General features: G+C 59.9%; 53 protein-coding genes (1 of these 53 running past the window's edge). 33 read left to right on the plus strand and 20 right to left on the minus strand.

Going from position 1 to position 56,296, the window contains the following annotated elements; all coding sequences use genetic code 11:
• The 5 genes from MCB86_RS20975 to MCB86_RS20995 form a co-directional block, all read left to right on the plus strand.
• A partial coding sequence (locus MCB86_RS20975) for a PaaI family thioesterase (RefSeq protein ID WP_239612065.1) occupies positions 1-218 on the plus strand: 218 nt, incomplete at its 5' end.
• Between the two features lie 104 nt (positions 219-322).
• Positions 323-1,129, plus strand: coding sequence for an alpha/beta hydrolase (locus MCB86_RS20980; protein WP_239612066.1), 807 nt, complete (start codon positions 323-325; stop codon positions 1,127-1,129).
• On the plus strand, positions 1,126-1,983 hold the full coding sequence (locus MCB86_RS20985; protein WP_239612067.1) for an alpha/beta fold hydrolase: 858 nt from the start codon (positions 1,126-1,128) through the stop codon (positions 1,981-1,983). Before MCB86_RS20980 ends, MCB86_RS20985 begins: the two co-directional genes overlap by 4 nt.
• Positions 1,984-2,155: 172 nt before the next feature.
• Positions 2,156-2,959: a DUF4892 domain-containing protein gene (locus MCB86_RS20990; protein ID WP_239612068.1), complete on the plus strand. Its 804-nt coding sequence runs from the start codon at positions 2,156-2,158 to the stop codon at positions 2,957-2,959.
• Between the two features lie 77 nt (positions 2,960-3,036).
• Positions 3,037-4,125 (plus strand): AI-2E family transporter, encoded by a 1,089-nt coding sequence (locus tag MCB86_RS20995; RefSeq protein WP_045161548.1) that lies wholly within the window; start codon positions 3,037-3,039, stop codon positions 4,123-4,125.
• An 18-nt stretch (positions 4,126-4,143) separates the two neighbouring features.
• Here MCB86_RS20995 and MCB86_RS21000 read toward each other — a convergent pair whose 3' ends face one another.
• On the minus strand, positions 4,144-5,130 hold the full coding sequence (locus MCB86_RS21000) for a patatin-like phospholipase family protein (RefSeq protein WP_239612069.1): 987 nt from the start codon (positions 5,128-5,130) through the stop codon (positions 4,144-4,146).
• Between the two features lie 214 nt (positions 5,131-5,344).
• Between MCB86_RS21000 and selD the strand changes: the two genes are divergently transcribed.
• The 8 genes from selD (at position 5,345) to MCB86_RS21040 (ending at position 13,555) form a co-directional block, all read left to right on the plus strand.
• On the plus strand, positions 5,345-6,379 hold the full coding sequence (selD, locus tag MCB86_RS21005) for a selenide, water dikinase SelD (protein ID WP_239612070.1): 1,035 nt from the start codon (positions 5,345-5,347) through the stop codon (positions 6,377-6,379).
• The gene (mnmH, locus tag MCB86_RS21010) at positions 6,379-7,485 is read left to right on the plus strand and encodes a tRNA 2-selenouridine(34) synthase MnmH (protein ID WP_239612071.1); all 1,107 of its coding nucleotides are present in this window, start codon (positions 6,379-6,381) and stop codon (positions 7,483-7,485) included. The genes selD and mnmH overlap by 1 nt, the downstream gene beginning before the upstream one ends.
• Positions 7,486-7,513: 28 nt before the next feature.
• Complete coding sequence (locus MCB86_RS21015) at positions 7,514-7,792, plus strand: lipoprotein (protein ID WP_045161552.1); 279 nt, start codon at positions 7,514-7,516, stop codon at positions 7,790-7,792.
• 85 nt (positions 7,793-7,877) lie between these two features.
• On the plus strand, positions 7,878-8,483 hold the full coding sequence (locus MCB86_RS21020; RefSeq protein ID WP_045161553.1) for a flavin reductase family protein: 606 nt from the start codon (positions 7,878-7,880) through the stop codon (positions 8,481-8,483).
• A gap of 256 nt (positions 8,484-8,739) precedes the next feature.
• On the plus strand, positions 8,740-9,657 hold the full coding sequence (locus MCB86_RS21025) for an AAA family ATPase (protein WP_045161554.1): 918 nt from the start codon (positions 8,740-8,742) through the stop codon (positions 9,655-9,657).
• Between the two features lie 27 nt (positions 9,658-9,684).
• Positions 9,685-10,644 (plus strand): DUF58 domain-containing protein, encoded by a 960-nt coding sequence (locus MCB86_RS21030; protein WP_239612072.1) that lies wholly within the window; start codon positions 9,685-9,687, stop codon positions 10,642-10,644.
• On the plus strand, positions 10,641-12,659 hold the full coding sequence (locus MCB86_RS21035) for a DUF3488 and transglutaminase-like domain-containing protein (protein WP_239612073.1): 2,019 nt from the start codon (positions 10,641-10,643) through the stop codon (positions 12,657-12,659). Before MCB86_RS21030 ends, MCB86_RS21035 begins: the two co-directional genes overlap by 4 nt.
• 98 nt (positions 12,660-12,757) lie before the next feature.
• A complete protein-coding gene (locus MCB86_RS21040; RefSeq protein ID WP_239612074.1) occupies positions 12,758-13,555 on the plus strand; it encodes a thioesterase family protein in 798 nt (265 codons plus the stop codon).
• Positions 13,556-13,658: 103 nt separating this feature from the next.
• On the opposite strand, the gene MCB86_RS21045 is transcribed toward MCB86_RS21040, so the two are convergent.
• Positions 13,659-15,131 carry a methyl-accepting chemotaxis protein gene (locus MCB86_RS21045; RefSeq protein WP_239612075.1) on the minus strand — a complete coding sequence of 491 codons (1,473 nt, stop codon included), beginning with the start codon at positions 15,129-15,131 and terminating at the stop codon, positions 13,659-13,661.
• 89 nt (positions 15,132-15,220) lie between these two features.
• Positions 15,221-16,036 (minus strand): TatD family hydrolase, encoded by an 816-nt coding sequence (locus MCB86_RS21050; RefSeq protein ID WP_239612076.1) that lies wholly within the window; start codon positions 16,034-16,036, stop codon positions 15,221-15,223.
• 177 nt (positions 16,037-16,213) lie between these two features.
• Here MCB86_RS21050 and MCB86_RS21055 point away from each other — a divergent pair, with 177 nt between their 5' ends.
• Positions 16,214-17,623 carry a transglycosylase SLT domain-containing protein gene (locus tag MCB86_RS21055; protein WP_239612077.1) on the plus strand — a complete coding sequence of 470 codons (1,410 nt, stop codon included), beginning with the start codon at positions 16,214-16,216 and terminating at the stop codon, positions 17,621-17,623.
• 4 nt (positions 17,624-17,627) lie between these two features.
• Here the strand turns inward: MCB86_RS21055 and MCB86_RS21060 are convergent, their stop codons facing one another.
• From MCB86_RS21060 to MCB86_RS21080, 5 genes are all read right to left on the minus strand, one after another.
• Positions 17,628-18,653, minus strand: a complete 1,026-nt coding sequence (locus MCB86_RS21060; protein WP_239612078.1) for a lipase secretion chaperone — start codon at positions 18,651-18,653, stop codon at positions 17,628-17,630.
• A 46-nt stretch (positions 18,654-18,699) separates the two neighbouring features.
• Positions 18,700-19,641, minus strand: a complete 942-nt coding sequence (locus MCB86_RS21065; RefSeq protein WP_045161562.1) for a triacylglycerol lipase — start codon at positions 19,639-19,641, stop codon at positions 18,700-18,702.
• A 305-nt stretch (positions 19,642-19,946) separates the two neighbouring features.
• A complete protein-coding gene (greB, locus tag MCB86_RS21070; protein ID WP_045161563.1) occupies positions 19,947-20,444 on the minus strand; it encodes a transcription elongation factor GreB in 498 nt (165 codons plus the stop codon).
• Between the two features lie 62 nt (positions 20,445-20,506).
• Positions 20,507-23,008: an FtsX-like permease family protein gene (locus MCB86_RS21075; RefSeq protein WP_239612079.1), complete on the minus strand. Its 2,502-nt coding sequence runs from the start codon at positions 23,006-23,008 to the stop codon at positions 20,507-20,509.
• Positions 23,005-23,691, minus strand: coding sequence for an ATP-binding cassette domain-containing protein (locus tag MCB86_RS21080; RefSeq protein WP_045161565.1), 687 nt, complete (start codon positions 23,689-23,691; stop codon positions 23,005-23,007). The genes MCB86_RS21075 and MCB86_RS21080 overlap by 4 nt, the downstream gene beginning before the upstream one ends.
• 10 nt (positions 23,692-23,701) lie before the next feature.
• On the opposite strand from MCB86_RS21080, the gene MCB86_RS21085 reads away from it, so the two are divergent.
• The 3 genes from MCB86_RS21085 (at position 23,702) to MCB86_RS21095 (ending at position 25,666) form a co-directional block, all read left to right on the plus strand.
• The gene (locus MCB86_RS21085; protein ID WP_239612080.1) at positions 23,702-24,307 is read left to right on the plus strand and encodes an arylesterase; all 606 of its coding nucleotides are present in this window, start codon (positions 23,702-23,704) and stop codon (positions 24,305-24,307) included.
• A gap of 44 nt (positions 24,308-24,351) precedes the next feature.
• Positions 24,352-24,633, plus strand: a complete 282-nt coding sequence (locus MCB86_RS21090; protein ID WP_045161566.1) for a hypothetical protein — start codon at positions 24,352-24,354, stop codon at positions 24,631-24,633.
• A 70-nt stretch (positions 24,634-24,703) separates the two neighbouring features.
• Complete coding sequence (locus tag MCB86_RS21095) at positions 24,704-25,666, plus strand: L,D-transpeptidase family protein (RefSeq protein ID WP_239612081.1); 963 nt, start codon at positions 24,704-24,706, stop codon at positions 25,664-25,666.
• Between the two features lie 78 nt (positions 25,667-25,744).
• On the opposite strand, the gene MCB86_RS21100 is transcribed toward MCB86_RS21095, so the two are convergent.
• Positions 25,745-25,999: an Lpp/OprI family alanine-zipper lipoprotein gene (locus tag MCB86_RS21100; RefSeq protein WP_025241419.1), complete on the minus strand. Its 255-nt coding sequence runs from the start codon at positions 25,997-25,999 to the stop codon at positions 25,745-25,747.
• Between the two features lie 415 nt (positions 26,000-26,414).
• Between MCB86_RS21100 and MCB86_RS21105 the strand changes: the two genes are divergently transcribed.
• Positions 26,415-26,705: a GNAT family N-acetyltransferase gene (locus MCB86_RS21105; RefSeq protein ID WP_045161569.1), complete on the plus strand. Its 291-nt coding sequence runs from the start codon at positions 26,415-26,417 to the stop codon at positions 26,703-26,705.
• 49 nt (positions 26,706-26,754) lie between these two features.
• Here the strand turns inward: MCB86_RS21105 and MCB86_RS21110 are convergent, their stop codons facing one another.
• Positions 26,755-27,831: a 3-deoxy-7-phosphoheptulonate synthase gene (locus tag MCB86_RS21110; RefSeq protein ID WP_239612082.1), complete on the minus strand. Its 1,077-nt coding sequence runs from the start codon at positions 27,829-27,831 to the stop codon at positions 26,755-26,757.
• A 274-nt stretch (positions 27,832-28,105) separates the two neighbouring features.
• Here MCB86_RS21110 and MCB86_RS21115 point away from each other — a divergent pair, with 274 nt between their 5' ends.
• Together MCB86_RS21115 and cysB are read left to right on the plus strand one after the other, a co-directional pair.
• Positions 28,106-29,059, plus strand: coding sequence for a putative 2-dehydropantoate 2-reductase (locus MCB86_RS21115; RefSeq protein WP_045161573.1), 954 nt, complete (start codon positions 28,106-28,108; stop codon positions 29,057-29,059).
• A gap of 315 nt (positions 29,060-29,374) precedes the next feature.
• Positions 29,375-30,349, plus strand: coding sequence for an HTH-type transcriptional regulator CysB (gene cysB, locus MCB86_RS21120; protein WP_045161574.1), 975 nt, complete (start codon positions 29,375-29,377; stop codon positions 30,347-30,349).
• Positions 30,350-30,485: 136 nt separating this feature from the next.
• Here the strand turns inward: cysB and MCB86_RS21125 are convergent, their stop codons facing one another.
• On the minus strand, positions 30,486-31,220 hold the full coding sequence (locus MCB86_RS21125) for a phosphoadenylyl-sulfate reductase (RefSeq protein WP_045161575.1): 735 nt from the start codon (positions 31,218-31,220) through the stop codon (positions 30,486-30,488).
• Positions 31,221-31,403: 183 nt separating this feature from the next.
• On the opposite strand from MCB86_RS21125, the gene thrH reads away from it, so the two are divergent.
• Positions 31,404-32,021: a bifunctional phosphoserine phosphatase/homoserine phosphotransferase ThrH gene (gene thrH / locus MCB86_RS21130; protein WP_045161576.1), complete on the plus strand. Its 618-nt coding sequence runs from the start codon at positions 31,404-31,406 to the stop codon at positions 32,019-32,021.
• A gap of 140 nt (positions 32,022-32,161) precedes the next feature.
• Here the strand turns inward: thrH and pabB are convergent, their stop codons facing one another.
• Genes pabB through MCB86_RS21150 form a run of 4 tightly spaced genes read right to left on the minus strand, consistent with a single transcriptional unit; the run spans position 32,162 to position 36,605 of the window.
• Positions 32,162-33,502, minus strand: a complete 1,341-nt coding sequence (gene pabB / locus MCB86_RS21135; protein ID WP_239612083.1) for an aminodeoxychorismate synthase component I — start codon at positions 33,500-33,502, stop codon at positions 32,162-32,164.
• A gap of 48 nt (positions 33,503-33,550) precedes the next feature.
• Entirely contained in the window at positions 33,551-34,534 is a 984-nt protein-coding gene (locus MCB86_RS21140; RefSeq protein WP_045161578.1) for an alpha-L-glutamate ligase-like protein, read from the minus strand.
• Between the two features lie 3 nt (positions 34,535-34,537).
• Complete coding sequence (locus MCB86_RS21145; protein ID WP_045161579.1) at positions 34,538-36,064, minus strand: inactive transglutaminase family protein; 1,527 nt, start codon at positions 36,062-36,064, stop codon at positions 34,538-34,540.
• A 4-nt stretch (positions 36,065-36,068) separates the two neighbouring features.
• The gene (locus tag MCB86_RS21150; protein WP_239612084.1) at positions 36,069-36,605 is read right to left on the minus strand and encodes an ATP-dependent zinc protease; all 537 of its coding nucleotides are present in this window, start codon (positions 36,603-36,605) and stop codon (positions 36,069-36,071) included.
• Positions 36,606-36,878: 273 nt separating this feature from the next.
• Between MCB86_RS21150 and MCB86_RS21155 the strand changes: the two genes are divergently transcribed.
• The 5 genes from MCB86_RS21155 to prpF all read left to right on the plus strand — a co-directional run bounded on the left by MCB86_RS21155 (position 36,879) and on the right by prpF (position 43,664).
• Positions 36,879-37,601 (plus strand): GntR family transcriptional regulator, encoded by a 723-nt coding sequence (locus tag MCB86_RS21155; protein WP_045161581.1) that lies wholly within the window; start codon positions 36,879-36,881, stop codon positions 37,599-37,601.
• Complete coding sequence (gene prpB, locus MCB86_RS21160; protein ID WP_239612085.1) at positions 37,598-38,485, plus strand: methylisocitrate lyase; 888 nt, start codon at positions 37,598-37,600, stop codon at positions 38,483-38,485. Before MCB86_RS21155 ends, prpB begins: the two co-directional genes overlap by 4 nt.
• 93 nt (positions 38,486-38,578) lie before the next feature.
• Positions 38,579-39,706 carry a 2-methylcitrate synthase gene (prpC, locus tag MCB86_RS21165; protein WP_239612086.1) on the plus strand — a complete coding sequence of 376 codons (1,128 nt, stop codon included), beginning with the start codon at positions 38,579-38,581 and terminating at the stop codon, positions 39,704-39,706.
• Between the two features lie 74 nt (positions 39,707-39,780).
• Positions 39,781-42,378, plus strand: a complete 2,598-nt coding sequence (gene acnD, locus MCB86_RS21170) for a Fe/S-dependent 2-methylisocitrate dehydratase AcnD (RefSeq protein ID WP_239612087.1) — start codon at positions 39,781-39,783, stop codon at positions 42,376-42,378.
• A 98-nt stretch (positions 42,379-42,476) separates the two neighbouring features.
• A complete protein-coding gene (gene prpF / locus MCB86_RS21175) occupies positions 42,477-43,664 on the plus strand; it encodes a 2-methylaconitate cis-trans isomerase PrpF (RefSeq protein WP_239612088.1) in 1,188 nt (395 codons plus the stop codon).
• Positions 43,665-43,797: 133 nt separating this feature from the next.
• Here the strand turns inward: prpF and MCB86_RS21180 are convergent, their stop codons facing one another.
• Positions 43,798-44,616: a pyruvate, water dikinase regulatory protein gene (locus tag MCB86_RS21180; RefSeq protein WP_045161588.1), complete on the minus strand. Its 819-nt coding sequence runs from the start codon at positions 44,614-44,616 to the stop codon at positions 43,798-43,800.
• A 156-nt stretch (positions 44,617-44,772) separates the two neighbouring features.
• On the opposite strand from MCB86_RS21180, the gene ppsA reads away from it, so the two are divergent.
• The 7 genes from ppsA (at position 44,773) to MCB86_RS21215 (ending at position 51,775) form a co-directional block, all read left to right on the plus strand.
• Positions 44,773-47,145: a phosphoenolpyruvate synthase gene (gene ppsA, locus MCB86_RS21185; RefSeq protein WP_045161589.1), complete on the plus strand. Its 2,373-nt coding sequence runs from the start codon at positions 44,773-44,775 to the stop codon at positions 47,143-47,145.
• 186 nt (positions 47,146-47,331) lie between these two features.
• Positions 47,332-47,820, plus strand: coding sequence for a ribonuclease E activity regulator RraA (rraA, locus tag MCB86_RS21190; RefSeq protein WP_045161591.1), 489 nt, complete (start codon positions 47,332-47,334; stop codon positions 47,818-47,820).
• 102 nt (positions 47,821-47,922) lie between these two features.
• Positions 47,923-48,876 carry a zinc transporter ZntB gene (locus MCB86_RS21195; protein ID WP_239612133.1) on the plus strand — a complete coding sequence of 318 codons (954 nt, stop codon included), beginning with the start codon at positions 47,923-47,925 and terminating at the stop codon, positions 48,874-48,876.
• 54 nt (positions 48,877-48,930) lie between these two features.
• Positions 48,931-49,176: a hypothetical protein gene (locus tag MCB86_RS21200; protein WP_045161594.1), complete on the plus strand. Its 246-nt coding sequence runs from the start codon at positions 48,931-48,933 to the stop codon at positions 49,174-49,176.
• A 2-nt stretch (positions 49,177-49,178) separates the two neighbouring features.
• Positions 49,179-50,009, plus strand: a complete 831-nt coding sequence (locus MCB86_RS21205) for a mechanosensitive ion channel domain-containing protein (RefSeq protein WP_239612089.1) — start codon at positions 49,179-49,181, stop codon at positions 50,007-50,009.
• Positions 50,010-50,116: 107 nt separating this feature from the next.
• A complete protein-coding gene (gene sigX / locus MCB86_RS21210) occupies positions 50,117-50,683 on the plus strand; it encodes an RNA polymerase sigma factor SigX (protein WP_045161597.1) in 567 nt (188 codons plus the stop codon).
• Between the two features lie 99 nt (positions 50,684-50,782).
• A complete protein-coding gene (locus MCB86_RS21215) occupies positions 50,783-51,775 on the plus strand; it encodes an OmpA family protein (protein ID WP_045161598.1) in 993 nt (330 codons plus the stop codon).
• A 690-nt stretch (positions 51,776-52,465) separates the two neighbouring features.
• Here the strand turns inward: MCB86_RS21215 and MCB86_RS21220 are convergent.
• From MCB86_RS21220 to MCB86_RS21235, 4 genes are all read right to left on the minus strand, one after another.
• A complete protein-coding gene (locus tag MCB86_RS21220) occupies positions 52,466-54,061 on the minus strand; it encodes an isocitrate lyase (protein ID WP_045161600.1) in 1,596 nt (531 codons plus the stop codon).
• Positions 54,062-54,568: 507 nt separating this feature from the next.
• A complete protein-coding gene (locus tag MCB86_RS21225; protein ID WP_045161602.1) occupies positions 54,569-55,375 on the minus strand; it encodes a secretin N-terminal domain-containing protein in 807 nt (268 codons plus the stop codon).
• A complete protein-coding gene (locus tag MCB86_RS21230) occupies positions 55,372-56,001 on the minus strand; it encodes a hypothetical protein (protein ID WP_045161603.1) in 630 nt (209 codons plus the stop codon). The genes MCB86_RS21225 and MCB86_RS21230 overlap by 4 nt, the downstream gene beginning before the upstream one ends.
• Positions 56,002-56,008: 7 nt before the next feature.
• Positions 56,009-56,296: the 3' portion of a GNAT family N-acetyltransferase gene (locus tag MCB86_RS21235; protein WP_045161604.1), read on the minus strand. Its footprint extends 138 nt past the window's final position; only the last 288 of its 426 coding nucleotides appear in the window; the start codon falls outside the window, past its right edge; it ends in the stop codon at positions 56,009-56,011.

Below are 56,296 nucleotides of genomic sequence, written 5' to 3' on the forward strand. Positions count from 1 at the left end.
ACTATTGTGTCGGCCTCGAAGTGAACGCCAACCATATTCGCGCGTTGCGCAGCGGGCGCGTCACTGCGGTCTGTCGTCCAATCCATCTCGGGCGCTCCAGCCACGTCTGGGACATCCGTCTAAGTGGTGATGATGGCAAGCCCAGCTGTGTTTCCCGCTTGACGGTCGCCGTGATGCCCTTGGGAGAAAACAGTCCGCGGCGTGCAGAGGCGTCGTAGACGCCTTGTTTGGCAGGACTGCCTTGGGTTCCGTCGGTCAGACCGATTGCCGTAGGGAGTAGGGGGCCAGACAATGGTTGCCTTTCTCTTTCCGCATCGAACCCATGACGCAACGCATCTTCTTCGCCCACGCCAACGGCTTTCCCTCCGCGACCTATCGCAAGCTGTTCGACGCGCTGGCGCCGGACTACGTCATCACCCACCTCGACCAGCACGGACACGATCCGCGTTTCCCCGTGGATGACAACTGGCAGAATCTGGTGCAGGAGCTCGTTGAACAACTCGTGGCACTGAAAGAGCCTGTCTGGGGCGTAGGTCACTCGCTGGGTGGAATGCTGCACTATCACGCAGCCCTTCAACGGCCGGACCTTTATCGCGGTGTGGTCATGCTCGATTCGCCAATGACCACCTGGTTCGATCAGACGCTGATCTGGGCGGCGAAGCGTTTCGGCTTCATCGATCGGCTTACGCCGGCTGGTCGTACCCTCGGCCGTCGCGAGGCGTTCAGTTGCACAGATGAGGCACGGCAATACTTCGCCAGCAAGGCGTTGTTCCGCGCATTCGATCCCGATTGCCTGAATGCCTACCTCGAACATGGGTTGGAGCCAACCGCCCAAGGGCTGCGCTTACGCTTCGATCCGGAAACCGAAATCCAGATCTACCGCAGTGTGCCGCACGTAACGCCCGGCTGGCCGCATGCGTTGAAGATTCCACTCGCCGTGGTGCGTGGTCGCCAGAGCAGCGTAGTGCTGCCTCATCACCTGTGCCTGCTTCGCCTGGTTACCCACGGCGAAGCGCATACCTTGCCGAGTGGGCACATGTTTCCGCTCGAGCGTCCGGGTGATACGGCGATGTTGCTCAGACGGGTATTCGCTCGCTGGGGTGAACTGGGCCAACGAGGTGCCGCATGAGTGTTGTATTCGAAGAGATTCGCCTGAGCCTGCCGCATATCGAAGTCGCGGCGCACCTTTACGGCCCAGAAGAGGGTCGACCGGTCATCGCGCTGCACGGTTGGCTGGACAACGCCGCCACTTTCTCCCGGCTCGCGCCGCTGCTGGAAGGTGTGCGTATCGTTGCGCTCGACCTGCCAGGGCATGGCCATTCCGGCCACCGTCCGATTGGCGCGGCCTATAACATCTGGGATTACGCCCACGATGTGCTGCAGGTGGCCGAGCAGTTCGGCTGGAAGCGTTTTTCTCTGCTGGGCCATTCGATGGGGGCCATCGTGTCGGTGTTGCTGGCCGGTGCCATGCCCGACCGCATCGAGCGTCTGGCGTTGATCGATGGGGTGATTCCCTATACGGGCGAAGCCGACACCGCACCGCAAAAGCTTGGCGAGTCGTTACAGGCGCTGCTCGCCGTCGACGACAAGCGCAAGCCGGTCTATGCCGAATTCCAACAGGCTGTCGCGGCGCGCATGAAGGGCGTCGGCGCGGTCAGTCACGAGGCAGCTGAACGGCTTGCTGAACGAGGGTTGATGCCAGTGCCCGGTGGTTATACCTGGCGCACCGATGCCCGCTTGATGCTACCGTCCGCGATGCGCCTGACTCGTGCGCATGCGCAGGCCTTCGTGCATCGGGTGGCTTGCCCTTCGAGTTTGGTACTGGCGGAGCAGGGCTTGATGACACAACCGGCCATGATTGAACTGACCGAGACGTTGCCGTTCATGCGGCATCGATTGCCCGGAGGGCATCATTTGCATCTGGATGATCAAGCGGGAGCCGAAGCGGTGGCAGCTGTTTTCAACCCGTTCTTCGTGGCTTGAATCGAGCAAAGGTGCGGTTGCGCAAGAATCTGTCGCAAAGCCCGGCTTGACTTGCTTTTGCCAACTGGTGAGGCTGGGGCATCGCCTCAACAGGAAGTACCTCAATGATCTATCTCCATGCCGCCGCCACGCCCAACGGTAAGACTGCCCAGTCGAAGGTGATCCGTTGAGTATGCGAAGTGTATGGACAGTCGCGCTGGCCATGCTCGCTCACACCGCGAGCGCTGCTGATGTACCGGGTAGCCGGGACTTCGACTCGCTTGAGCGATACCCACAAGCGCAAATTGTTGCGTTCAAGGAGCAGCAGGTACTGGAGCGGACCTATCCGCTGGACTCGATTCGCCGCATCAGCGGTCGTCTGCGAATGAGCGACCAGGTGAGTGCAAGTGGCCAGCTGACCGCCGCCACTTATCAGTTACCAGAGGTACATACCGGTATCGAAGCTTTCGAACGGGCACGCAACCGGCTGTTGCAGGACGGTGCCGAACTGCTCTTCTGGTGTGAGGGGCGAGAGTGTGGATCGAGCAGCCTCTGGGCCAACGACATATTCCAACGCTCGACGCTCTACGGTCCCGATGCCAGGCAGGCCTATCTGCTGGCGCGTCTGCCGGGCGATTCCGATCGCCTCATGGCGCTCTACGGCATCACGCGGGGCAATGGCCGCCCTTATCTGCAGGTGGAACAATTCACCCCCGACGAGGCGCTCGGTGTCATTCTGCCGAATCCGGCCACGCTGTTACGTCAATTGAAGAGCAACGGAGAACTCTGGTTGCCGAGGTTGCCCCAAGAGCCCACGGCTGAGTGGGGCGCGCTGCTGGCGAATGTTCTGCGGCTCGACAGCACTATGCGGGTCGCGCTGGCGGGGAAGGGTGCCGAGGGCTGGCGGGAAGCGCTGACGCAGGAGCGAATCAAGGCGCGACGCCTAGATGTCGAGAGGACCGACGAGGACGGTCTGCGTATCAAACTGTTGCGCTGAGAACAGGCTTCAGAATGCAATAGCGCTCCCCTGATACGCTCCCCTGGAGCGCACCGCGTTTCCCCATAGGTACCCTGATGCTTAACAACGATCGTTTGCTGGTGCAGATTTTGCTTCTGGTGCTGCTCGGTGCCTGTGTGTGGGTACTGGCTCCGTTTGCTTCCGCGCTGTTCTGGGCAGCGGTATTGGCGTTTGCCAGCTGGCCGGTCATGCGTGTGCTGACACGCTGGTTAAAGGGCAATTCCACCCTTGCCGCTACCCTGCTGACGTTCGGCTGGATGGTGTCGGTAGCGGTGCCGCTGGTGTGGCTGGGGTTCAACATTGCCGATCAGATCCGCGAGGTCAACGTATTGGTGCATAGCCTGCAGATGCAGGGCCTGCCGGAGCCTCCGGTGTGGCTGGGCGAGGTGCCGCTGGTTGGCGATCGGCTATTGACCCTCTGGAGCACCATTAACGAGCAGGGCACTGCCTTCTTCGCGACGATTCGCCCTTATGTCGGCCAGGTCGGCAACTGGTTGTTGGTACGCAGCGCGCGGATCGGGGGAGGGATGTTGGAGTTGGCGCTCAGTCTGGTGCTGGTGTTTTTCTTCTACCGCGACGGCCCAAAATTGGCGGCCTTCGTCCACAGTTTGCTGCATCGACTGATCGGCGATCGTGCGGATCATTACCTGGAGCTGGTTGCCGGTACGGTACAGCGCGTGGTCAACGGTGTGATCGGCACCGCCGCTGCGCAGGCGATTCTGGCCTATGTGGGGTTCAGCATCGCTGGAGTGCCGGGTGCGTTGATTCTCGGCGTGCTGACGTTCGCGTTCAGCTTTCTGATGGTCCCGCCGCTGGTCTGGGGGCCGGCTGTGGCCTGGCTTGCCTGGCAGGGCGAATATGGAATGGCAGTTTTCCTCGGCATATGGGGCATGTTCATCATCAGCGGCGTGGACAATGTGCTGAAGCCCTATCTGATCAGTCGCGGCGGCAACTTGCCGCTAGTGGTGGTACTGCTGGGCGTGTTCGGCGGCGTGCTGGCGTTCGGTTTCATGGGACTGTTTCTCGGCCCGACGCTCCTGGCGGTCGCCTACAGTCTGCTGGGTGACTGGTTGATCAAGGAAGTGCCCGAAGTCGTCACCCCGAATGAGTTGTCCGCCGGTGTCGATCGAGCAGCTTCTCGGTGAAGAGGGACATAGCTGTGGCTAGAGCTGTTCTTCCTCGTATTTGTCGAGCGTGTCGCGGGCGATGATCTGGCCGAGCTTGATCAATTCGGGCGCCTTGTAGAACTCGTAAAACCGGCAGGCGCGTTTAGGAATGTTGACCAGCACGTTCGGTGGATAACCAGCAATCTTGTATTGCGTCAGCGATGATTGCATCACCTCGAAGCTCTGGTTGATCAGCTCCAGCAATGAAGCTGGACCGCCGACATCCACCACCATCGACCCCTCCGCCGATTTCGGTGCACTTTGCCCGGTAGGGGCCGCTGGTGGCTGGCTCGCTCCAATTTCGTCAGGGGCTTGAAGTTCAGCGATATGCTCTTCTAGTCCCTTGCTGCGCCAGAACGGAATATGCGAGCTTATCGAGCTGACCATGGCATCGAAGCGACCAGGGCGAATCACTTCCGGCAGGGGGTATTGCCGATGGTTATTGGCGTTGAGGTTCACCGCGATGATGATGTCACTGTGACTGGAGACCACCGGGACAATCGGCAAGGGGTTGAGGATCCCGCCATCAACCAGCATTCGGTTGCCTTGCATGACTGGGGTGAACAGACTTGGGATGGCTGCCGAAGCGCGCATCGCCAGCTCCAGGTTGCCTTCCTGAAACCATATTTCCTGCTGGTTGGTGAGATCGGCCGCGACGGCAGTGAACGGAATTGGCAGGTCTTCGATGTTGACCGAACCGAGCATGTCACGGATACGGCCGAAGATCTTCTCGCCGCGTATCGCTCCGAGACTGAAGCTCGGGTCGACCAACCGCAGCATGTCGAAATAGTCCAGGCTCTCGATCCAGTCCCGGTATTCGCCCAGCTTGCCCGCGGCATAAATCCCGCCGACCACTGCGCCCATCGAGCAGCCCGCGATGCAATTGATCTCGTAACCCCGGGCGGTGAGCTCCTCGATGACCCCGATGTGCGCATAGCCACGCGCGCCACCCGATCCCAGTACCAGTGCAACCTTGTTGCCCATGTGATTCTCCCTATTTGGCAAGGGTGATAGCTTCCAGCCTCAGACGCGGGGCATCAAGCCCCGCCATCAGCTAATTCGAGCGCAGCCGAACCAGGATTTCTACCAGGCCTATGGCACCGCCATCAGCCGACCGGTGTAACCGGGATTACCGCGAGACGCCGGCCTTCTTGCTACAATCGGCGCCCGTTTTGCCAGCATCATGAGAGCCCTTCAGATGAGCGAACCCATCCGTCTCACCCAATACAGCCATGGTGCCGGCTGCGGCTGCAAAATTTCGCCGAAGGTGCTGGACGTGATCCTTGCCGGCAGTGGCGCGCAAAATCTCGACCCGCGCCTGTGGGTCGGCAACGCCTCGCGTGACGATGCTGCCGTCTACGGTATCGATAATGAGCGCGGCGTGGTCTCGACCACCGACTTCTTCATGCCCATCGTCGACGATCCATTCGATTTTGGACGAATCGCCGCCACCAATGCCATTAGCGACATCTATGCGATGGGCGGAGACCCGTTGATGGCCATTGCGATCCTCGGCTGGCCGGTCAACCTGCTGCCGCCTGAAGTGGCCCGCGAGGTTATCGCCGGCGGGCGCGCGGTCTGCGATGCGGCGGGCATTCCCCTGGCTGGCGGCCATTCGATCGATGCCCCCGAGCCGATCTTCGGCCTGGCGGTGACCGGCCTGGTGAACAAAGCGCACATGAAGCGCAACGACACGGCGTCTGTGGGTTGCAAGCTCTACCTGACCAAGCCGTTGGGCATCGGCATTTTCACCACTGCCGAAAAAAAGGCCAAGCTGCGAGCCGAGGATGTCGGTCGCGCCCGTGACTGGATGTGCACGTTGAACACCCCCGGCAGCCGCTTCGGCAAGCTTGCTGGCGTTCGTGCTATGACCGACGTCACAGGCTTCGGTCTGCTCGGGCACCTGGTGGAAATGGCCGACGGTAGCGGTGTGACCGCGCGTATCGACTATGCCCGCGTGCCGCGCCTCGAGGGCGTCGAGTATTACCTGGAACAGGGCTGCGTCCCCGGCGGCACCGGACGCAACTTCGACAGCTATGGCGAACGTATTGCCACGCTCGACGAGTCGCACAAACAACTGCTCTGCGATCCGCAAACCAGTGGTGGGTTGCTGGTGGCGGTAGCGCCTGAGGGCGAGGCAGAGTTTCACGCGGTCGCGGCCGAACTCGGTCTCGTGCTCGAGTCGATCGGCGAGCTGATCGAAGCCGGCACCTTTGCCGTCGAGGTCCGTTGATGCGCGGCGATACCGATAATTACCGCGAACTGTTTCTCAACGATGTGCCCATGATGGATGCCCGGGCTCCGGTGGAGTTTTCCAAGGGCGCCTTCCCCGGTGTGGTCAATCTGCCGCTGATGAACGATCTGGAGCGGCAGAAGGTCGGCACCTGCTACAAGCAGCACGGTCAGCAGGCGGCGATCGAGCTTGGCCATCGGCTGGTCAGCGGTCAGATCAAGGCCGAGCGCATCCAGGCCTGGGCCGACTTCGCCCGGCAAAATCCGCGCGGATATATCTACTGTTTTCGTGGTGGGCTGCGTTCGCAGCTGGTCCAGCAATGGCTCAAGACCGAGGCGGGGATCGACTATCCTCGTGTGACCGGCGGTTACAAAGCGATGCGTCATTTTCTTTTGGAAACCATCGAGCACGCGGCCGGACATGATGATTTCGTGTTGGTCGGCGGCATGACCGGCACCGGCAAGACCGAGGTGCTGGCGCGTCTGGAGGACAGCGTCGATCTGGAAGGCATTGCCAACCACCGCGGGTCGAGCTTCGGTAAGCGCGCCACGCCGCAGCCGGTACAGATCGATTTCGAGAATGCGCTGGCGATTCGTTTGCTGAAGATGCAGCATGCTGGCGCTCGGCAGTTCGTCCTTGAAGACGAAGCACGGCTGGTCGGGCGCTGCTCCATCCCGCTGCCATTGTTCCAAGGTATGCAACGCTATCCGCTGGTGTGGTTGGAGGACAGCTTCGACAGCCGGGTTGATCGCATTCTCAAGGACTATGTGATCGACCTCTGTGCCGAATTCATTGCCGAGCAGGGCGAGGAAGGGTTCACCGCATTCGCCGAGCGTTTACGGCAAAGTCTGGTCAATATCAGCAAGCGGCTCGGAGGCGAATGCTTCGCACGCCTGGCGGCGATCATGGATCAAGCGCTTGCCGAACAGGCCAGTACTGGCGCAGTCGAGCTGCACCGCGGATGGATCGAGACGTTGTTGAAGCAGTACTACGATCCGATGTACGCCTATCAGCGAGAGAGCAAAGCGTCCCGTATCGAGTTCGCTGGAGAGCAGGACGCCGTAGTCGAATTCCTGCGCGAACGTGCAGCAGGCAAGCAAAAATGAGCAGGTCTCGAAAATGAGGGATGTATCGATGAAAAGTCTGATCTGTTTATCCGTGCTGGCGTTGGCCCTGACCGGCTGCGCCGGAAAAACCGCCTATCGCGACAGCTGTGCGTCTCAGCTCAATGCGGCTTGGGAAGAGCAGAGCCTTGCCGAAGCGGAGGGTTTCGCCGGTACCGTAAGTTATTCCAAGGCAATGGCTTTACTGACGGGTGCCAAAACCCAACAGCAATTCGAGGCTTATCGAGGCTGCGTGGAAAAGGCCAAGAAGGCCCGTTTCTATCTCCGCGAGTCGCGCGCAGGTCGCTAACACCCCTTCCGGTGGCACCTTCGGCAGGTGCCACCGCCGTATACGCTCGAGCCGAATGTGCTGATCGGTTCATTTGGAAATCTCCATGCAACTCGACTTCTGCGCACTGACCCCGGCCGAGCGCTATCGCTGGCTTACCTCGACGATTACCCCGCGTCCGATTGCCTGGGTGTCGACCCGTTCGACCGATGGCATCAGCAACCTTGCGCCCTTCAGTTTCTTTCAAGTCATCAGCAGCGAGCCGCCGACGTTGCTGATCAACGTGGGCCTGAAGGACGGCATGCCGAAGGACACTGCGCGAAACGCACGGGATACCGGTGAGCTGGTGGTTCAACTGGTGGGGGCCGAGCAGGTCGAGGCGATGAATGCATCCGCTGCCGTGCTACCCCATGGCATCAGCGAATTCGAGCATTGTGGCATTGCCAGCGAACCCGCCAAATTGGTTAACGTACCCAGGGTGTGCACGGCACCAGTTGCTTTCGAGTGTCGAGTCGCACAGATCCTGCCCTATCCAGCGGAGTCACCCAACTGCCATCTGATTTTCGCCGAGGTGCTGCTGGCGCATGTGGCTGACGGATTGCTCGATGAGCGCGGCCGCATCGACCCGGCCAGGCTCGACGTGGTCGGAAGGCTTGGCGGCATCAGCTATACCTACACGCGCGAGCGTTTCGAGATGCTCCGGCCGCAGTGAGCGGTGGCGCCGCCCGGGCCATTCGATGGTCGCGACAGCCTAGAGGCCGAACTGCTTCCGGTACAGCGGCACGCCAGCTGCCGGCCGACCACGTTCAGTCGGGCCTGGCAGGATGCCAAGCGCTCGCTGCCGTATAGGTCGTTCGAGGTGCCGCCGAGCAAGTGCCCGGTCACAACTTCGTCAACAAAGATTTCCGTCGGCTTTGCCTGCGCGTCTCGGGTCAGTAGCATCGTGGGACGAATCGAAGGAGAGCGGAATGCGCGCTAGATTGGATGTCTGCCTGCGAGCGGTGAACGACATATTGCTCGGCAAGCAATCACAGGTGCGATTGGCCATGGCCTGTCTGCTGGCCAGAGGGCATCTGCTGATCGAGGACCTTCCGGGCATGGGCAAGACCACCCTCAGTCACGCCCTCGCCAGGGTGATGGGCCTGGAGTTCCAGCGGATCCAGTTCACCTCCGACCTTCTGCCGGGCGATATTCTCGGCACTTCGGTGTTCGATAAGGACAGCGGTCAGTTTGCTTTCCATCCAGGACCCATCTTTGCCGAGCTGATTCTGGCGGACGAAATCAACCGAGCCACGCCAAAAAGCCAGAGCGCGCTTCTCGAGGCCATGGAAGAGGGGCAGGTGACGATCGAGGGCGCCACGCGGCCGCTGCCCGATCCATTTTTCGTGGTGGCCACGCAGAACCCGGTCAGCTCCGGCGGGACGTTTTCTTTACCTGAGTCGCAGTTGGACCGCTTCCTCATGCGCTTATCGCTGGGTTACCCGGCGAAAGCCGCCGAGAAGGCCTTGCTGCTGGGCGACCCACGCCGTGATCTGCTTGTGCGGCTGGAGCCTCTGCTCGACCGCGCTACGCTGGGGGAAATTCAGGATGCGGTGGCGCAGGTTCGGGTCAGCGACGCACTGGTCGATTATGTGCTGAGATTGGTCGAGGCGACCCGCACGCAGCCTCAGTTCGCCTGGGGACTGTCGCCGCGAGGCAGTCTCGCCCTGCTGGCCGCGGCACGCGCTTGGGCATTTCTCGATGGGCGCGATTACGCCATACCCGAAGACGTTCAGGCGGTGCTGCCCGCGGTGGTAGGCCATCGTCTGCGCGAGCGTGCCGATGCCACAGGCCACGGTGGTGGCGCGCTGGTGCAATGGCTGTTGCGCGAAGTGCCAGCGCTCTGACTCGCACGACCTGCCCGGGGGCTCAGCATGCGACTACTGCCGCGGATACGTGAACGCTGGCTATTGAAGCGTATTCCGCCGGGCCCGAGCATGCGGCTCGACCAGCGAAGAATATTCATCATGCCGACGCCGGTGGGCATGACCTTTCTGCTCGCCTTGCTATTGATGCTGGTTGCTGCGATCAACTACCAGAACAGCCTCGCCTACGCGCTGACGTTCCTGCTCGGCTCGGTATATCTGGTCGCGATTCTGCATACCTGGCGCAATCTCGCCGGTCTGACGCTACTGGCGGGCAATTCACCGGCCGTCTTCCTCGGAGAGCAGGCGCGTCTGCAAGTACGACTGGAAAGCCGTGGACGCCTCTACCAGGCCGTCGCGCTGGGCTGGCCAAAAAGCGGCCTACAGGTGGTCGACGTGCCGGCAGGGGGAACCTGCGAGGTCGATCTGAGCCTGCCAACCGAAGATCGTGGCTGGTTACGGCCGGGGCGTGTGCGTGTCGAGAGCCGCTTTCCTTTGGGCATTTTGGTGGCCTGGAGCTGGGTGGATCTGCAACTGGCAGCTCTGGTGTATCCAAGACCTGTGGAAGGCGAGTTGCCGACCGCCAGAGGGCCCGCTGACGAAGAGCGCGAGGGCACCTGCGTATCAGGGCCCGGCATCGATGACTATCAGGGTTTGAAACCTTGGCAGCCGGGCGACTCGCGGCGACGCCTCAACTGGAAAGCCTATTCCCGTGGGCAGGGGCTGCTGGTCAAGGATTTCACCGCTCTGCTTGGGCAGGAACCGTTGCTCGATCTGGATGCGCTCGAAGGTGACATCGAGTCGCGACTGTCGGTGCTATGCCACTGGGTCGTCGAACTGTCTGCGCGTCAGCAGCCCTTCGCCTTGCAGATCGGCGCGACACTTATCGGTCCGGATGCAGGGGTCGACCACCGCAACCGCTGCCTGCGTGAACTGGCGGTGTTCGGTCTGGAACGGGAGGTTCGATGAGCACCCAGCAGTCGATTCCGCGCAACGGCCTGGTCTGGCTGCTGGTCGCCCAGGTACTGGTGATCTTGCCGCACCTGGGTCACCTACCGTTATGGATCATCGGCCTCTGGCTGGCTTGCGCCACCTGGCGCGTGCAGATCTTTCGCATGCGCGCGCGCTATCCGAGAGGCTGGGTGAAGGTTTTGATGATGATTGGCGTCGGCGGCGGCGTGTTCGTTTCGCGCGGCAGCCTGATCGGGCTCGATGCCGGCGTCGTACTGCTGATTGCCGCGTTCATTCTGAAGCTGGTGGAGATGCGCAGCCGGCGCGACGCTTGGGTGCTGATCCTTCTCGGCTTCTTTGCCGTGGCGACCAGCTATCTGTTCTATGACAGCTTGCCGGCCGGCCTTTACAGCCTGCTGCCTGTCACCGTTTTGTTGGCCGCGATGATTGGCCTGCAGCAAAGCAGCACCGATACACACCCCTGGCCAACGTTGCGCCTGGCTGGCTCGCTGCTGCTGCAGGCTGTACCGCTGATGCTCGTTCTATTCGTATTGTTTCCCCGGATGGGGCCGCTCTGGTCATTGCCGCAACCCCGAGATCGCGGAGTGACGGGGCTTTCTGACAGCATGTCGCCGGGTGACATCGCGCAGTTGAGCCGGTCTGCCGGGCTGGCATTCAGAGCCAGCTTCGAAGGCCCGATCCCCGAGCGGGATCAGCTCTACTGGCGGGCCGTCACGTTCGAGCGCTTCGATGGTCGGCGCTGGTCGCAATCGCTCGCTGTACAGATCCCAGGGGCGCCAGACTGGACGCCCGGAGGCGCCGCGGTGAGTTACTCGGTGGTGATGCAGCCCAGCGGCCGTCCATGGCTATACGCGCTGGATGTGGCGCAGGTCGATGCGGGGGGCGTGCGGTTGATGCCAGATTTCCATTTACAACGCCCGCGTCCGATCGATCAGGCATTGCTCTATCAGGTCACCTCGTGGCCCGGATCGCGTCGCGAACCTGTGGCTAGCGCTGCCACACTGGAGCGTGCGCTGCAGTTGCCGGCACAAGGCAATCCGCGCAGCCGTGCCTGGGCCGCGCAGTTGCGCCGCGATAATCCAGACCCGACAGCGCTGGTGCAGGCACTCCTCCAGCATTTCAATCGGCAGCCGTACCGATACACGCTGCGGCCTTCATCGGTGGGGGGCGATATCGTTGACGGCTTTCTGTTCGATACGCTGAATGGATTCTGCATTCACTACGCTGGCGCGATGACGTTCGTCTTGCGTGCCGCCGGCATTCCCGCTCGGGTCGTGGCGGGCTATCAGGGCGGGGAGATCAATCCGACGGGCAATTATCTGTCGGTTCGTCAATTGGACGCCCACGCTTGGGTCGAGTACTGGGTTGCGGGTCGCGGTTGGGTCTCGATCGACCCCACGTTTCAAGTCGCGCCGGAACGCATCGAACGAGGCCTTGAGGATGCACTTTCCGACGAGCAGACGCTGTTTGATGACTCACCGCTGGCGCTGCGGCGCTACCGAGATATCGGCTGGCTGAATCAGCTGCGATTCGGCTGGGACAATCTCAACTACGGTTGGCAGCGATGGGTGCTCGGCTACCAGGGTGAGCGTCAGCTGGACGTGTTGAAAGGACTGTTCGGCAAGGTCGACGCCGGTAAGCTCGGGTTGCTCACCGTTGCTGCGGCCGCGCTATTGACGATGGTCCTGGCTTTGCTGCTGCTTAAACCCTGGCGCCGTGAACGTGATCCACAGCTGCGCCTGTTCCATCGGTTCGAACGACTCCTCGCTCGACACGGCGTCGAGCGGCAGGTCGGCGAGGGCCCGCGTGATTTCGCCGAGCGCGCGGCAGTGTTGATGCCGATCGTCGCCGAGCCGATACGGGAGTTCACCCGGCTCTATGAGATGGCGCGTTATGCTGGCCAGCCCGCAGACAGAAACGAAATGCATGTTTCGCTCGCCAGACTGCGTCGCCAGCTGCCTTGGCGCTCCGGTACGCGCAGAAAGCAGGAAACTGAACTCGGCGAGCGATAGCTGCGTGCGATGGTGTCCTATCACCAATGCTCAACTGCGCACTTCTGGCCGCACGTCGGCGATAAGATGGTGACCGATAAAAACAATCCGAGGTGGGCATGACCCTTTTCGAACTGATACGAGCCGTACGTGACAATCCTGCGAACGTCATCGTGCCGGCCACCTGGGGGCAGGGGCGTGCGGGTTTCGGCGGTGTGGTTGCAGCGCTGGTCTATGAGGCCATGCAGGCGCAGGTGCCGGACGGCCGTCCAGCGCGCTCGCTGGCCATCACCTTTGTCGGCCCGTTGATGGTAGATACTCCGGTCAGCTTCGAGGCTGAGGTATTGCGCGAGGGCAAGGCGGTCAGCCAAGTGCTCGGGCGTGCGGTGCAGAACGGCCAGGTGGTAACCATCGTCCAGGGCAGTTTCGGTGCGGCCCGCGCATCGGCGGTGCGGGTAGCCGCAGAGCCCGCGCCGTCGATGCCGCCGGTAGACGAATGTCAGGAGCTGCCCTATGTGCCGGGCGCCGCGCCGGAATTCACCCGTTATCTGGCGATGCGCTGGGGCATCGGTGGGCTGCCGTTCTCGGGCAACACGTCGCGCGAAATGGGCGGTTGGGTGCGCTTACGCGGCGAGGTCGAGCGCGAGCCAGTGACCGTTTCGCATCTGCTGGCACTGGTGGATGCCTGGCCGCCAGCCGTACTGTCGCATCTGAAGGGATTCGCACCTGGCAGTTCGCTGACCTGGACCATCGAGTTCATCCAGCCGATGCCGTCGCTCGATACTCACGACTGGTGTCAGTACCGCGCGGTGATCGAGCATGCCCAGGATGGTTATGGCCATTGCGCAGCGGCGCTCTGGACCCCTGGGGGTGAGCTGGTGGCATTGAGTCGCCAGACGGTAACGGTGTTCGGCTGAGCCAAGGTTCCGCCATCAGGACGGCTTCGACCGAAGACTGGCCAGCGCTCTCCATCGGTCGGCCCGCCAGCGCGAGACCTTGGCCTCGTGCTGAAGGGGCGGCTCACAGTTTGAATTGCTGAATCGCTTTGCTCAGTTCTTTGGAGAGTGCAGCCAGCTCGGAGCTGGTGGCGGCGGACACAGCGGTCTGCTCAACGGTCTGTTCGGTGACGTCGCGGATGCCGGTCACCGAGCGATTCAGCTCTTCGGCTACGCCACTCTGCTGCTCTGCGGCATCCGCGATCTGGGTGTTGCTCTCGCGCATCTGCGCGACCGCTGCGGTGATCGCTTCCAGAGCCAACCCCGCCTCGCGGGCCTCGCTCACGCAGTCGTCGGCCTTCAGCGAACTTTCCTGCATGAACTCCACCGCGTCGCGTGTCATGGCTTGTAGCCCGGAGATCATCTGGGTGATCTCGTCGGTCGACACCTGAACACGTTTGGCCAGACTACGCACCTCGTCCGCCACCACCGCGAAGCCCCGGCCCATCTCGCCAGCGCGAGCCGCTTCGATGGCGGCATTCAGCGCGAGCAGGTTGGTCTGCTCGGCGATGCTATGGATGACGCTGACGACACCGCTGATCTTCTGGCTGTCGGCGGCGAGTTGTCCAATCGTCTCGGCTGTTTGTTGCACTCCTTGCGACAGACTGGATATCGACCGCTCAACGCGAGTCACGACGCTGTGGCCGTCACCGGCGAGACGGTCGGCATGCTGAGACTGGTCGCGGGTTTCTCGCGCATGGTCGGCGATCTGGTAGACGGTCGTGCTCATTTCATTGATCGCCGTCGCGGCCTGATCGGTTTCGCTTTTCTGCCCGAGCATGCCCTTGCGTACTTCGCCCATACTGGAGGCCAGGCGGCTGGCGCCCTCGTCCAGGCGTGTGGCCGCTTGGGTGACGGTACCTACGATGCGCTGGTAGCCGGATTGCATGGCATTGAAAGCGCCCGCCATCTGGCCGACCTCGTCACCGCTGTCCAGCGGTACGCGTACGGTGAGATCACCGCTGCGCTCCACATGCAGCATGACGTCTTTCAGCGTGTTGAGATGGCTTAGCAGGAATCGGATCATCATCTGCGAAGCCGCTAGCAGCGCCAGCATCAGAATTGCGACGGCCAGCGCGTAGCTGAAAAAGTGCTGCGTCAGCAATTGCCAGACGCTAGGCGCGCGAGCCAGAACGGCAAGGCTGTCGCCGCCTGAGCGAGTGATCCGCTGTGCGCCGACAACCGGTGTGGTGGCGAAAAAGCGGTCGTGGTCGATTGCAAGCCAGCCCTGACCCGGCGCGATGGTTCGACCTTCGATAACCAGCCCCTGACCGGCAGCTGCCGCCAGCAGATCGGGATGGCGGGGAAGGGCACTGCCTGCCGGCCAGTCCTGCAGCACCCTGGCCAGTTCCTGAGCGCTGGTTTGCGCGTCCTGGCTGCGGGACCGCTGTTCCAGTTGCAGGGCGAACAGCACCAGCAGCAACGTGGTAACGAAGGTCACCATGTTCAGCGCCCAGAACTTGTATTTCAGAGAAAGATCACGAATCCAGAGAACCATGAGTGCGCTTCTGTATGGGTGGCTGAGAGGGCGTCGGTGCGTTTTAGGCGTCCGTCTTTTTAGCGGCAGAACGACGGCAGGCTTTAGCGCTATTCTGGTTGAGCCAGCGGAGCGATGCCGAAGAACCGTTGAGCGCAGGCGGTGGTGGTTGTCGCGAGTTCGTCGTCGCTCACGCCGCGATGGCGGGCCACTTCACGCAACACTTCTGGAAGAAAAGCGGGCTCGTTCTGACCGCCTTTGGGTTTGGGCCGCAGCGTGCGTGGCAATAGATAGGGCGCATCGCTTTCGAGCATCAATCGCGAGGCGGGAATCTCGCGAACCAGCGGCTGCAGGTGCGTGCCGCGGCGCTCGTCGCAGATCCAGCCGGTGATGCCGATGTGCAGGTCGAGGTCGAGATAGGCGTAGAGGGCGCGCTTCTCCCCGGTAAAGCAATGAACGACCGCGGCACTGAGCCGATCGCGGAAAGGCCGGAGGATGTCCACCAGGCGCTGGTCCGCATCGCGTTCGTGAAGAAATACCGGGAGACCGGTTTCCACTGCCAGTTGCAGATGTTCTTCAAGCACCCGTTCCTGCTGCCCGCGCGGGGAAAGGTCCCGGTTGAAATCCAGCCCGCATTCCCCAACAGCGCGAACCTCGGGTTCGGCGAGCAATTGCTTCAACTGAGTGGCGGTTTCGGACGTCCACTGGCTGGCATCATGTGGATGGACTCCTGCCGTGCAAAACAACCGTTGCCGGCTCTCATCCAGCTCACGACAAAGCGTTAATGCTGCTTCGCTTTCGACCAGACTGGTGCCGGTCAGTACCAATTGCGTGACGCCAGCTGCGTAACCGCGAGTCAGGACGGCGCGCGGGTCGCGAGCGAAGGTCGGGTGGGTCAGGTTGACACCAATGTCAATAAGCTGCACAAACTACCTCATGTAGAATAAAAATAATATAAGTATTAATATCAAATGCTTATAGCTGATATCTCATGTTAATTGGCAAGCTACGCTGGCGGCGAAACCGTGGCTATGAGAATCTTCGCCGCCCTGCGGCAGGCTGGCCGCCCTACAGACTGTCCCGTTCGAGTCGATACGCTGTAAATGAACCGATTATTGCCCTTGCTGTTGTGCCTGATGGTGCTCGCACCCTGGCCGGCCGCTGCGCGCGTGATGGGGCCTCAGGCGTGGCAGCCGGCGGATACGGTACGCGATCTGGCTGAGATTCGCCGCAGTGGCGTGTTGCGTGTGCTGGTCAATCAGAGCCGCAACAGTTCGGGCGAAGTCAAAGGTGAAGCCATCGGCGTGGAATACGTGCGGCTACGCGCGTTCGAGCAGTTTCTCAATCGCGGTTCGAAGGGGCCCGCGATCACCCTGGAAGTTATACCTAAGGCCAAGGACCAGCTGCTCGGCGCACTGCAGAGAGGCGAGGGTGATCTGGTCGCGCCTGGAGAACGTTTGGAGTCAGGATCGACGCGTCGGGTGAGCCATAGTCGCGCCGTAGTCGATAACGTCCCCATGGTTTTGGTCAGCCGCCAGGGCGGCCTTCGCTACAAAAACTTCGAACAGCTATCGGGACGCAGTCTGGCGTTGTCTGCCGGCAGTGCCGCCGGGCTGGAACTGGAAGTGCTCAATCAACGGTTGATGCAAACCGGGCACGCGCCGATTGCTGTCGAGTGGGTCGATCCAACGCTCGCGGTCGAGGACGTGCTGGAGATGGTGCAGGCCGGCATCTATTCCGCGACTGTCGTCGAGCTGCCCATTGCGGAGCGATGGGCGAAGGTACTGCCCAAATTACGTATCGAGCGAGATCTGGTTCTGGGCAAGCGCGCCGACATGCGTTGGTTTGTCCGAACGGAGGCCAGCATGTTGCGTGCTAGCGTCGATCGCTTCCTCCGAGGCTACAGTGCGCCGGATAACCAGGACGCCGCTTTCGTCCGGGTCTATCGGCGCCTTTACCGGGTGCAGTATCCCCTTGATCGGGTCGGTCGGCAGCGCTTGGAGAAGGTGCGGCCCACTTTACAACGGCATGCTCAGCAGCAGGATATCGACTGGCTCAATCTGGCCGCGCTGGCATTCAAAGAGTCGACCCTCAATCCGGCAGCCCGTGGTGCTTCCGGCGCCACCGGGCTCATGCAGGTGACGCAGGCTACTGCACGCAGCATGGGTGTAAACGACATCGGCAAGCTTGATAACAATGTGCAGGCCAGTGCGAAGTATCTAGCCAACATCCGGCAGAAATTTTTCGCTAGCCCCAGGCTGAATGAACGCGAACGCATGGCGTTCGTCCTCGCGGCTTACAACATGGGGCCGCAGCGGGTCCAGAGCATGCGTGCCGAGGCCCGGCGCCGAGGGCTCAATGCCGACCAGTGGTTTTTCCAGGTCGAGCGCGTTGCCATGGAAACCATGGGTATGGGCGTAGTCAGCTACGTCAATGCAGTAAACAAGTACTACCTGACCTACACGCGGGAGCGTTACCTGCTCGAAGGCGGTCCGCAAAGCGCTGCCAAATGAGCGTTTAGCTTTGCTTGATGACGAGTAGCTGCTCGACCGCCTCCAGGCGTTGGCGCTCGTTTTCGTCGAATCGTTCGGCGGCCAATCGGGCGATCGCAGCGCGCTTATCCGCTTCGCCAAGCCCTCGGCTGCTTTCGATGCGGCTCTTTTCTTTTTGATAGGAGGAGAGTCGCCTTTGCCATTCTTGCCTTTTGAGATCGAGCCGTTCCAGACGCGCGGTGGCGGCGTTGCCAACCAGCTGCTGACGCAGCCGACGTAGGTCCGCGGGCGTGGCTCCGCGCGCTTGCAATGCACGTGTCTGCTCGCGTAATTCAGACTGCAATTGAATGACCATCGCATCCTGCAGTTCGGGCGGTAGGCTGCTCTGCAGCCTGTCGATTGCGGCTCCCTTGGCGGCGGCATCGAGAGTTGAGTCGCGACGAATCGCCAGCCTTTCCAGCGTGAAGCTGTCGGCCGTTTCGTCGAGTGCAAAAAACGCCTGATGGACCTCATCGTCGAATAATTGGGCGCGCAGCTGGCGAACCGCTTGCAGTCGCTCGCGCATGGCGTTCAGATCGGCCTGCTGCACATGATCCTGCTCCAGTAGCAGCAGTTGGCGTTTGTAATCCAGATACTGTGCTAGCAACTGCAGCGCTTGACCTTCTCCGGGCTGGGGAAGTTGCGCTTCGATGTAATGTCGTAGACGCGTGACGCTGGCCTCAAGGGATTCTTCGCCAATCGAGGCCAGGAAATAATCGAAGACGCGTCGGATGTCATTCTCGATGATCAACCTGCCGGAGGCGTCCGTTCGTAGTTGCCCATCGACCTGGGTCCCCGCGAAGGAAGGGGGTAAGCGACGGATCGTTGCGACAGGCGAAGGCCGCGGATCCGGTAAACGGACCGATGTCTGGGTTGGAGCCGGCGATGGGGCGCGTACGGGCGCAACGCGCTGCGCCTGGTCCGGCTGTGTCTCGACCGGGTCCTGCCAATCGATCGCGACGCCGAGGGTCACGGTCACGGCCAGCAGGAGCAGGAGGGCGATTACTTTCATCGAGACGCCTCGCTTCAGGGCCGGGGCCGATCGGCCCCGGCGAGTCTCAAAGGCCTGCGTTCTTCAGGCGGTTGGCATGCTGGCGGTAGACAGTCAACGGATCGGTTTCGAACAAGCTGGTCAGTCCGAGCACCTGATTGACCTCATCCAGGTGATTCATCCGGTAGTTGTCGCGGATAACCATGCCGAGGTGTGAGCTGCAGCGTCCAACCAGCCCGTCATTCGCTTCACCGAAGGCGAGCGAGCCAGCGCCCAGCATGGCGTCACTGACATCCAGTGGGTTGGTGAGCGGGCTGGTACCGCTCCAGGAGTAGTAGCTAACGCCGCCTACCTTGTATGCGCCTTCGCCGCATTTAGAGGTCGGAATTCCCTGTGGGTATTTGGCATTGAATCGCGCGGCGCCTTCACTGTTGAGCGACTCGAGTGACCCGAGCGAGTTTTGAGGCGCGGTGCTCGGGCTGCCGGAGAGAAAATGGATCAACGCGCCCATGCCATTGACCAAGCCGGCAATGATGGCCTCGCCGCCGGATCCCTCGGGAACCTTGCGAAGCAGATCCGCGACGTCCGAGCCCTTGTGCGGGGCGCCGACGCTGGTGACCGAGGCAACCAGATCGGGGCGCACGGCGGCGACGTAGCGTACGGTCGGGCCACCATGACTGTGGCCGATCAAGTTCACCTTCGATTTTCCGCTGATCGCAACGATTTCCTCGACCTGATCCAACAATTCTTCACCACGCAGCTCCGAGGTGTTGAGCTGGCTGACTTCGGTCACGTAGACCTGCGCGCCGTCACGCTGCAGCGCGCGTGGGATGCCGTACCAGTAGTCGAGGCCGAGCAGGCTGTCGAAGCCAAGCATGCCGTGGGTTAGAACGATCGGGTAACGCGTTTGGGTGTATCCGCTCGAGCCGAACAGGCCGGCATGTACCTGGTTTGTGACGGCCAAGGCGGTACCGAGGCACAGAGCGATCAAGGTCTTCTTGTTGTTCATGAATGCACTCATCAGTGGGTGAATCGGGCATGGCGATCCCTCGCTGTTCACCGCGCGTTGCGCGTACTGCCGCCTGACAAACGCAGCAATCGTGCCAGTCCTATAACAGGCGGCGGGGATCGGCTCTGGCACCGTTCGTCCAGACTGATGGGTGGCCATGGCTGCCAGCGCCGTATCGCCTTGCCTGTTACCAGGCGGAACGCTCTGATGGGTAGGAAAGTTATATTCGCTTGATCTAGACCCGATCGCCGAAGTTTGCGTAATATCGCGACTTATTAGTCATATTGGAACTCGCTGGTCACTGCTCACTGGTAATCGATAGCGACGATGTACCAAAGCTTGGCGCCGGTGGGTGTCTGAACGTGCACCTCGGCATCTAGTGGCTTGCCGATCAGGGCTCTGGCCAGTGGCGAATCGATGCTGATCAGCCCCTGCCGAAGGTCCAGTTCATCGGGGCCGACGATGCGATAGCGGGCCTGTTCGCCGTTCTCGTCTTCAACCGTCACCCAAGCGCCGAAGTAGACTTTGCCCGGATCACTCGGTTTCTCACTGACGACCTTGAGCTTCTCCAGACGCTTGGTAAGAAAGCGCACTCGACTGTCTATTTCCCGCAGCATCTTCTTGCCGTAGGTGTATTCGGCGTTTTCCGAACGGTCGCCTTGCGCGGCCGCTTCGCTGACCGACTGGGTGACCTGCGGGCGCCTGACGTGCCAAAGCTCATGGAGTTCGGCGCGCAGCCGCGCTTCGCCCTCGGGAGTAATCAGAGGCGTACCGGCAGGGCGGGGAGGGCGATAGCGGCTCATGATGGCTCCGGGTCAGGCTGGAAAGTCGCACATTCTAAAAGGACTCACTGCTGTCCGCTGGCTCAGTTGTCTCGGAGCACATCGAGCGGACTGGCATTGAGCGCTCGGCGAGTGCCGATCACGCCGGCCGTACCGACTAGCAGCGCGCCGATCAGCGGCAGCAATAGCAGCCAGGGATGCGGATGCCAGCGTAGATCGAACACGAAGTGATAGAGCAGTGCGCTGACCAGCTCGCAGCCAAGGGCCGCGAGCAACCCGCTGGCAGCGCCGAGCACGCCGAACTCGGCACGTCTGGCTTTGAGCAACAGGCTGCGCTCGGCGCCCAATGCCCGCAGCAGGGCTCCCTGACGTATACGCTCGTCGAGCGTTGCCTGAAGCCCGGCGAGCAATACGGCCAAGCCTGCTGCCAGAACGAACATCAACACGTATTCCACTGCCAACGAGACCTGCGCAAGGATGCTGCGCAGCTGGCTGAGCAAGGCCTCGACCTGCAGTATCGTGGCGGAGGGAAAGTCGCGGGCCAATTGAACCAGTTCGCGGTCCTTGCCGCTGGGCAGATGGAAGCTGGTCATGAAGGTGGCCGGCATGTCTCGCAGCGTGTTGGGTTCGAAGATCATGTAGAAGTTCGGTTGGAAACTGTCCCAGTTCACTTCGCGCAGGCTTGTCACCGTGACGTCGCGGGTCAGTCCGCCGACCGTGAAGCTGAGCCGATCGCCCAGCCCGATCTGAAGACTCTCGGCCAGCTCGGCTTCCACTGATACGCCGGGTAGATCGCCGCGCTCGCCCTCCCACCAGTGGCCGGCGGTCAGCTGGTTATCGGAAGGCAGGTCGCGTGCCCAGGTCAGGCTCAGGTCCCGGCGAATCGCCCGCTCACCCTGGCTGTCTTTGCTAACCAACTGGCGCACCGGCTCCCCATTGATAGCCACTAGCCGGCCCGGAACCACGGGATATAGCGGCGCAGCGTGATCCGACAGCGCATCGATGCGCTCGGCGAACGCATCGCGATCCGTCGGCAGAATATTCAGTACGAAATGGTTAGGGGCGTCGTCCGGAAGCTGGTTCTGCCAGGTATCGAGAAGTTCGCCGCGCAACAGGGCGATCAACGCCATGGCAAGCAGTATCAGGCCAAAGGCCAAGGCTTGACCGGCTGCCGCCAACGGGTGACGGAGCAGCTGTCCGAGGCCAAGGCGCCATATCAGCGACGCGCCCGACAGTGAGCGCCGTAGTCCCTGCAGTGCCAGTAGCAGCAGTCCGCCAAGCAGGACGGTCGCTAGCAAGCCGCCGCCCAACAGGGCCAGGGTGATTTTCAAATCCAGGCTCAGGCGCCACATAATCAGGCCTAGGGCGATCACTGCTGCGCCGTACACCAGCCAGGAGCTCGGCGGGACGGGGAGGATGTCGCGGCGTAGCACCCGGAGCGGCGGCACACGCCCCAATGCTGCCAGTGGCGGTAAGGCGAAACCGGCCAGTGCGACCAGCCCCGTGGCGATGCCTGCCAGCGCGGGCCAAAGGGTGGCGGGCGGTACTTCGCTGACCACCAGCTCGCGCAGCAGGAAAAACAACCCATGCTGTGCGGTCCAGCCCAGCAAGGCGCCTGCCGCGCTGGCGGCCACGCCTAGATAGCCGAGCTGCAGCGTATAGAGCATCAGCGCCTCACGTCGTGACAGCCCCAAGCAGCGCAGCAGGGCGCTGGCATCGAAGCGGCGAGCGGCGAAACGTGCTGCCGAGAGCGCCACAGCGACACCCGCCAGTAATACAGCCGCTAGGCTGGCCAGGTTCAGGTAGCGCTCGGCGCGCCCCAATGCGCCGCCAATCTGACGATTACCATCCTTGGCCGTCTCGATACGTTGATGCGGCTGCAACTCCGGTTTGACGGCCTCTTCGTATGCACGCAACTGCTCCGCCGGGCCACGCCAGAGCTCGCGGTAGCGCACGCGGCTACCCGGCTGCACGACGCCGGTGGCTTCGAGGTCGTCGAGATGCATCAATACATGTGGCGTCAGGCTGTAAAAATCGCCGACCCTATCGGGTTCGTAGGTCAGAACACGCGTCAGTTTGAGCTGTTTGTTGCCAACTTCGATGTGGTCGCCGATCTGCAGGTCGAGTGCGGCGAACAGGCGTGCTTCGGCCCAGGCTTCGCCGGGCTGAGGGCCTGGCCCGGGTTGTTCCGGTTGATAGGGCGCGGCTGCGCTGCGCAGTTCTCCGCGCAGCGGATAGCGGTCGTCGGCTGCCTTGACGCTGGTCAGCTGCAGATTGTCATCGGTGGCGACGACGCTGGAGAATTCCACCACCCGAGCATGGTCGAGCTGAAGCCGAATGCCTGCTTCGATCTGTTCGGGCTCAGCGGGCGCGCTGCCGCGCAACACGAGATCGGCTCCGAGGAATTCAGTGGCGCGCAGCAGCATGGCATCGTTCAGGCGGGCGCCGAAATAGCCGATGGCGGTGCTTGCCGCGACGGCAATCAGCAGCGCGAGGAACAGCACACGCAGCTCGCCGGCGCGTGCATCCCGCAATAGCTGGCGCAGTGCGAGAGCAGCCAGTCGGCTGGCAGGCACGCGCTTCATCGAGTTTGCTCGTCGCGAAGCTGGCGCCCACCTTCCAGTCGCAGCAGGTGTTGGCAGCGCTTTGCCAGGCGCTCGTCATGGGTAACCAGCACGAGGGTAGTGCCGCGCTCACGGTTCAACTCGAACAGCAATTCGGTGATATTTGCCCCCGTGTGGCTATCGAGATTGCCGGTTGGCTCGTCGGCGAACAGCACCTCGGGCTCGGCGGCGAATGCGCGAGCAACCGCCACGCGCTGTTGCTCGCCGCCGGATAGTTGCCTGGGATAATGATGCAAACGAGCGTCCAGGCCGACGCGCCCGAGCAGTTCGGTGGCTTTCGCCTGCGCATCGCGGCGGCCATGCAGCTCGAGAGGCAGCATGACGTTCTCCAAGGCATTGAGGCTGTCGAGCAGCTGGAACGATTGAAAAACGAAGCCGACATGCTCGGCGCGCACCCGGGCACGCTGATCTTCGTCCAACTCGCCGAGCAGATGGCCGGCTAGGTGCACTTCACCCGAACTGGGCAGATCCAGTCCGGCCAGCAGGCCGAGCAGGGTTGACTTGCCGGATCCAGAAGTCCCGATGATCGCCAGACTTTCCCCCTTGCTCAGGCTCAGGGACACATCGTCGAGTATCGCCAGCTCGCCTTCCGCGCTGGGTACCGCTTTGCTAAGGTTCCGGGCAGAGAGAATGCTGGCGCTCATGGAGATTCCGATGCGAAATTGGCTGAAAAGTGGGGTGCTGGTACTGCTGTGCTGGACCCAAGGTGCCTGGGCGGGAACGGTATTGGTGGTCGGGGATAGTATCAGCGCCGCTTTCGGGCTGGAAACCAGCCAAGGGTGGGTACAGCTGCTTCAGCAACGCCTTGATACACAAGGGCAGGATCATCGGGTAGTGAACGCCTCGATCAGTGGCGACACCAGCGCCGGCGGGCTGGCTAGATTGCCCGCTCTGCTCGAAGAGCATAAACCCGAAGTGGTGATTCTGGAGCTTGGCGGCAACGATGGATTGCGCGGCCAGTCGCCTACCCAATTGAAGCAGAACCTTGCCGCCATGGTTGAGCGGTCGCGTCAGGCGGACGCCAAAGTGCTGCTGCTTGGCATGCGTTTGCCCCCCAATCTGGGGCAGCGGTACACAACGGCATTTGCCCAAGCGTTCGACTCGCTTGCCAAGGAGCAGTCGCTGCCTTACGTCCCGTTTTTTCTCGAAGGCGTCGGCGGGGTCGAAGGCATGATGCAGGCCGACCGCATCCATCCGGCAGCCGGCGCGCAGCGACGACTGTTGGATAACATCTGGCCGGTGCTCGAACCCTTGCTTTGAGGCGTGCGCGCGGCTACTGTCGCGCCCCTCGATCGGAGCCTTCAATGCCACGCCCAGCCTGGACCCTATTTGCCTATCGCCTCATCGTGCCGGACGAGCAGTTCGACCTGTTCGCTTGTCGCGAGAATCGTCTGCATCTGGCGCTGCGGCAACTGGAATTGAACGGACGGGTCGATCGCACGCTCTGCGGCGGGTTCCTACCGGCTCGACCGCACTGGCAGGATCTGGAGCGAGCGATGCTCAAGGATCGCCGGCTCTGCCCGGCCTGCCGCGATACGCTCAGTGCACAGCGCAAGGGCCTTCCGTCTGCCGCGAGTATCTGGTAGCTCGGCGGCCGCTGTCGCTTCGAGTACAATCGCCAGCAACACGCCCACTTAATTACCAAGGAAATCCTGAATGCTCTCGCGTGCGTCTGCAGTCGCCTCCTGTGTGTCATTCGCTGCTTTGCTGTTGGCCGGCCAGTCCGCTGCGCTCGAGTTGCCGCTACCTCCGGAAGGCGAGGACGTGGTTGGGCAGATCCAGGTGATCAAGGCCAAATACGAAGACACGTTCGCGGCGCTGGGCGAGACGCATGATCTGGGCTATCTGGAGCTCGTAGCGGCTAACCCAGGGGTGGATCCCTGGTTGCCTGGTGAAGGTACCGACATCATTCTGCCGACTCGCTACATCCTTCCGCCCGGGCCGCGCGAGGGGATTGTCATCAACCTGGCGGAATACCGCTTGTATTACTATCCGGAAGGCGAAAACGTGGTGCATACCTTCCCCCTTGGAATCGGGCGTGAGGGGTGGGGTTCACCTGTCGGCAAAACTCATATCTCGGCGATGACGAACAATCCGGCTTGGTATCCGCCGCAGTCGATTCGGGACGAGCACGCGGCCGATGGCGATCCTCTGCCCAAGGTCGTGCCGCCAGGCCCGGATAACCCGCTTGGTCCGTACAAGCTGAACCTGGCATTGCCGGGCTACCTCATCCACGGCTCGAATAAGAAGTTCGGCATTGGCATGCGCGTCAGTCACGGTTGTTTCCGCATGCTGAACCACAACGTGCTGGAGCTGGCCGGATTGGTCAAGGTCGGAACGCCGGTGAGGATTATCGACGAGCCCTACAAGTTTGGCGTAAGCGAGGGCAAGATCTACCTGGAGGCGCATACGCCTCTGCAGGATGAGGACAAGCATATGACGCTTATGGACAAGCATGCGGTGGTAGTTAACACGCTGTTGAAACGTGACGAAGCGGCCGGTGTGCTGCAGTTGGATTGGGAAATGGTGCGCGAAATCATCGCTGGCGAAGACGGTCTGCCGATCCAGATCGCCGAACAGGGGCAAGCTCTGGCCAACCACGAAGAGTCGGTTTTCTGAAGATTTGACGAGCCGATTATCTGGCGCCCACAAAAAAGCCGACCTGTTTGCAGGTCGGCTTTTTTTATCGCCTGAAGCTTACTTGCGGCTGGCGCGTTCCAGCATACGCAGTGCACGCTCGTTGGCTTCGTCAGCAGTCTGCTGAGCCTTCTGAGCAGCTTGCATAGCCTCGTCGGCCTTGCTGTACGCTTCGTCGGCACGAGCCTGAGCACGGGCAGCGGCGTCTTCGGTCGCGGTCAGACGGGCTTCGCTTTCCTTGGTCATGCTGTTGCTGCAACCAGTAGCCAGAACTGCGGCGAAAGCCAGAGCAGAAAATTTCAGAACGTTGTTCATCGTGTTCCCCTTAAGGATGAAATCCATGGCAACTTCCGTTATGGAAAGTTGGCGCGCACATACTACCGATAAGTTGCGCTAAGTAAACTGAGGCAAGCAGTCGTTACCACAATTTTTCTGCAAGCTCATCTTTTTCACGGCATCCGCAGGCCCGTTGATTGAAAAACAATCAGAGCCGGCCGCTGCACTCGTTACATGGACCGGTCGGGACGTTGAAAAGTTGCACTCGCCGAGCAATTCGGCGAGTGAGCGTTATATCGCTCAGCGCAGCCATGAAGCACTGCCAACTTATCAATTGAAGCCAAGTCTTACATGGCGGTAGCATGCGTCATCCAGCTAACAACAAGAATGGGGAATGTGCGGCCTCGCACACAGCTCCAAGTCGATAGGCAGGCAAGCCTGCAGAGGAGGCGAGATGACCGAGAAGCTAACCATCCATCATGATCGAACGGGTCGCCAGTTCGAGACGACCGTGGATGGCTATCGCGCCTATCTTGCTTATGTCGATTTAGGTAAACAGACGCTGGATATCTACCGGACCTTCGTGCCAGATGCGCTTCGTGGTCGCGGCGTTGCGGCTGTATTGGCTCAGCATGCGCTCGATTACGCGGCGCGCGAGGGCTACACCGTGATTCCGTCCTGTTCGTATGTGGAGTGGTACATAGAGCGGCAGGGCAGTTCGACGAACAGTATCGACAGCGAATAAAAAAACGCCGGCAAGCGGCGTTTCTTTTGCTACAAGTCGCCGTGAGCCGTTAGCCGCGAGCGCGCTTCGGCAGTACATTCTTCAGTTTCGTATGCATGCCGAGGATAGCCTTTTCGGTAGCGTCCCAGTCGATACAGGCATCGGTAATGGACACACCATATTTCAGGTCAGCCAGATCCTTGGGAATTGGCTGACTGCCCCAGCCGAGGTGACTTTCCACCATCAACCCGACGATCGAGTTGTTGCCCTCGAGGATCTGGTTAGCCACGTTGTCCATGACTAGCGGTTGTAATGCCGGATCCTTGTTGGAGTTCGCGTGGCTGCAATCGACCATGATGTTAGGGGTGATGCCAGCCTTTTTCAGTTCCTGTTCGCACACGGCCACGCTGACCGAATCGTAGTTGGGCTTGCCGTTGCCGCCGCGCAACACGACGTGACCGTAGGCATTGCCCTTGGTGGTGACGATGGAGACCCCGCCGGACTGATTGATGCCAAGGAAACGATGCGGGCTGGATACCGATTGCAGCGCATTGATCGCGACGGTCAGGCTGCCATCGGTGCCATTTTTGAAACCCACCGCCGAGGACAGGCCTGAGGCCATCTCACGGTGTGTCTGGGACTCAGTAGTGCGCGCACCGATGGCCGACCAGCTGATCAGGTCCTGTAGGTACTGCGGAGAGATTGGGTCCAGTGCTTCGGTGGCGGTGGGCAGACCCATTTCGGCGAGATCGAGCAGCAACTGGCGGCCGATGTGCAGGCCATCCTGGATCTTGAACGAGTCGTCCATATAGGGGTCGTTGATCAGGCCTTTCCAACCTACGGTGGTGCGAGGTTTCTCGAAGTACACCCGCATGACCAGAAAAAGGCTGTCGGACACCTTGTCGGCCAGCACCTTGAGGCGTTCGGCATATTCATGCGCGGCCTTGAGATCATGAATCGAGCAGGGGCCTATCACCACGAACAGGCGATGATCCTTGCCGTCGAGAATGTTGCGTACCACCTGGCGTCCTTCGGAGACGGTCTTCAGCGCGGAAGCGGTCAGCGGTATTTCACGCTTCAACTGCTCCGGCGTGATAAGTGTCTCGTTGGAGGAAACGTTAAGGTCATCGATCGGTAAATCAGCCATCGTGTTCTCATCAGTCACGGATGCCGTCCGCCAGCCAATCCCGATGCGGCGGAGCAGGGCTTTAGGGCGCAGCGGGGAAGCGGAACCTTATCGCGTATTGAGGCGCTCCGACAATGACCTTGAAGTCGGACTGCCGCCTGGGTCCGCCCTATACCGGCATGCGACCGAAGGGCTACCGTGAGTGACGGCTGGGCGCTGCCCCGGGACGCTGCTAAGGTTGCGATTTCAAGCGCGCCATTGTTGGCGTCGTACTGACCTGTAGCTGGAGTTCTGCATGACCGCACCTCATCCCCGAATTGGAATTATTGGCACTGGCGCCATCGGTGGTTTCTATGGACTGATGCTCGCCCGGGCCGGCTACGACGTGCACTTTCTGCTGCGCAGCGAATACGAGGCGGTCAGGCAGAACGGGTTGCACGTGAACAGCGCGGTACAGGGTTCGTTGCATCTGGATGAGGTACAGGCCTATCGGCGGGCCGCGGACATGCCCAAATGCGACTGGCTGTTAGTGGGGGCGAAAAGCACCAGCAATCCGGAACTGGCCCCGCTGATCGTGGAGGCTGCTGGGCAAGATGCCAAGGTCGTGGTGTTGCAGAATGGCCTGGGAATCGAGGACGACCTGCGTGTGTTGCTACCGAGCAATATTCATCTGCTTGGCGGTCTTTGTTTCATCTGCGCGCACCGTTCGGCGCTGGGCGTCGTCGAGCATCAGGCGCTCGGTGGGGTCAATCTCGGCTACCACTCAGGTTCGGCAGCAACGCCAGAGCAACAGCAGGCCTTGGTCGAAGAGGGTGTATCGATGTTTCGCGCGGCGGGTGTCGATTCCAATGCGGCCGCCAACCTCGCTCAGGCGCGCTGGCAGAAGCTGGTGTGGAACATGCCATACAACGGCCTTTCGGTCCTGCTGGATGCCGGCACGGCGCCTTTGATGGCCAACCCTGACAGTCGGGCACTGGTCAGGTCGATCATGCTGGAAGCCTGTGGAGCGGCGAGCGCCTGTGGCTATCCACTACCTGAGGCACTGGTGGACCGGATGATGACAGCCACCGACCACATGCCCAACTATCTACCGAGCATGTACCACGACCATGCGCATGGGCGCCCGATGGAGCTTGAAGCGATCTACGCCGCTCCGCTTGCCGCGGCCGCACAGGTCGGTTTTGGGATGCCCAAGACCGAGGCGCTGCTTCAGGCCCTGCGTTTCATTTCCATGCGCGCAGACCGCTAGGTCAATCACCTCGGAGGCAGCTGCCGGGCGGGCGTTCGAGTCGGTAGAGGTTTCTTTTGGGGCTGCTAAGCTCAAACGAGGCCGCGAGAATTCTAAGTGCCTGTTTGACGTTCAGGATGCGATCGGCCTGGCATATCAGACGGATAGTCCCAGGATATGCTCGCTGTTCTAGTTCGTACTATGAGAGGCGGCGATTGCGACCCGAATCGCTGGGAGGCGGTACATATGGAAATGACCTAGAATTCCGACGTTCTGGTGCGCAAAGTTATAAAAAAATGGTGACGTTCAGGCGTCATTGGCCTTTGAGGGATCTCTATGAAGCTTCAGCAACTGCGTTACATCTGGGAGGTGGCGCATCATGACCTCAATGTCTCGGCAACCGCGCAGAGCCTGTTCACGTCTCAACCCGGCATCAGCAAACAGATCCGCTTGCTCGAAGACGAGCTAGGGGTGGAAGTCTTTGCCCGGAGCGGCAAGCACTTGACCCGAGTTACCCCCGCTGGCGAACGCATCATTACGACCGCTGGCGAAATTCTTCGCAAGTGCGAAAGCATCAAACAGATCGCCCAGGAATTCTCCAACGAAAAACGCGGTACCTTGAGTATCGCGACCACTCATACTCAGGCCCGCTATGCCTTGCCGCAGGTGATCAGCGCCTTCATCAAGCAGTACCCGGATGTCTCCCTGCACATGCACCAGGGTACGCCCATGCAGATCGCCGAGATGGCAGCCGACGGCACTGTGGATTTCGCCATCGCCACCGAGGGGCTGGAGCTGTTCGGTGATCTGGTCATGATGCCGTGCTATCGGTGGAATCGTTGTGTGGTCGTGCCGCAGGGGCATCCGCTGGCGAAAGTGGAAAAGCTCACCCTGGAAGCCTTGGCGGAACATCCGATCGTGACCTATGTGTTCGGCTTTACCGGACGCTCCAAGCTGGATGAGGCATTCAGTCACAGAGGCTTATCGCCGAAGGTGGTGTTCACGGCGGCAGACGCCGACGTCATCAAAACCTATGTGCGCCTTGGGTTGGGGGTCGGAATCGTCGCGCGAATGGCGGTCGATGCCAAGCTCGACCCGGATCTGGTGGTGCTCGATGCCAGCGAGCTGTTCGAGTCCAGCGTGACCAAGATCGGATTCCGTCGCGGCACTTTTCTGCGCGGCTTCATGTGCGATTTCATCGAAACCTTCGCCCCGCATCTCGATCGGGAAATACTCGAAAGAGCTGTTCAGTGCCGGAACAAGGTCGAGCTGGACGAGTTGTTCAGCGATGTCGATCTGCCGACTTTTTGATAGCGGGTCAATCGCCACTCAATACGAATCGAAGCCAGCTTCGCTGAGGCGACGCTGGGGTTTGGATGATTCGGTTATGAGCTGACGTCAAGCGGCGACTCATCGCGCAAGCACACTCGAAGTGTGAAAAACACCGTCAGCTTCGGGCGATAAGATTACCGGCGTGCAGGCCGCATTCCTTCTGGGTGGACTCCTCCCACCACCAACGACCCTCACGCTCATGCTGGTTTGGCAGAACCGGGCGTGTGCATGGTTCGCAGCCGATGCTGATGAACCCGCGCTCGTGCAGGCTGTTGTAAGGCAACTCGAGCATGCGGATATAAGCCCAGACTTCCTCACTGGTCATCTGCGCCAATGGGTTGAATTTATACAAGGTGTGCTCTGGCGTTGAAAAAGCGCTGTCGATCTCCAGCACCGATACTTGGCTACGCGTGCCGGGGCTCTGATCACGGCGCTGGCCGGTGGCCCAGGCTCGGACCCCGGTAAGCTTGCGTCGAAGCGGCTCTATCTTACGGATGCCGCAGCATTCGCCATGACCGTCGCGGTAGAAACTGAACAACCCTTTCTCATTGACCATCGGCTGCAACAGGGCAGGGTCCGGCGTCATGATGTCGATAGCGATGTCGTAATGCTCGCGAACCTGTTCGATGAAACGATAGGTCTCGCTGTGCAGACGACCGGTGTCGAGGCTGAACACCTTGACGTTCTTGTTCAGCTTCCAGGCCATGTCCACCAGCACGACATCTTCAGCGCCACTGAACGAGATCCAGAGATCGTCGCCGAACAGGTCGAAGGCGAGCTTGAGAATGTCTTGGGGTGATTTACTGGCATAGGCAGATGCCAGCTCGGCTACATCAATTGTTTGGCTCATCAGGCGGCTTCCTTGGTTGGCGCTTGGCGCTCTGCTGGCCGCGGATGTTAGCAAATTGTTTTTATGACTCTAAATAACGTTTGGGGTGGCCATGCCTAACTTTAACGAATAAGCCATCGCGTTGCGCCACCTGATCCTTACCGTTAGAGTGCCGCTTCAATTTTCTGCTTTGAGGAGTGATTCGTGGAAATAGCCTGTCTCGACCTGGAAGGTGTCCTGGTTCCGGAAATCTGGATCGCCTTTGCCGAGGCCACCGGAATCGAATCGCTCCGGGCAACCACACGGGACATTCCTGACTATGACGTACTGATGAAGCAGCGCCTGCGCATCCTCGACGAGCATGGCCTGAAGTTGTCGGATATCCAAGCGGTCATCGCGACCCTGAAGCCGCTCGACGGCGCTGTTGAGTTCGTCGCCTGGTTGCGTGAGCGTTTCCAGGTAGTGATCCTGTCGGATACCTTCTACGAGTTTTCGCAGCCGCTGATGCGTCAGTTAGGTTTCCCCACGCTGCTTTGCCATCGACTGATCACCGACGAGTCGGGGCGTGTCGTTAACTACGAGCTGCGCCAGAAGGATCCCAAGCGCCAGTCGGTGATCGCTCTGAAGAGCCTGTACTACCGCGTTATCGCCGCTGGTGATTCGTACAATGACACCACCATGCTCGCCGAGGCGCATGCCGGCATCCTCTTCCATGCGCCCGATAACGTCATTCGCGAATTTCCGCAGTTCCCGGCCGTTCACACCTTCGACGCGCTGAAGCAGGAGTTCCTCAAGGCGTCCAATCGCACGCTCGAACTCTAACCGACCAAGATTCAGCGTTGTATTCGTCGGGTGGAGTCACGTCTCACCGATCCACCTTGACGGCCGTGCGGAGGCGCTGGCGGACAACAACATGCCCATCAGTCAGAGGCAGGCGCGAGTCACGCGCCTGCAATCGCCGGCTATAGCCCTTCCAGCGTCTCCATCAGCACCCTCACCTTATCGAAGGTTTCCTGATACTCGGCTCGCCAGTCAGAATCCGCCACGATCCCGCCGCCGCCCCAGCAGATCGCCTGATCGTTTTGAATCAGCAGTGTGCGGATGGCGATGGAGCTGTCCATCTCGCCTCGTACATCCAGATAGAGCAATGAGCCGCAGTAGATCGAGCGCCGCGTGGGCTCCAGCTCGTCGATCACTTGCATCGCACGGATCTTCGGCGCGCCGGTTATCGAACCTCCGGGGAAGCTGCCGGCCAGCAGGTCCAGAGCGTCCTTGTTGCTGGCCAGGGTACCGCTGACACTGCTCACCAGATGGTGCACGTTCGGATAGCTTTCCAGCGAGAACAGCTCTGGCACCGTCACGCTGCCGATTTCGCAGCTTCGCCCCAGGTCGTTTCGCAGCAGGTCAACGATCATCAGGTTTTCGGCGCGATCCTTTTCGCTGTTCAGCAGCGCCTGGGCCTCTGCCCGGTCAGCATCGGGGGCATCTCGACGAGGACGCGTGCCTTTGATCGGTCGGGTGTCGACGATTCCGTTGGAGAGCCGCAGGAAGCGTTCGGGAGACAGGCTGACGATGGCGCCGCGCTCCACGGTCATGAAGCCTGAATAAGGCGTCGGACAGGCGGTGCGCAGGGCCTGGTACGCCTGCCATGGGTCGCCTGTGCACGGCGCACGGAAGCGTTGCGCGAAATTCACTTGATAGCAATCGCCGGCCTGGATGTATTGCTGGATGCGCTCGATTGCTTGCTGGTACTCGGAGCGCTCCAGGTCGGCGGTGAACGGCGAATCAAGGCTGAACGCCGATTGCTCTGACTGCCATCTCGACTCGAACAGCTTGATCAGACGATCCCGCTCTTCATCGGCGAGCTTCGGATGGAAAATCAGCTGGGCCGTTTGGTTGTGGTGGTCATTTATCAATGCCCAGGCGTATAGACCGAACCGGGCGGGCGGCAATCGCAGATCCGCCACCGCAGCGGTCGGGAGCCTTTCGAGCCGCGCACCGAAGTCGTAGCCGAGAAACCCCAGCAGGCCACCGGCGAAAGGCAGCTCCAGTCCCGCTGGAGGCTCTGCCTTGCCGAATGTTCGCAAGGCGTCTCGAAGACGCGCAAAGAAGGCGCTGCCAGTCTCTCCTGGATTTGGTTCCAGTATCTCTCTCGGCCACGCGCTCAGTAGGTCGTACCGCCCGCGCTCTGCGGTCGGGCGTCCGGAGTCCAGCAGCACCGCGCCGGGCGCATGGCGAACGCGCTCGAACCAGAAGGTGGGGTCGGGGCGATAGGGCAGGGTATGTACGGTGCAGAGCGGCATGCGAGAGTGTCGATCCAGGAGTGGCCCGGATGTGGCCGGGCCTGGGATTCACGCGTGGGGCGGTATATGACCGAAGAGATGCTGCGCGAACCGCACCCGCTCTTCAGGCGTTTCTTGGATACCCTTCTGCTTGAGCTCTTCGATCCGGTCTTCCACAGCATGCGTACGCAGGGTCAGGCCGCAGTCGTTGGCGATCTGGATGTTCAAGCCGGGGCGAGCGTTGAGCTCCAGGATTAGTGGTCCCTTGTCCTGATCCAGCACCATGTCCACGCCGATATATCCCAGTCCGCAGAGCTCGTAGCAGCCCGCAGCAAGCTTCATGAAACCGTCCCAGTTGGGCAGCTGCACACCGTCCACCGCGTTGGTGGTGTCAGGATGCTTGGTGATCTTGTTATTCAGCCAGGTGCCGCGCAGCGTAATACCTGTCGCCAGGTCAACGCCGACGCCGATTGCACCCTGATGGAGATTGGCCTTACCGCCAGACTGCCGCGTCGGTAGGCGCAGCATGGCCATCACCGGGTAGCCCATGAGTACGATGATGCGGATATCCGGAACGCCTTCGTAGCTGATGCTCTTGAAGATCGGGTCCGGCGTGACGCGGTATTCGATCAGGGCGCGATCGCGATGGCCGCCGAGCGAGTAGAGGCCGGTGAGGATATTGGAGATCTGATGCTCGATTTCATCGTGCGTCATGATCTTGCCCGATACCGTTCGGTAACGACCTTCGAAACGATCAGCGATTACCAGAATGCCGTCGCCGCCAGCCCCTTGCGCCGGTTTGACTACAAAATCGTCATGGTCTTTGACGATGTCCTTGAGTTTGTCGATGTCTTTTTCGGTCTCGATGATGCCGTACATCTCCGGGACGTCGATGCCGGCTTCGATTGCCCTTTCCTTGGTGATGATCTTGTCATCGACGATCGGGTACAGGTTGCGCTTGTTGTACTTGAGCACGTAGTCCGCGTTGCGGCGATTGATACCCATGATGCCTTTGGCTTCGAGGGCCTTCCACGTTTTGATCAGACCGAACATGGCTCAATCCTTCAAAAAGGCTTTGAATCGAAACAGCTCGGTCAGGCGGTAGCCACGGTAGCGACCCATCGCCAACATGAACCCGACCATGATCAGCAGTACGGCTGGGAAGGTGAACATGAAGTAGGTCAGCTCCGGTACGCTCATCAGGAGGTGCGCCAGGGTTGCCGCAATCAGTGTCCCGACGGCGACCTTGAAGGCATGGCCCGCGCCGCGTTCTTCCCATGTAATGGATAGCCGCTCGATGGTCATGGTGAGGATCACCATCGGGAACAGCGCGACCGACAGTCCACGTTCCAGACCCAGCTTGTGGCTGAGCAAGCTGATCACGGCGATCAGTACGACGACGAAGGTCAGGACCACGGAAAGTCTAGGAAGCATCTGCAATTTCAGATGCTCCAGATAGGAACGAAGCGAGAGCCCCAGCGCGGTAATCACGGTAAACAGGATGATCCCGAATCCGAGCTGCGTCTCACGGAAGGCAAGGGCGATCAGAACCGGTGTAAAAGTACCCAGCGTCTGCAGGCCGCCGAGGTTTCGCAGAATCAAAATCACCAGCACGCCGATCGGAATCATGATCATGATCTGGTACGTCTGCTGAGTTTGCAGCGGCAGGCCGTACAGCGAGTACTCGAGGAAGTCCGCGTCGGTGTTCTCGTCGGTCAGCTTGGCCAGGCGGATGGCATTCATTTCGCTGCTGTTGAGCGTAAATGTCACCTGCGGGTTCCGGCCACCCTCCAGATTGATGAGCGGCTCGTCACCGGTCCACCAGACCAAACGATCTTTCGGCAGGCCCTGCTCACCGGTTTCGGGATTGAAGTACAGCCATTTATCACCATTGAAGCTGCGCAGCCACAACTCCGGCGTCTGCGCCATGTCGGGCGACAGCCGTATGGTGTGTACGCGCTCCATGGGGACGTGTGCGATTGATAGCAGCAACTCGATCACGCGCGCCTTGTTCGCCGTCGCGGAGTCACCGCCGAGCAGCAGCTTGACGTTATCGTCGTTTTCGTTATTGACGCGCTTGATGGCTTCGCTGATGAAGGTCTCGACATCGGCCGAGTGCTGACGAATCGGTGAGAGCAATGCTTCGGCGGCAATCTTCTCAGCTCCTTCGACCGGAATACTGTCACGGAAGATCGGGCCGTTGGCCTTGGTTTGTTCACCGCTATAGCGTCGAGTCAGAACCAGGCGATAGTAGAGCGTCTGATTGCCACTGACGCGGCGCGCCGACCAGGTGACGCGGCGGTTGCCATCGGCACGGTTGATGCTCACACCATAGTTATTGGAAATGAAGCTTTCGTTGAGGCTGACAAACTCCTGATTCAGCGGCGGCACATACATCTGCAGCTTTACCGGATCGCGCGGATTGGCCTGGAACTCAACTTTGGCATCGATATTCCACAGGTCGTCCGTTTCATCCTCGGTAATAGGAATGCCGAGAATGAAGATCTGGTACGCGGTGATCGCGATGCCCAGCGTGACGAGTATAAAAATCAGGACTTTCAGATGCAGGGTAAGGGCGCGCATGGAATTACTCGTCAGCGTCGGATTCGGTAATGCAGCCGGGCTTGCCAGCGGCGTACTTAAGGCTTGGGTCGACCAGGGCTTCGAAGCGAGCAAGCGCATCGGAACCTATTAAAAGTGGGTATTGGAATGCACTTCGGTCCGTGAGGTTCACTTCAATGCTGCGTTTAGCCTGGCCCATACACAAGTTGAGCTCTACGACGGGGCGCGGGGTGTAGGTTTTTTCTTCTTCCGGGTCGAAGTCACCGGCGCGCCGCTTGATCTTGCTAATGCGCTGCAGGGGCAGCTCGATCGGACGGTTGTGGGCCTCGTCAATGGCGAGATAGAAGCGGACCCAGCTTTTCCCGTTGCGCTTGAAGCGCTCGATGTCGCGTGCGCTGAGCGAGGCGGTCTGTGCGCCTGTGTCGAGTTTCGCCGGCACTTCGAGACCGAAATCGGGTAGTGCTACATGTTCGTTGAGACCGTAGACAGCTTTTTCTTCAGCCTGGACGAGAAACGGAGAAGCCAATAGGCAGAGCAACAGGAGACGGGATTTGGTGCTCATAGATCCAGAATTAGTCGAGTCGGAGAGGGCAGTCGGAACGACGATCCCATGGATGTGGCATGGCGAGGCGAACGCCAGCGCGGCATATAGCGGCGCATTCTAGCATGGGCATTTATTGGTGCGACTAGCCTTGCTCCCTCGATGCTTATTTTCAAAGCGTTGCGCTAGAGAGATTGCGACTTCGAAAGGTGTCGACAATCTACCTTGGTCTCATTTGACTGGGCGCCTTTTCAGGCATAGATTTGTCTTTAAATCAGCTTAGGTGTCAACAATATGCTCGATGCGTTGGAAATCGCTCGCCCTGATCAGGTCGACAGCGGAACCCTTTCCGAGCACGTTTTTCGACTGATCCAGGCGGCTATCGTAAAAGGTGAGATTGCCCCGGGCAGCAAGATCTCAGAACCCGAATTAGCACGCACATACGGCATTAGCCGGGGGCCGTTGCGTGAGGCGATACATCGTCTGGAAGGGCAAAAGCTGCTAGTTCGCGTGCCGCACGTAGGGGCTCGTGTCGTTTCGCTCAGCCATGAGGAGCTGATCGAGCTCTATGAGATTCGCGAGTCGCTGGAGGGCATGGCTTGCCGACTGGCCGCGCAACGTATGAGTGAGACCGAAATAGGTGAGTTGCGTCGCGTGCTGGAGACCCATGAACGGGACGAGGCGTTCAAGGCGGGCGTCGGTTACTACCAGCAGGAGGGCGACTTCGATTTCCATTATCGAATCATCCAGGGCAGCGGCAACCGTACGCTGACCCAGATGCTCTGTGGCGAGCTGTATCAGCTGGTTCGGATGTACCGCATCCAGTTTTCCGCGACCCCGAACCGCCCGCATCAGGCATTCGCCGAACACCATCGAATTCTCGACGCCATTGCCGACCGCGATGGCGAATTGGCCGAGTTGTTGATGCGTCGGCATATCGGCGCGTCCAAGCGCAATATCGAGCGCCACTATCAGGCTGCTCAGCAACCGACACCACAGACAAGAGGTGAGGCATGACACTTCCTACTCCCGGCCAGCGTTTTCGTGACGCGGTGGCCAGTGAACACCCCCTGCAGGTGGTTGGCGCGATCAATGCCAATCATGCGCTACTGGCCAAGCGTGCCGGTTTCAAGGCGATCTACCTGTCGGGTGGTGGCGTCGCAGCCGGATCGCTTGGCCTGCCCGATCTCGGTATCAGCGGGCTGGACGACGTGCTGACCGACGTACGCCGGATTACCGACGTCTGCGATCTGCCGCTGTTGGTTGATATCGATACCGGCTTCGGCTCCTCGGCCTTCAATGTGGCACGTACCGTCAAGTCGATGATCAAGTTTGGCGCTGCGGCGATTCATATCGAGGACCAGGTGGGCGCCAAGCGCTGCGGCCATCGCCCCAATAAGGAGATCGTCTCGCAGCAGGAAATGGTCGATCGGATCAAGGCGGCAGTCGATGCGCGTACCGACGACAGCTTTGTGATCATGGCGCGTACCGATGCGCTTGCGGTCGAGGGGCTCGAATCTGCACTGGAGCGCGCCCAGGCCTGCGTCGAGGCCGGAGCGGATATGGTTTTCCCTGAAGCGATCACCGAACTGTCGATGTACAAGCTGTTCGCCGAAAAGGTCGGTGCGCCGATCCTGGCCAACATCACCGAATTCGGCTCGACACCGCTGTACACGACCGAAGAGCTTGCTGGTGCCGATGTCTCTCTGGTGCTCTACCCGTTATCCGCGTTCCGCGCCATGAACAAGGCGGCCGAGAACGTCTACACCGCCATTCGCCGCGACGGTACGCAGAAGAACGTCATCGACACCATGCAGACCCGCATGGAGCTGTACGAGCGCATCAACTATCACGCCTTCGAGCAAAGCCTCGACGCGCTGTTTGCCCAGAAAAAAGGCTGAGGCCTGATCGGGGCAAGCGATTCAGAGATCGTCCGAACGCTGATGATTGAGCAATTTGCAGTATCCAGAACAAGTTCAATTAAGGAGAAAGCAATGGCTGAAGCAAAAGTATTGAGTGGCGCTGGCCTGCGAGGCCAGGTTGCCGGCCAGACTGCGTTGTGCACGGTCGGCAAGACCGGCGCGGGCCTGACCTATCGGGGGTACGACGTGCGGGATCTGGCGGCACAGGCCGAATTCGAGGAGGTCGCTTACCTGCTGTTCTATGGTGAGCTGCCAACTGTCCAGCAACTTGCCGATTACAAGACACGCCTGAAGGGCATGCGTGATCTTCCAGCTGCGCTTAAAGAAGTGCTGGAGCGAATCCCTGCCGATGCGCATCCCATGGACGTGATGCGCACCGGCGCTTCGGTGCTGGGCACCCTGGAGCCGGAGCACTCGTTCGAGCAGCAGCGCGATATCGCCGAGCGTCTGATGGCCGCTTTCCCCGCGATCATGTGCTACTGGTACCGCTTCACTCATGAACAACAGCGGATCGAATGCGCCAGCGACGAAGACACGCTGGGCGGCCATTTCCTCGCGCTACTGCACGGCAACAAGCCAAGCGAGCTGCACGTCAAGGTCATGAACGTCTCGCTGATCCTCTACGCCGAGCATGAGTTCAACGCGTCGACCTTCACCGCGCGCGTCTGCGCCTCGACCTTGTCGGACATGTACTCCTGCGTCACTGGCGCCATCGGCTCGCTGCGCGGTCCGTTGCATGGCGGTGCCAACGAGGCGGCCATGGACTTGATCCAACAATGGAAGTCGCCGGAAGAAGCGGTGCAGGGCATCCTCGGCATGCTCGAGCGCAAGGACAAGATCATGGGCTTCGGCCACGCGATCTATAAAGAATCCGATCCGCGCAACGAAGTCATCAAGATCTGGGCGAAGAAACTGGCCGATGAGGTAGGCGATACCGTCTTGTTTCCGGTGTCGGTTGCAGTCGACGAGACCATGTGGGCGCAGAAGAAACTGTTCCCCAATGCCGACTTCTACCATGCCTCCGCGTATCACTTCATGGGAATCCCGACCAAGTTGTTCACGCCGATCTTCGTCTGCTCGCGGGTCACCGGCTGGGCGTCCCACGTCATCGAACAACGGGCCAACAATCGCATCATCCGGCCAAGCGCCGAGTATGTCGGTCCGGAACAACGCAAGGTCGTTCCGATCGCTGAGCGCTGATCGAGACAGGAGAGACCGCGTTGTGGTCTCTCCAACCCGCTTTTGCGAACATCCCACTGGATTGAGTCATAGGCATGAATACAGAACACCGCAAACCACTGCCCGGCACGTTGCTGGACTACTTCGATACACGCGCCGCGGTCGAAGCCATCCAGCCCGGGGCCTACGACAAACTCCCCTATACTTCGCGCGTGCTGGCCGAACAGCTGGTGCGGCGTTGCGATCCGGCCCTCTTGGCCGATTCGCTGAGACAGATCATAGAGCGACGCCGTGACCTGGATTTCCCCTGGTATCCGGCGCGCGTGGTCTGTCATGACATCCTCGGCCAGACCGCGCTGGTGGATCTGGCCGGCCTGCGCGATGCGATTGCCGAGCAGGGCGGTGACCCGGCCAAGGTCAATCCTGTGGTGCCGACCCAGCTGATCGTCGATCATTCTCTTGCCGTCGAATATGCTGGCTTCGACCCTGACGCATTTGAGAAGAACCGTGCCGTCGAAGAGCGTCGCAACGAGGATCGCTTTCACTTCATCGAGTGGACCAAGACGGCATTCAAGAATGTCGATGTGATCCCGGCTGGCAACGGGATCATGCACCAGATCAATTTGGAGAAGATGTCACCGGTGATTCAGGCCCGTGGCGGCATTGCCTTCCCGGATACCTGCGTTGGTACCGACAGCCACACCCCGCACGTCGACGCGCTCGGTGTAATCGCCGTCGGTGTCGGTGGGTTGGAAGCCGAGACCGTGATGCTCGGCCGCGCATCGATGATGCGACTGCCGGATATTATCGGCGTTCGCCTGACGGGCAAGCGTCAGCCCGGTATTACCGCGACTGACATTGTCCTGGCATTGACCGAGTTCCTGCGCAAGGAACGTGTGGTTGGTGCGTATGTGGAGTTCTTCGGTGACGGCGCGGCCAGCCTGACCATCGGGGACCGCGCAACGATCTCCAACATGTGCCCGGAATACGGTGCCACGGCTTCAATGTTCTATATCGACCAGCAAACCATCGACTATCTGAAGTTGACGGGTCGTGAACCGGAACAGGTGGCGCTGGTGGAAAACTACGCAAAGACTACCGGCCTGTGGGCTGATGCTCTGGTCGATGCCGAATATGAGCGGGTGTTGGAGTTCGACCTGTCGAGCGTCGAACGCACCATGGCCGGCCCGTCCAACCCCCATCGTCGCCTACCAACGTCCGCGTTGCATGAGCGCGGCATCGCTGGGGATCTCGACAAGGCGCAAGCCGAAGAGCGTGAAGGACTGATGCCGGACGGCGCGGTGATCATCGCCGCCATCACCAGCTGCACCAATACATCGAACCCGCGCAACGTAGTCGCCGCTGGCCTGCTGGCAAAGAAGGCCAACGAGCTGGGTTTGGTGCGCAAGCCCTGGGTCAAGACTTCATTCGCGCCTGGCTCAAAGGTCGCCAAGCTATATCTGGAGGACGCTGGCCTTCTGACTGAACTGGAAAAACTCGGTTTCGGCATCGTGGCCTACGCCTGTACCACCTGTAATGGCATGTCCGGTGCGCTGGATCCTAAGATCCAGCAGGAAATCATCGACCGTGACCTGTACGCCACGGCAGTGCTCTCGGGTAACCGCAACTTCGATGGTCGCATTCACCCATACGCCAAGCAGGCGTTCCTGGCGTCACCGCCGTTAGTGGTTGCCTATGCCATCGCCGGTACCGTGCGTTTCGATATCGAGAAGGATGTACTCGGTCATGACCAACTGGGCAATCCGGTTACGCTCAAGGATCTTTGGCCGAGTGATGAAGAGATCGACCGCATTGTTGCTGCGTCGGTCAAGCCGGAGCAGTTCAAGCAGATCTATATCCCGATGTTCGATCTGGGTACGGTGGTAGAGGCGGAAAGCCCGCTGTACGACTGGCGTCCGACGTCGACCTACATCCGCCGTCCGCCTTACTGGGAAGGCGCTCTCGCAGGTGAGCGCTCGCTCAAGGGTATGCGCCCGCTGGCGGTGCTGCCGGACAACATCACCACCGATCACCTGTCGCCATCCAACGCGATCCTGCTCGACAGTGCTGCCGGCGAATACCTGGCCAAGATGGGCTTGCCGGAAGAGGACTTCAATTCTTACGCCACGCACCGCGGCGATCACCTGACCGCCCAGCGTGCGACATTCGCTAACCCGCAATTGGTCAACGAGATGGCGGTTGTCGACGGGCAGGTTAAGAAAGGTTCGCTGACGCGCGTCGAGCCGGACGGTAAGGTGATGCGCATGTGGGAAGCCATCGAAACCTACATGAACCGCAAGCAGCCGCTGATCATCATCGCTGGCGCCGATTACGGGCAGGGCTCATCCCGCGATTGGGCGGCGAAAGGCGTTCGGTTGGCGGGTGTGGAGGCGATCGTAGCGGAAGGCTTCGAGCGGATCCATCGAACCAATTTGGTTGGCATGGGCGTGCTGCCGCTCGAATTCAAGCCGGGCACCACGCGCCTGACGCTGGGCATCGATGGTAGCGAAACCTATGACGTGATCGGTGAGCGCACGCCGCATGCCACGCTGACGTTGGTGATCACCCGCAAGAGTGGCGAACGTGTCGAGGTGCCAGTCACGTGTCGCCTCGATACGGCGGAAGAGGTATCGATCTATGACGCCGGCGGTGTGCTGCAGCGCTTCGCGAAGGATTTCCTCAACCAATCCTGAGTGCGCGCGAGGCTTCGCTGCTGCGCACAAGCAGCAGCGTTGCGCCCTGAGAGTCCGAATCCGTTCTATGGCCAGTTTATTTAATAAGGCAGATTTCCATGGTATACGCACCGCAACTGAGAATTCCGGCCACCTATATGCGCGGGGGCACCAGCAAGGGTGTGTTTTTCCGCCTCAAGGATCTGCCGCTCGCGGCGCAGGTTCCGGGCGCGGCGCGGGACAAGCTGTTCATGCGTGTCGTCGGCAGCCCCGACCCTTATGGCAAGCACACCGATGGTATGGGCGGCGCGACGTCCAGCACCAGTAAATGCGTCATCCTGTCCAAGAGCACCCGCCCTGAACATGACGTCGACTACCTTTATGGGCAGGTCTCGATCGACAGCGCCTTTGTCGACTGGAGCGGCAACTGCGGCAATCTTTCAACGGCTGCTGGCGCGTTTGCACTGCATGCCGGACTGCTCGACCCGGAACGCATTCCGCAGAACGGCGTCTGCAGCGTGCGCATCTGGCAGGCCAATATCGGCAAGACCATCATCGCGCATGTGCCGGTGACCAACGGCGAGGTTCAGGAAACCGGTGATTTCGAATTGGATGGGGTGACCTTTCCTTCGGCGGAGATCGTGCTGGAGTTCCTGGATCCCGCCGACGAGGGCGAGGCTGGTGGTTCGATGTTTCCCACCGGAAACCTGGTCGACTCGCTTGAGGTACCAGGCGTCGGCGCGCTGAAAGTGACCATGATCAACGCCGGTATCCCGACCATTTTCATCAACGCTGAGGATGTAGGGCTCACCGGTAGCGAGCTGCAGGATGCGGTCAACGGAGATCCGAAAATACTGGCCATGTTCGAGTTGATTCGTGCTCACGGTGCGCTGCGCATGGGTCTGATCAAGACGATCGCCGATGCCGTGAAGCGGCAGCATACGCCCAAGGTTGCCTTCGTTGCCAAGCCGCGGGACTACACCTCATCCAGCGGCAAAGCCGTTAGCGCTTCAGATGTCGACCTGCTGGTGCGCGCCCTCTCGATGGGCAAGTTGCATCACGCGATGATGGGAACCGCGGCGGTTGCCATCGGTACGGCCGCCTCGATTCCAGGCACGCTGGTCAATCTGGCCGCCGGGGGAGGCGATCGCTCGGAAGTCGTGTTCGGGCACCCGTCCGGTACGTTGAGGGTGGGTGCTGAGGCCCGCGAGGTCAACGGCGAGTGGACGGTGCTTAAGGCAAGCATGAGCCGCAGCGCACGAATACTGATGGAAGGTTGGGTGAGGGTACCAAGCGATGGCCTCTGATCACGGGCACCGAGCTTTGCATGGATCAAGGGCTTGCGGTCAGCCGTACGTTGGTTGACCGCCCGAAGACAGAACGGCATAGACGCAGAAAGTCCGCACTAAGCGGACTTTTTGTTGTCTAGCAGAACGGCGCTTATTTGAGCCGTCGTTCGACGCCTTTCTCGACAAGAATCTTGGCGGATATCTCCTCCACCGAGAAGTGCGTGGAATTGATGTAATTGATGTTCTCGCGGCGGAACATGCTTTCCACTTCGCGAACCTCGAATTCGCATTGAGCGTAGCTGGCGTAGCGGCTGTTCGGTTTGCGCTCGTTGCGAATGGCAGTTAAGCGGTCTGGATCGATGGTCAAGCCGAACAGCTTGTCCCGGTGGGTTTTGAGCGCGGTAGGTAGTTGCAAGCGTTCCATGTCGTCTTCGGTCAGCGGGTAATTGGCTGCCCGGATGCCGTACTGCATGGCCATGTAGAGGCAGGTGGGCGTTTTGCCGCACCTGGAGACGCCGACCAAAATCAAATCCGCCTTGTCGTAGTAGTGCGTGCGGGCGCCGTCATCGTTGTCCAGAGCGAAATTGACTGCGTCGATTCGCTCCATGTAGTTGGCGTTATGGCTGATCGAGTGGGATTTGCCGACCGAATAGGAGGAACGTGACATCAGCTCATGTTCCAGTGGAGCGAGAAAGGATGAAAAGATGTCGATCATGAAGCCATTGGACTCAGCCAGGATGTCGCGAATCTCCTGGTTCACCAGCGTATCGAATATGATCGGGCGAGCGCCGTCACTTTCCGCCGCTTTATTGATTTGCTGTACCATTGCCCGCGCTTTTTCCGCCGTATCGATATACGGTCGGGTGAGCTTGATGAAGTTGATGGTTTCGAACTGTGCCAACAGGCTTTGGCCGAGTGTTTCAGCCGTGATCCCGGTACCGTCGGATATAAAAAATGCAGTTCGTTTCATTGCGCCTGGGACCTTAAGTCAAGAACGGTTCTCAGCTATAGTAGGCCCCTTCGCCGAGCCTCGATTGGCGGGCATTGTTACTTATTTTGCAGGGCCAGACCACCGTGCCGCGGATGGGCACGAACCGAGTTCCCAAAACAACGTGGAGAGATCACCTTGGTAGAGTACGTAGTTTCCCTCGATAAGCTCGGCAATCATGATGTTGAGCGTGTAGGGGGCAAGAACGCCTCCCTTGGCGAGATGATCAGCAACCTTGCAGGCGCCGGTGTTTCGGTACCTGGCGGTTTCGCCACCACGGCCCAGGCCTATCGTGATTTCATGGAGCTCAGCGGTCTCAACGAGCAAATCCATGCGCTTCTCGATGCATTGGATGTCGATGACGTTAATGCACTCGCCAAGGCGGGCTCGCAGATCCGCGGTTGGGTGATGGAAGCTGAGTTTCCGCCGCAATTGGACGCCGATATCCGTACCGCCTTTGCAGAAATGGCCGGCGGTAATGACAACATGGCGGTAGCAGTTCGCTCCTCCGCCACCGCCGAGGATCTGCCGGACGCTTCATTCGCCGGTCAGCAGGAAACCTTCCTCAACATTCGTGGCGTGGACAATGTGATCCGCGCTACTAAGGAAGTGTTTGCCTCGCTCTTCAACGATCGTGCGATCGCCTATCGCGTGCACCAGGGCTTCGATCACAAGCTGGTCGCATTGTCCGCGGGCGTTCAGCGTATGGTCCGCTCCGAGACAGGCACTGCCGGTGTGATGTTCACCCTCGACACCGAGTCCGGCTTCCGCGACGTGGTGTTCATCACCGGCGCCTACGGCTTGGGCGAGACGGTCGTGCAAGGCGCGGTGAACCCCGACGAGTTCTATGTTCACAAGCACACCCTTGAGGCCGGTCGTCCCGCCATCCTGCGTCGGAATCTGGGCAGCAAGGCGATAAAGATGGTCTATGGCGAAGAAGCCAGCGCTGGCAAATCGGTCAAGACCGTGGAAGTCGACCAGGCCGAGCGCATGCGTTTCTGTCTGAGCGATGCCGAAGTCGCCAATCTTGCCCGGCAGGCTATGACCATCGAGAAGCACTACGGCCGCCCAATGGACATCGAGTGGGCCAAAGATGGCGATGACAACCAGCTATATATCGTTCAAGCGCGTCCAGAAACCGTAAAGAGCCGCAGCAGCGCCAATGTCATGGAGCGCTACCTGCTCAAGGAAAAAGGAACGGTCCTGGTCGAAGGCCGCGCCATCGGTCAGCGTATCGGCGCTGGCCCGGTGAAGATCATTCGCGACGTATCCGAGATGGATAAGGTGCAGCCCGGCGACGTTCTGGTATCGGACATGACCGACCCGGATTGGGAGCCGGTGATGAAGCGCGCTAGCGCCATCGTTACCAACCGCGGCGGCCGTACCTGTCACGCGGCCATCATCGCACGTGAACTGGGCATTCCCGCGGTTGTTGGTTGTGGTAATGCAACCGAGCTGCTGCAGGACGGCCAGCGTGTCACCGTCACTTGCGCCGAGGGCGACACCGGGCTGATTTTCGAGGGTGAGCTGGGCTTCGACATCCGTCAGAATTCCATTGATGCCATGCCCGAACTGCCGTTCAAGATCATGATGAACGTCGGCAACCCGGACCGTGCATTCGACTTCGCCCAGCTGCCGAACGCTGGTGTCGGCCTGGCACGGCTTGAGTTCATTATCAATCGCATGATCGGTGTGCACCCCAAGGCGCTGTTGAATTTCGACGGTCTGCCGTCAGACATCAAATCCAGCGTCGAAAAACGTATCGCAGGCTATGGCGATCCGGTCGACTTCTATGTCGAGAAGTTGGTCGAGGGGGTTAGCACGTTGGCTGCCGCATTCTGGCCGAAGAAGGTCATCGTGCGTCTGTCGGACTTTAAGTCCAACGAGTATGCCAACCTGATCGGAGGCAAGCTCTACGAGCCTGAAGAAGAGAACCCGATGCTCGGTTTCCGCGGCGCTTCGCGTTACATCAGCGAATCCTTCCGCGACTGCTTCGAACTCGAGTGCCGTGCCATGCGCAAGGTTCGCGATGAGATGGGGCTGACCAACGTGGAGCTGATGGTGCCCTTCGTGCGCACCCTGGGTGAGGCGTCGCAGGTCATCGATATCCTCGGCCAGTTCGGCCTCAAGCGTGGCGAAAACGGCCTGCGTATTATCATGATGTGCGAGCTGCCATCCAACGCTCTGCTGGCTGACGAGTTCCTCGAATTCTTCGATGGCTTCTCCATCGGCTCCAATGACATGACGCAGCTTACGCTCGGTCTGGATCGCGACTCCGGCATCATTGCGCACCTGTTCGATGAGCGTAATCCGGCGGTGAAAAAACTGCTGGCCAATGCGATCGAGGCCTGTAACAAAGCTGGCAAGTACATCGGTATTTGCGGACAAGGTCCGTCGGATCACCCGGATCTGGCTAAGTGGCTGATGGAGCAGGGCATCGAGAGCGTGTCGCTGAACCCCGATTCTGTGCTTGATACCTGGTTCTTCCTGGCGGACGCCGAAATCAAGTAATCGCACGGGCGGCAAAGCAAAAAGGGCGGTCTCCGCCCTTTCTCACTTTTCTCGGGTGGCGGGAGTTGCGGTCTATGGGACGCATTCCGTGATGCCGACGCCTACGGTGCGCCGAGGTGTTCATGTCGACCTGGATGGTTGATACCCCTGAGATCTGATGCGATTCCCACTGGAAGGAGATTTACCATGCAATACATCACTCCCGATCTGTGCGACGCCTACCCGGAATTGGTGCAGGTAGTGGAGCCGATCTTCAGCAATTTTGGCGGCCGCGACTCCTTTGGCGGGCAGATCGTGACCATCAAATGCTTCGAGGATAATTCGCTGGTCAAGGAGCAAGTGGACGTCGACGGCACCGGCAAGGTGCTGGTGGTTGATGGCGGTGGCTCGCTACGACGGGCATTGCTGGGCGACATGCTTGCAGAGAAGGCCGCCCGTAACGGCTGGGAAGGGCTGGTGATTTATGGCTGCATTCGCGATGTCGACGTAATCGCCCAGACCGAGCTCGGAGTGCAGGCACTGGCCACCCATCCGATGAAGACGGACAAGCGTGGCATTGGCGACCTCAATGTTCCGGTAACTTTCTGTGGGGTTACGTTCCGTCCAGGTGAATATGTGTATGCCGACAACAACGGCATTATCGTATCGCCAGAGATGCTGAAGATGCCTGGCTGAGCGCCGGCGTCCGTTTACCGAGCCCGGCTATGCCGGGCTTTCGCGATTTGAAGGGGGACGATTTTGTCTGAGGAGATTGGCCATGCAGGCCTTTTGCATGCAATGGTCCTGGACGGACAGGGTGGGGCGCGCCAGGTTGCCTACGCAGACATTCCCTCGCTGCAGCTGGCTGATTCCGAAAGCCTGTGGCTTCACTGGGACCGCAGCCAGGCGCAGGCGCAGGCCTGGCTGCGTAAGCAAAGCGGATTAAGCGGGTTCGTCTGCGACGTACTGCTGGAGGAGAACACCCGGCCACGTTTGCTCGCGTTGCCAGGGGACGAGCTATTGCTGTTTCTGCGGGGTGTCAATTTGAACCCCGACGCTGAGCCCGAGGATATGGTCTCGCTGCGAGTATTTGCGGATGCTCGGAGGGTCATCTCGCTGCGCCTGCGCCCGCTGCGCTCCACCGAAGTGGTACTTCAACAGTTGAAGGCCGGTGTCGGGCCGAAAACGTCATCCGAAATCTTGCTCAGCTTGGCTGATGCACTCACCGATCGTGTCGACGACTTGGTCGCGGTGCTGACGGAAAAACTGGACGAGGAAGAGGAGCGAATCGAGGCGGACGAACGTTACACGCCGCCCCAGGACAAGATGTTGTACTTGCGACGCCAGGCTGCGAGCCTTCGTCGCTTCCTGCTGCCACAGCGTGAAATCTATGCACAGCTGACACGTAATCGTTTGCCCTGGTTCGTCGATGACGATACGGATTACTGGAATGAGCTGAACAACCGGCTGATCCGCTATCTCGAGGAGCTGGATTTGGTGCGCGAGCGAGTCAATCTGGTGCTTGAGGCAGAGGAGCGTCGAATGCGCGAGCGAATGAACAGAACCATGTATCTGCTCGGCATAATCACCGGCTTTTTCCTGCCAATGAGTTTTCTTACCGGACTGCTGGGCATCAACGTCGGGGGCATTCCCGGCTCTGAGAACCCATACGGATTTGCAGTGGCATGCACCGTGATCATGGCTGTGGCTGGTTTCCAATGGTGGATCTTTCGCCGGCTGAAATGGGTGTGAATGTGACTACCCACACGGTTAAGCCGTCTAGGTCAGACTGTTAGCGAGGTAAACATGCGCGATCCCTTTGAAGAATCCTTGCGGGACATGCTCAACGCGCAGTCGGCGCGCGATGACGATGCCTGCCTGGACCGCGTACTGAAGACGGCGAACCGTCAGGTTGGCGCAGGCGATCTGTTCGGACTGATGGGCCACTGGCTGCAGGCCGTGCTGATTGCCTTCAGCAGCGGGGCGCCGCACACCTCGGCTGTTACCCGTCGTCGTTCCTCCCCCCATTCTTCTTTCGATAAGGCGGATTGATCATGGAATTAGATCCCTGGGGCCAAAGCTTGCTGGGCGCGCTGAATGCGCTTTGGGAACCCGTGGCGGCGTTTATTCCGCGTTTGTTTGGTGCGTTGTTGGTAGTGGCTGTCGGCTTTATGGTCGCCAAGTTACTAGACACCTTGCTGTCGAAGGTTCTGGCGAAAGTAGGCCTTGATCGATTGGTCGCGGGTACCGGTGTGACCAAGCTGCTCGGGCGTGCCGGGATTCGCGTACCGATATCGGTCCTCATCGGCAAGATCGTTTATTGGTTCGTTCTGTTGGTTTTCCTGGTGTCGGCTGCCGAATCCCTCGGTCTCGCCCGGGTGTCGGCGACGCTCGATATGCTCGCGCTTTATGTGCCCAAGGTATTCGGTGCCGGGCTGATCTTGCTCGTCGGTATCCTGCTGGCTCAATTGGTCAACGGGTTGGTTCGAGGTGCTGCCGAGGGAGTTGGGCTCGAGTACGCCAGCGGGCTGGGGCGGATCGCTCAGGGCTTGGTGATCATCATCATCATCTCGGTTGCAATCGGCCAATTGGAGGTCAAGACCGAGCTGCTCAACTATGTGATCGCGATTGCTTTGATCTCCGTCGGCTTGGCGGTTGCGCTGGCCTTGGGTCTTGGTAGCCGTGAACTGGTTAGTCAGATCCTGGCCGGAATCTATGTGCGCGAGCTGTACGAAGTCGGCCAGCGGGTGCGGCTCGAGGGACTGCAGCTGGAGGGCGTTATCGAAGAGATCGGCACCGCCAAGACCTTACTGCTCACTGACGACGGTGAGCTGGTCTCGATTGCAAATAGAGTGTTGCTGGAACAGCGCGTGGGCAGCCGTTAGGCTCGGTAATCTGTTAAAGTGCGCCGCCCCTTTTCGCGGGCTACCGTGAATGGCGGCCACGACTTTTGCCGGTTCGAAGCGTCTTGACTAAAGCCCATCCGCCCAACATGAGCTATGACCCCCGCCAGCTTTCCGATGAAGAGCTGGTGCAGCGTGCTCATGCCGAGCTGTTCCATATCACGCGCGCGTATGAAGAGCTGATGCGACGATATCAGCGCACGCTATTTAACGTATGTGCGCGTTATTTGGGAAACGACCGAGACGCAGATGACGTTTGTCAAGAAGTGATGTTGAAGGTGTTGTACGGCTTGAAGAACTTTGAAGGCAAATCGAAGTTCAAGACATGGCTATACAGCATTACGTACAACGAATGTATTACGCAGTATCGCAAAGAACGCCGTAAGCGACGGTTACTTGATGCGCTGAGCCTCGATCCGGTCGAGGAGGCTGTCGAGGAAAAGACGCCCAACACCGAGGAAAAGGCGGGGCTAGACAAGTGGCTGGTCCATGTGAATCAGATTGATCGGGAGATACTTGTGCTGCGCTTTGTCGCGGAGCTGGAATTTCAAGAAATCGCCGACATCATGCATATGGGCCTAAGCGCAACGAAGATGCGATACAAGCGTGCACTGGATAAACTGCGGGAAAAATTTTCGGGAATTGCTGAAACTTAATGGCAACAAACTGTCTTAGTGATAGCGAACAGCTTGGGCTTAGAGACAGCCGGTTTCCTTAGATTGTTCTGATACTCACCACCAGATGGGGATTTACGGATGAAACTTAAAAACACCTTGGGCGTTGTAATTGGCTCTATGGTTGCTGCTACTTCTCTTAGCGCGCTCGCCCAGGGCCAGGGCGCTGTAGAGGTGGAAGCATTCGGCAAGCATTACTTCTCAGACAGCTCCCGCGGCTTCGAAGACGAAGGCGAGCTCTATGGCGCTGGCGCCAGCTATTTTCTCACCGATGATGTTTCCTTGGGCCTGTCCTACGGCGAATATCACGACGTCACTTCCGACGAGCCGGTAGCGGGCGGCGGCCACAAGAACATCAAGGGAAGCCTGACTTCTCTTGATGCGGCCTACCACTTCGGCCAGCCAGGCGTAGGTCTGCGTCCTTACGTTTCCGCCGGCATGGCTCACCAGAGCATCGGCCAGGCAGCACGTAGCGGTCGTGACCACAGCACCTTTGCTAATATTGGCGCGGGTCTGAAGTATTACTTCACCGAAAACTTCTTTGCCAAGGCCAGCGTTGACGGCATGCACAACATCGATGCCGGCGACAGCGAGTGGATGGCTGGCGTGGGTGTAGGCCTGAACTTCGGTGGCGGCGCACGGCAGCAGGTTGCACAGGTCGAGCCGACTCCTGAGCCAGCACCGGCTCCAATCGTCGATAACGAGCCAGAGCCGGAACCGGAGCTGGTCCGTGTCGAGCTGGACGTCAAGTTCGACTTCGACAAGGCGCGCGTTCGCGAAGAAAGCTACAGCGACATCAAGAACCTGGCTGACTTCATGCAGCAGTACCCGCAGACCAGCACCACCGTTGAAGGTCACACTGACTCGGTGGGTACTGATCAATACAACCAGCGTCTGTCCGAGCGTCGCGCTCAGGCTGTTCGCGAAGTGCTGGTCAACCAGTACGGCGTAGAAAGCCAGCGTGTTGATTCGGTCGGCTACGGCGAATCCCGCCCGGTTGCTGACAACAGCACCGAAGAAGGCCGTCAGATCAACCGCCGTGTAGAGGCAGAGGTCGAAGCACAGGTTCGTTAATCCGCACCTTGTTTCGCGAGGCTCGCCAGCGGCGCCATTAGGCATCAGAGCCTCTGCTTTTAAGAATCCGATGTCAGGCGACTGGCATCGGATTTTTTTTGCCTTTCCGAAGCCTGTTGTCGAATCGAATAGCGCTAGTGTCTATGCCGAATGCGGATTCACGAACGATATTCGATTTGGACGGCGGACGCGGAGAGCTGTACAGCCACTAGGGCGGGGTCTAGACGATGCCTGCATATGAGAAGAACTGGTAAGGCGCTTAGCGAGGCCATCAGACGCATCCAGAAGGCGCTCGCCAGGGTCTGGCAAAGTGTTGAGTCGTATATGACGGACAAGGGGAGAGGTTAGCCCCATCAGGACTCAAGGCCGACGCGAACACCTAACGAAAAGTTGAGAAATGAGACATACAAAATGTCGATGCCTATGCCACCGGCTTAGCGCTGCGCAGGGTTGACCTGGTTAGCCAGGGCGTGGATGGTGGCGATGTATACCTCGGGAGAGGTGTATTAGACGACGGGCAGGTACGGGCGGGGTTTTACGGATTCGCTCAAAGGGTGAGCGGCAAACAGTCTCAACAATTGATTCTTCTATGAACCGAGATGCTGTTCCGCTAGTGAACAGCATCTCGGACGGATGCCGGGGCATCACTTGCACCACTGGCTCGGGCCGACGCCCGAGCCTGAACAGCTCTTAATGGAACTGGTTCATGGTGTTGTCTTTACCGCTGGCCTTCAGAGCAGCCTCGCCAGCGAAGTACTCCTTGTGGTTGTCGCCGATATCGGAACCAGCCATGTTCTGATGCTTGACGCAGGCGATGCCCTGACGCAGCTCCTGGCGCTGCACACCCTTGACGTAGGCGAGCATGCCCTCTTCGGCGAAGTAACCCTTGGCCAGGTTGTCGGTGGACAGCGCGGCGGTGTGGTAGGTCGGCAGCGTGATCAGGTGATGGAAGATGCCAGCCTGGGCGGAACCGTCGCGCTGGAAGGTGCGGATCATTTCGTCTGCGCGGGTGGCCAGCTCGGTCTCGTCATACTCGACGCTCATTAGCTTGGCGCGGTCGTAGGCGGAAACGTCCTTGCCTTCGGCAACCATGGCATCGAACACTTGCTGACGGAAGTTCAGCGTCCAGTTGAACGACGGGCTGTTGTTGTACACCAGCTTGGCATTCGGAATGACTTCGCGGATGCGATCGACCATGGCCTTGATCTGGCCCACGTGCGGCTTCTCGGTTTCGATCCACAGCAGGTCAGCGCCGTTCTGCAGCGAGGTGATGCAGTCCAGGACGCAGCGGTCTTCGCCGGTGCCCTTGCGGAACTGGAACAGGTTGCTTGGCAGGCGCTTCGGACGAAGCAGCTTCCCTTCACGCTTGATGACGACGTCGCCGTTGCCGAGTTCGGCTTCGGTAATTTCTTCGCAGTCGAGGAAAGAGTTGTACAGGTCGCCCAAGTCGCCCGGCTCTTTGGTTACGGCAATTTGCTTGGTCAGGCCTGCACCCAGAGAGTCTGTACGCGCCACGATCACACCGTTGTCGATGCCCAGTTCGAGGAAGGCATAACGAACGGCGGCAATCTTGGCGAGGAAGTCGGCGTGCGGAACGGTAACTTTGCCGTCCTGGTGGCCGCACTGCTTCTCATCGGAAACCTGGTTTTCGATCTGGATGCAGCAGGCACCGGCTTCGATCATGCGCTTGGCCAGCAGGTAGGTGGCTTCAGGGTTACCGAAGCCAGCGTCGATGTCGGCGATGATCGGGACGATGTGAGTTTCGTAGTTGTCGATCTGATTCTGGATCTCGGCAGCCTTGGCCTGGTCGCCGGCTTCGCGAGCAGCGTCCAGAGCGGTGAACAGCAGATCCAGTTCGCGGCTGTCAGCCTGACGCAGGAAGGTGTACAGCTCTTCGATCAGGTCGGAAACGGCGGTCTTCTCGTGCATGGACTGGTCCGGCAGCGGGCCGAACTCGGAACGCAGAGCGGCAACCATCCAACCCGACAGGTAGAGGTAGCGCTTGTTGGTCGTTTTCAGGTGCTTTTTGATGGAGATCAGCTTCTGCTGACCGATGAAGCCATGCCAGCAACCCAGCGACTGGGTATAGACGGACGAATCGGCGTCGTATTCAGCCATGTCTTTGCGCATGATGTCGGCGGTGTACTGGGCAATTTCCAGACCGGTCTTGAAGCGGTTCTGAGCGCGCATACGAGCTACGGATTCAGGGTTGATAGCGCTCCAGCTGCTTCCAGCTACTTCTTTCAGAGCGGCAACGGCCTTGATGTCGTTTTGATAAGCGGACATGGTCAATCCTTCAAAAAATTCGTGTTTGGTTGAGCACCGACTTTCCCACCGAAACCTACGTGCTTACGCTGATCATGCGGGCAACACGCGGCAGAGCGTCGAAATACCGACCGGGACGAGGATTGAACCAAGGAGAGGAGGGTTTGCAGTTACGACCGCAAGAGGAGCCGGCAAGCTTTGGAATGATTCGTGGCATTCCACACGCAGTGGCACAAGGCCTTTGCGTGGCGAGCAGTACTGACGTCTCGAGCTGATGCGTTAATCGCTTCCCCGTCCCTCAGGACGACTCGTTCCAGTCGCAACCTCGTCAGTCCGCCTTGTGGGCAGTACAGTCACGGAACGGCTCTGCTGGTTGGCTGAGCGCGATCCGGAGACCCTTGCCAGGGCCCCTGGTTAGCGGGAGCGGGGCCATAATGCGCTGGCAAAAAAGGTTCGTCAAATGTTTTGTAGTGCTTTTTTTATAGCACTACATATTTGGTGCTGCGCGACAAATGCTTTGGGCTTTGCTTAATCCAGGCTGTCTACTTTGATTCGTAACGAGTGATCTTGGCGACCTTGGGTGGAGTAGCGGCGAAGGGTCCCGCTCTGATTGGAACTGGCGCTTTCGTCGATACCGCCGAGCGAAATCCATTCCCCGAGCCGGCCGCTGACTCGGGTATCTGTTTCCTGAATGTCGATAGCGCCAGGAACGGAAGAGCTCATGCGATCTTGGTGGCTGCTAATGGTTACCTGTACGCGGTCCCCGTGAACCGTGGCGGTGGCATAGAAACCGCGCGTGACGTTGCGGTATTGGGTTTGTTGATAGATCTGGCCGTAACCATCGGTGCCGCTGGTCGTCAGTGGCACGCTTTGGCCGACCTGGATCAGGGCCGGGTACCCCTCGGTTGCCTGGACTTGCTGGACACCGCTGCCTTGGCTGCTGGTGCTGCGGCGGATAATGCGAACCTGATCGCGTCCGTTCTGCTCGCCGCGCCCGGTCTGGATTTCGATGTCACCAGCGCGCGCCGACCCGTCGACGCGGTAACCGCTGTCATCCCCCGTCGCCGAGTTTTGCGTATCGATGCTGATGAGCAATCTTCGTGGCTCGCTGTCCAGCTTAGACAGCACATCACGCAGTTCGCTGATCACCGAGGCGGGCGCGTTGACGATCAGTTGATTGCCATAGGCGTTCACCTTGCCCTGATCGCCGACAACGGACTGAGCGATCGGCAATACATCCTCGGCCATGCGATAGCTCAGCGGGATCACTTCGGTCGCAGCCTGGAGTGTCATGCTGGCCAGTAGCAAGAGCGCGACGAGAAGGCGGCGAGTCATAGCAGAAAGCTCCGTAGGTCGGGATCGGACAGACTATGGTCCCAGGCGGTGTCGAACTCTCGCTGTAGCTGGCGAGTGCGGCCGGGATCGTTATAAAGCGCATAGCCGATCATCTGATCCGGCTCAGGGCGAACCATTACTCCGCAATCATCCGCGACGAGGAAGGCGCATGTGTGCGCAGGATACTCGGGGTGGCGCTTGCGGATCTGCATGTTACTGCTCAATCGACGTGACAAACCGAGCAGGCGGTGCCCCTGTTTGACGGCGCGCGAGGTGTCCTCGAGCAGCACACGCAGACGATTGCGCGGATGCGCCAGGAGAAAACGTACGCAAGCCTGTTGAATACTACTGTGGTTGTACAGCGGCGGCTCTAGATCGGGGCTGTAAAGACTCAGGCTGCGGTGTGCCTGCCCGAGCAGTGCGAGCGCGTGCCGGCGGGCATCGTCGAGACATTCGAAGCGCTGAATCGCCATCGTCTCTCTTAGAACGAAAGGCGCGGGCTGCCATTGGTCGGGCGGGTTCTGCGTGGTTGGTGGATTGTCAACCAAGAAGCGACCCGGAGATAGGAACTCGATAGCTGGCAATTCAGGTGCAGCGTCCGAGTGATCCGGGTCATCCGCGCTCATGGCAAGCTCAGCTGCTCTTTCGAAGCATGTCGACGTGGGGTAGTCCCGCTTCAAGGAACTCGTCACTGATGACCTTGAATCCGAGTCGTTCGTAGAACGCTGTGGCATGCACCTGGGCGGTGAGTCGCTGTTCACTGAGTCCGCGGCGCTCGGCTTCTTCGATGACCGCTTTCATCAGCGCGCCTCCGACGTTCATTCCGCGCCAGTCGCGAAGGACTGAGACGCGCCCGATGTGCCCGTCGTTGAGCAATCGTGCGGTACCGATGGGGTAGCCGCTTTCCAGCGCGAGAAAGTG

Source organism: Pseudomonas sp. KSR10, assembly GCF_022355455.1.
In the GTDB taxonomy this organism is placed as follows: Bacteria; Pseudomonadota; Gammaproteobacteria; order Pseudomonadales; family Pseudomonadaceae; genus Stutzerimonas; species Stutzerimonas stutzeri_E.

Bases quoted from the DNA above. Each gene is read 5' to 3' on its own strand.
- MCB86_RS20980 (WP_239612066.1), top strand. From the start codon at position 323: ATGACGCAACGCATCTTCTTCGCCCACGCCAACGGCTTTCCCTCCGCG.
- MCB86_RS20985 (WP_239612067.1), top strand. From the start codon at position 1,126: ATGAGTGTTGTATTCGAAGAGATTCGCCTGAGCCTGCCGCATATCGAA.
- MCB86_RS20990 (WP_239612068.1), top strand. From the start codon at position 2,156: ATGCGAAGTGTATGGACAGTCGCGCTGGCCATGCTCGCTCACACCGCG.
- MCB86_RS20995 (WP_045161548.1), top strand. From the start codon at position 3,037: ATGCTTAACAACGATCGTTTGCTGGTGCAGATTTTGCTTCTGGTGCTG.
- MCB86_RS21000 (WP_239612069.1), bottom strand. From the start codon at position 5,130: ATGGGCAACAAGGTTGCACTGGTACTGGGATCGGGTGGCGCGCGTGGC.
- selD (WP_239612070.1), top strand. From the start codon at position 5,345: ATGAGCGAACCCATCCGTCTCACCCAATACAGCCATGGTGCCGGCTGC.
- mnmH (WP_239612071.1), top strand. From the start codon at position 6,379: ATGCGCGGCGATACCGATAATTACCGCGAACTGTTTCTCAACGATGTG.
- MCB86_RS21015 (WP_045161552.1), top strand. From the start codon at position 7,514: ATGAAAAGTCTGATCTGTTTATCCGTGCTGGCGTTGGCCCTGACCGGC.
- MCB86_RS21020 (WP_045161553.1), top strand. From the start codon at position 7,878: ATGCAACTCGACTTCTGCGCACTGACCCCGGCCGAGCGCTATCGCTGG.
- MCB86_RS21025 (WP_045161554.1), top strand. From the start codon at position 8,740: ATGCGCGCTAGATTGGATGTCTGCCTGCGAGCGGTGAACGACATATTG.
- MCB86_RS21030 (WP_239612072.1), top strand. From the start codon at position 9,685: ATGCGACTACTGCCGCGGATACGTGAACGCTGGCTATTGAAGCGTATT.
- MCB86_RS21035 (WP_239612073.1), top strand. From the start codon at position 10,641: ATGAGCACCCAGCAGTCGATTCCGCGCAACGGCCTGGTCTGGCTGCTG.
- MCB86_RS21040 (WP_239612074.1), top strand. From the start codon at position 12,758: ATGACCCTTTTCGAACTGATACGAGCCGTACGTGACAATCCTGCGAAC.
- MCB86_RS21045 (WP_239612075.1), bottom strand. From the start codon at position 15,131: ATGGTTCTCTGGATTCGTGATCTTTCTCTGAAATACAAGTTCTGGGCG.
- MCB86_RS21055 (WP_239612077.1), top strand. From the start codon at position 16,214: ATGAACCGATTATTGCCCTTGCTGTTGTGCCTGATGGTGCTCGCACCC.
- MCB86_RS21060 (WP_239612078.1), bottom strand. From the start codon at position 18,653: ATGAAAGTAATCGCCCTCCTGCTCCTGCTGGCCGTGACCGTGACCCTC.
- MCB86_RS21065 (WP_045161562.1), bottom strand. From the start codon at position 19,641: ATGAACAACAAGAAGACCTTGATCGCTCTGTGCCTCGGTACCGCCTTG.
- greB (WP_045161563.1), bottom strand. From the start codon at position 20,444: ATGAGCCGCTATCGCCCTCCCCGCCCTGCCGGTACGCCTCTGATTACT.
- MCB86_RS21075 (WP_239612079.1), bottom strand. From the start codon at position 23,008: ATGAAGCGCGTGCCTGCCAGCCGACTGGCTGCTCTCGCACTGCGCCAG.
- MCB86_RS21080 (WP_045161565.1), bottom strand. From the start codon at position 23,691: ATGAGCGCCAGCATTCTCTCTGCCCGGAACCTTAGCAAAGCGGTACCC.
- MCB86_RS21085 (WP_239612080.1), top strand. From the start codon at position 23,702: ATGCGAAATTGGCTGAAAAGTGGGGTGCTGGTACTGCTGTGCTGGACC.
- MCB86_RS21090 (WP_045161566.1), top strand. From the start codon at position 24,352: ATGCCACGCCCAGCCTGGACCCTATTTGCCTATCGCCTCATCGTGCCG.
- MCB86_RS21095 (WP_239612081.1), top strand. From the start codon at position 24,704: ATGCTCTCGCGTGCGTCTGCAGTCGCCTCCTGTGTGTCATTCGCTGCT.
- MCB86_RS21100 (WP_025241419.1), bottom strand. From the start codon at position 25,999: ATGAACAACGTTCTGAAATTTTCTGCTCTGGCTTTCGCCGCAGTTCTG.
- MCB86_RS21105 (WP_045161569.1), top strand. From the start codon at position 26,415: ATGACCGAGAAGCTAACCATCCATCATGATCGAACGGGTCGCCAGTTC.
- MCB86_RS21110 (WP_239612082.1), bottom strand. From the start codon at position 27,831: ATGGCTGATTTACCGATCGATGACCTTAACGTTTCCTCCAACGAGACA.
- MCB86_RS21115 (WP_045161573.1), top strand. From the start codon at position 28,106: ATGACCGCACCTCATCCCCGAATTGGAATTATTGGCACTGGCGCCATC.
- cysB (WP_045161574.1), top strand. From the start codon at position 29,375: ATGAAGCTTCAGCAACTGCGTTACATCTGGGAGGTGGCGCATCATGAC.
- MCB86_RS21125 (WP_045161575.1), bottom strand. From the start codon at position 31,220: ATGAGCCAAACAATTGATGTAGCCGAGCTGGCATCTGCCTATGCCAGT.
- pabB (WP_239612083.1), bottom strand. From the start codon at position 33,502: ATGCCGCTCTGCACCGTACATACCCTGCCCTATCGCCCCGACCCCACC.
- MCB86_RS21140 (WP_045161578.1), bottom strand. From the start codon at position 34,534: ATGTTCGGTCTGATCAAAACGTGGAAGGCCCTCGAAGCCAAAGGCATC.
- MCB86_RS21145 (WP_045161579.1), bottom strand. From the start codon at position 36,064: ATGCGCGCCCTTACCCTGCATCTGAAAGTCCTGATTTTTATACTCGTC.
- MCB86_RS21150 (WP_239612084.1), bottom strand. From the start codon at position 36,605: ATGAGCACCAAATCCCGTCTCCTGTTGCTCTGCCTATTGGCTTCTCCG.
- MCB86_RS21155 (WP_045161581.1), top strand. From the start codon at position 36,879: ATGCTCGATGCGTTGGAAATCGCTCGCCCTGATCAGGTCGACAGCGGA.
- prpB (WP_239612085.1), top strand. From the start codon at position 37,598: ATGACACTTCCTACTCCCGGCCAGCGTTTTCGTGACGCGGTGGCCAGT.
- prpC (WP_239612086.1), top strand. From the start codon at position 38,579: ATGGCTGAAGCAAAAGTATTGAGTGGCGCTGGCCTGCGAGGCCAGGTT.
- acnD (WP_239612087.1), top strand. From the start codon at position 39,781: ATGAATACAGAACACCGCAAACCACTGCCCGGCACGTTGCTGGACTAC.
- prpF (WP_239612088.1), top strand. From the start codon at position 42,477: ATGGTATACGCACCGCAACTGAGAATTCCGGCCACCTATATGCGCGGG.
- MCB86_RS21180 (WP_045161588.1), bottom strand. From the start codon at position 44,616: ATGAAACGAACTGCATTTTTTATATCCGACGGTACCGGGATCACGGCT.
- rraA (WP_045161591.1), top strand. From the start codon at position 47,332: ATGCAATACATCACTCCCGATCTGTGCGACGCCTACCCGGAATTGGTG.
- MCB86_RS21195 (WP_239612133.1), top strand. From the start codon at position 47,923: ATGGTCCTGGACGGACAGGGTGGGGCGCGCCAGGTTGCCTACGCAGAC.
- MCB86_RS21200 (WP_045161594.1), top strand. From the start codon at position 48,931: ATGCGCGATCCCTTTGAAGAATCCTTGCGGGACATGCTCAACGCGCAG.
- MCB86_RS21205 (WP_239612089.1), top strand. From the start codon at position 49,179: ATGGAATTAGATCCCTGGGGCCAAAGCTTGCTGGGCGCGCTGAATGCG.
- sigX (WP_045161597.1), top strand. From the start codon at position 50,117: ATGAGCTATGACCCCCGCCAGCTTTCCGATGAAGAGCTGGTGCAGCGT.
- MCB86_RS21215 (WP_045161598.1), top strand. From the start codon at position 50,783: ATGAAACTTAAAAACACCTTGGGCGTTGTAATTGGCTCTATGGTTGCT.
- MCB86_RS21220 (WP_045161600.1), bottom strand. From the start codon at position 54,061: ATGTCCGCTTATCAAAACGACATCAAGGCCGTTGCCGCTCTGAAAGAA.
- MCB86_RS21225 (WP_045161602.1), bottom strand. From the start codon at position 55,375: ATGACTCGCCGCCTTCTCGTCGCGCTCTTGCTACTGGCCAGCATGACA.
- MCB86_RS21230 (WP_045161603.1), bottom strand. From the start codon at position 56,001: ATGAGCGCGGATGACCCGGATCACTCGGACGCTGCACCTGAATTGCCA.